We start from the raw sequence: 57,671 nt of genomic DNA, 5'->3' as shown, positions 1-57,671 counted from the left end.
GGCGAAGACTATCTCCGCGGCCGCCAGTCCGGCCTTGGCCTGCAGGATGTCCTGACACGTTTCGAAAAGGAGTGCGTCGACGCCCTCGTCCATCAGCCCGCGGATCTGCTCGGCGTAGCTGTCCTCGAGCTCGTCGAAGGTGACTTGTCGAAGCGAGGGCAGTTTCGTGCCCGGGCCGATCGAGCCGATGACGAATCGCGGATGATCGGGGGCGCTGAAGCGGCGGCAGGCCTCACGGGCGATCCGGACGGCCGCGCGGTTCAATTCGCGAGTCTGCCCGGCGAGTCCGAACTCGGCCAGAACGATCTTGTTGGCTCCGAAGGTGTTGGTCTCAACGGCGTCGCAGCCGACTCCGAGGAATCGCGCGTGGATCTCGCATACTACGTCCGGACGCGTCAGGCAGAGAATCTCGGTGCAGTTTTCCAAGCCGCGGTAGTCAGACAACGGCAGGTCGAACGCATGGACGCTGGTTCCCATCGCCCCGTCGAGGACCATGATGCGTTCATCGAGTGCCCGTAAGAAAGCCGAATCCATACTCGCTCCGTCAGGCCGATCGCCAACTGGGGATCGTAGTCCTCGTGGCCTCGGTCGGCAATCGGCCGGCAACCACGTGATTATCGACCAAAACGCGGATAGGATACCGGCCCATAGAAGGAATTCGACCAGTGGGTGTGCGTACCATATCCCTGACGGAGGATTGGGATCTTACCGGTCCCGATGGGCTCGAAGCCCTTGGCACACCGGGTCGGCAGAGAAGCAGAGGAGAAGTGCCGTGGCCAAGACATGGAAAGCCGGTGTTATCGGTTGTGGATCGGTTGCTCAACATCTTCATCTGCCCGGGTACATGCGGACGCCGGGCGTCGAGCTGGTCGCTGCCTGCGACCCGGAGCCGGCGCGACACAAGGAGGTGCGACAAATCAAGAAGAACCTGCACCTGTACCGCGATTACCGGGAGATGCTCGCCCGTGAGGAACTGGACGTGATCTCGGTGGCCAGCCCGAACAGATTTCATGCCGAGCATGCCGTTGCGGCCCTCGAACACGGCGCCCACGTCCTGCTGGAAAAGCCTGCGGCCCTGAGCATGAGGGAAATCGCGGCCATCAGAAAGGCCTTGGCCAAGAGCGGCCGACAGTTGATCGTGGGCTTTTCGCAGCGGTTCAGCCGCGGCAACCGGAAGCTCAATGCCCTGGTTCGCGGCGGGGTCATCGGCGAGCCTTACATGATCCGGATCCGCTTTGCCCACTCTGGCCCGTACCCCGGCTGGGCCAAGGACCCCTGGTTTTATAGTCCCGTCAAGGCCGGCGGCGGGGCTCTGCTGGACATGGGCATCCATGCGATCGACCAGGCTCAATGGCACATCGGACCGGTGAGAAGCGTCCAGGCCCACACCGCCACGCTGCGCAAGAAAATCAAGGTGGAGGACAACGCGGTGCTGCTGCTCGAATTCGCCGGCGGCAAAGCCCTGGGTTACATCGAGGTAGGGTGGACCAGCCCGTCGGGCTTCAACGGCATCGAGGTGATGGGCGACGAAGGCTGCATTATCACCGACTACACCGGCGTCATGCGCTTGACGACGGGAAAGGTGACGCCGGACACCAAGGCCCGGCTCAAGCTGAAGACCCGAGTGATCGACAAGGCGCCCACCACCGGCGGCTGGTCGGTTGAAATCCAGGAAGTGGTCAAGGCTTTTCGGCGAAACAGCAACCTCGGCAGCGGCATCGACGCCGGCGGCTCGGCCCTGGCAGTGGCCCTCGCCGCCTACGAGTCCTCGCGGACCGGAAAGCGCGCCAAGGTAGCAAGCATCAGGTAGCCTTCCCCCTCAACCAGGCCGCCCTTCCCCCCTTGGCAAGGGGGGACAAAGGGGGGTTCTGCTCGACCGAGAATCCCTTCTTGGTCGCACCTTGGCGCAATCCCTCACCGCGAGTGAGGGCGAAAGAGGCTCGGCCCAGGCACGTCCTGAGCCTGAACCGACCGAATCATCGAATCTCAACCCGATCGCCGACCAGCCTGAGGCGTCCTTCGGCATACAACCGGATCGCCTCCGGATATGCCAGGATTTCCTGCTCGAAAACGCGAGCAGCAAGCGTATCGGCATCATCGCCGGGCAGGACGGCGACCTTGCGCTGCAGGATAATCGGCCCGGCATCGTATTCGTTGTTGGCGAAGTGGACGGTGCAGCCACTCTCCTTGTCGCCGCTGGCCAGCACCGCCTCGTGGACGTGATGCCCGTAGAAGCCTTTGCCGCCGTGCTTGGGCAGCAGGGCCGGGTGGATGTTCATCACCCGCCCGAGCCAGCGGTCTGGGATCCGCCAGTAGCAGGTCCAGCCTGCCTGGCAAGCTAACTGCACGTCATGAGCTTCCAGGGCTTCGACGACCAGTCGGCTGAACTCGGCCTCGTCGGGGTGCTCTTTCTTTCGGATGACAACCACCGGCAGGCCGGCGGCCCGTGCCCGCTCGACGCCCTTGACGTCCGGCAGCGACGAAATCACCACCGCGACCTCGGCCGGCAGTTGTCCTGCCTTGATCAGCTCGATGAAGTTCTGCAGCGTCCGCCCGCTGCCGGAGATCAGAACGCCGAGTCTCAGTTTCTGGTTTGCGTTGCCCATATCATCGTACCCTTGGTATTCCCTGACCCGACAGAGGGCACTGAAACATCGTTAACCACGTGCTTGTCGCGAGTACGCATTCTCCCACCGGCAGTCATCGTACTCGCCTCTCGACACCATCACCACTGCATCGTCGGCGTAGTCGCCGTTCATCCAATTGTGCCCTGCCTTGCCGGAGGTTGCCAGATGCTCGATCTTCTCTACAACCTCGAGCCACCCATCTTCCGAATACTGCCAATCGAAGCAAAGTAGTCCACCCGCGTTTTCCCGCAAGCGCAAAACCAGGTCTTGCCCGACGGGGTGCGCTGTCAGTTGCAGGCCTCCTTGCGCGGTAACAAATGGCAGAGCGTGTATGGGGATCGGTTGACTCGCTGGGTCTTCCAGGACGCGCAACCTCTTCGCCAGGACCAGCAGGTCGGCCGCCTCTCCGGTGATGAGGATGGTGTCCTCGCCCAGGAACTCACGAAAGTAGGCCATCCGAAGCATGCTGCTGAGCCCCGCTCTTGTTCGCAATCCCAATCAACTGCCGGCCACGAAGCATGGAGTCAACAGGCACGATCAAATCGGTGTCGGCGCCGATCATGATCGGCCCTGGCGAATCGCCCTCTGCAAAAAGGCATCAGTTAGCGGCTTGCCCCGCGTACCTGCCACTTCCTGATTTCTTCCAGCGTGGGCCGTTTCGTTTCATCTCGCAGGGCCGATTTCAGAATGGCAGTGGCCTCCTGGTTCAGACTCCGGCGGGTGCGGGCCGCACGGCGCTTAAGCCTGGTGTGGACCTCGGGCGGGACGTTCTTGAGCAACAATCCAGCCATGACCTGAGTCTCCGATACCGTTTTGGTATCACCATTGTATCGCTCGGGAGAAAGCGGAACACCGGGTCCCGCAGACCTACCCTGCCGTCTCGATCTCGAGCTCCACCGCCATGCCCTCGATTTCGCCCGTGTGTTTGGCTGTTACGAGCGACGGATCGAGCCTCAGATCAACCGCCAGCGTCTCATGGCGGATGTATTCGTCATGAGCCTTGATCGCCTCGGCCAGCGGGCCGGTCGCATTGATCCGCAGCCGGATGCGAGCCTGGTAGTCCAGGTTCTCGGCCTTGCGGGCGGTCTGGATCAGGTGGACCACGTCGCGGGCTAGGCCCTCGGCCTTGAGTTCCTCTGTCAGCTCGGTGCTGAGTACTACCACCGCCGTGCGGCCCTGGGCGGCCACCCATCCCGACTTGGCCTTGAGAGCCACCTGCACATCATCCGGAGTCAGCTCCACCGTCTGTCCGGCGACATCCAGCGAGACCTTGCCCGTTTCATCGAGCTTGCGGCGCAAGGCGGCCGCATCCGCCGTGGCCAGCGCCTTCTGAATCTGCGGAGCCAGCTTGCCAAACTTGGGGCCGATGGACTTGAAATTCGGTTTGACTTCGTAGGTGACGTACTGGTCGGCGTTCGTGGCGAACTCGATCCGCTTCACGTTCAGTTCATCGGCGATCAACGGTAGATGCCCTTCGAGCCACTGCCGGTGCGAGGGATCGGCCAGCACCACCTCGACCACGGCCAGCGGCTGGCGAACCTTGATCTTCGCGTCCATGCGGGCCGATCGGCCGAGCGAGGCGATCTCGCGGACAACCGCCATCTCTTCCAGCAGCGACCTGTCGATCGCCTCCTCATCGGGCACCGGGTAATCGCACAGGTGTACGCTTTCCGGAGCATCCGCGAACTGCGATCGAACGAGATTCTGATAGAGAGACTCGGCAAAAAAGGGCACGAACGGGGCAATCACTTTGCTCAGTTCGCTCAGGCACGTCCACAGTGTTTGATACGCGGCGTTCTTGTCGGCGTCCATCCCGCTGCGCCAGAACCGGTCGCGCGAGCGGCGGACGTACCAGTTGCTCAGACCGTCAACGAAATCCACCAGCCGCCGGCATGCGGGGTAGTTTTCGTAGCGATCCATCGAGGCCCGGACGTCGGCGATCGTCTGATGGAGCTCGGCCATGATCCAGCGATCCAACTCGCTCAGTGTGGGACCGGCGTTCCGCCGGCCCGATTGACAGGCTGAAAACCGGCGGGCCGGAAGCCCGCTTTGCACCGGAGACCACTTGTCGATATTCGCGTAGATCACGAAGAAGCTGTAGACGTTGTACAGCTTGATGAGAAACTCGCGCTGATCGGTGGCGATGGACTCCTCCTTGAAGCGCGCGCCGGTCCAGGGGGCCTGACCGCTGAGCATCGACCACCGCATGGCGTCGGCCCCTTCGCGATCGAAGATATACGTCGGCTCCTTGTAATTCCGCTTGCTCTTGGAGAGCTTTTTGCCGTCCTCGCCGCAGACCAGGCCGAGCACGATGCAGTTGCGGAAGGGGTGAGGATACGGCTGAGCACTGAGTGCTGAGTGCTGGGTGCTACTCTTCTCCCCAAACAACATCGTGCTGATCGCCAGCAGGGTGTAGAACCACCCGCGGGTCTGATCGATGGCCTCGCTGATGAAGTCGGCCGGGAACCGCTGCTTGAACAACTCGACGCTGCCCGGCTTGTGGGGATAACCCCACTGGGCAAAGGGCATCGCCCCGCTGTCGAACCAGCAGTCGATCACCTCGGGCACGCGGCGCATCCGGGCTCCCGGAGCAAAAGGCGAAGCGTAGGTGATGGCGTCGATATACGGCTTATGCACCTTGAGGTCGTCGATGAGCCCCGGGTTGGCGGCCTTGGCCTTTTCCCAGACGTCCATGCCGCTGACGCCGGGCTTGGCGGTCAATTCGGCATATGAGGCGATCGCCTCCTGCTTGCCCGTCTTCTCGCACTCCCAGATCGGCAACGGCGTGCCCCAGAAACGTTCGCGGGACAGGGCCCAGTCAACGTTGTTTTCCAGGAAGTCTCCGAACCGCCCGTCGCGGATGTGCTCGGGCAGCCAGTTGATCTTCCGGTTGTTGGCCAGAAAGGCATCGCGGAAATCGGTTGTCCGAATGAACCAGCTCTTGCGGGCGTACTGGATCAGCGGATCGTCTTCCGCTCGCCAGCAAAACGGGTAGTCGTGGCGATATTGCTCGCGTTTAAGCAGCAGTCCCTTGTCCTTGAGCCAACGAATGATATCCGCGTCGGCTTCCTTGCAGAATCGTCCGGCGAAGTCCGTCGCCTCGGGCGTGAACTTGCCGTCCGGGGCAATCAATTGCAGGAAGCCCAAGCCCTTTTCGCGACCGATGCGGTAATCGTCTTCGCCGAACGCCGGGGCGATGTGCACGATGCCCGTACCCGTGTCGAGCGTCACAAAGTCGGCCGTGATCACCTCGTACGCTTTGCCCCCTTCCGGGCGGGCATAAGAGAACAACGGCTCATACTCGATGCCGACCAACTCGGAGCCCTTCACGACCTTGATAGTGCGCAAATCCTTCTCAACGTCGACTGGCAAACCCTTGAAAACAGATGGAATAAGGGCCTTGGCCAGGATGAACTCCTCATCTTCGACCGAGACATGGGCGTATTCCACGTCGGGATGCACAGCCAAGGCAACGTTGCTCGGCAACGTCCAGGGCGTGGTCGTCCAGGCCAGCAGGCTGGTCTTCGGCCGACCTTTGATTCGGAAGCGGACGGTGATCGAAGGGTCGTCCACCGCGCGATAGCCCTGCCCGACCTCGGCCGACGACAAAGCCGTCCCGCCCTGAGGCCACCACCAGACGATCTTGTGGCCCTGGTAGAGCAGCCCTCTGTCGAACAGCGTCTTGAGCGCCCACCAGACGCTTTCGACATAGGACTGATGGTAGGTAACGTAGGCTTCTTCAAGATTGATCCAGAAGCCCAAGCGCCGCGTCAGATCCTCCCACTCCTTGGTGTAGCGGAACACGCTCTGCTGGCAGAGGTGGATGAACTTTTCGATGCCGTACGCCTCGATATCTTGCTTGGTGTGGATGCCGAGTCCCTTGCAGACCTCGGCCTCAACCGGCAGGCCGTGCGTGTCCCATCCGGCCTTCCGGTGACAGTAGTGACCAGTCATGGTCTTGTACCGGGGGAAGACGTCCTTGATGATCCGCGTCAGGCAGTGCCCCGGGTGTGGCAACCCGTTGGCCGTCGGCGGCCCTTCGTAAAACACGAACGATGGGCGGCCTTCACGCTGCTTCAGCGATTTCTCGTAAATGCCCGCCTCATCCCAGAACCGCGATACCTCAGCCTCAGCTTTTGGAAAATCGAATTGTGTCGGTACTTCCTTAAACATAAGTGCTTATGCCTTCAGCAGTTGCAAATCGCTCCCCCGCGGCTGTCATGCCCAAGGCCGGCAACGCCAAGTCTGCACCCGGCCGGGGTGCTCGAGTTCGGAAAGGGTGTATGTTAGACAGAATGCTCCCGACTGCCAACGGAGCGACGGCCAACTGGCAGACACAGAATACCTGCTGCCCGAACGCCATCCCGCCAAGCCTAAGAGGCATCGAGGAGTTGCGGTTGTCTACCTCTCCTTCGGTGTCGACGCCTGCATCCAGAAGAAGAGATAGTAGATCTCGCTGGCAAACTCGTAGCTTCCGGGACCGCGATCCCGGTCTTTCCGAATCGCCCCGAGTTCCTCCATTCTACGCAGGAAGTTATCGAACACCTTGGCCTCCGTGGGTGTCAATCGGGCAACCGCGTCCTTGCGGGTGAATCGATGCTCAAACGGTTCCTTGGCAATCTTGCGCAGGATCCCCTGATACTTTTCGCTACGGATCGCGGCGGTTACCTTAGGTTCGACGTACTTTGCCCCGATGACCTCGGCGCCACGGATGATTCCTTCGAGGGCGTCATTCAGGTCAATGTGATTGTCCGCATCGGTCTTGAAGACAGCATCGCCCAACTCATGCATGAAAACAGGGTAACCGCCGGAGTACCTGGCGAGGAGGTCGAGAACGTCCTCGTCGACCTCAGCGTTAACCTTGGAGAATGCTCGCCTGAAGAAATCGATCGTTTCCGGCTGGTCGAAGCGACGGATCTCAACGATCTCGAAAACGCGGTCGAGCGAGGGTTGAACATTCACAAGCTGCCGTCGTCGTTCCGGGAGGCCCACGAGCACAAGCGTCAGCGGAAAGGCGCTCGCCGTGGTCGCGAACTCATCGACCAAGCTCTTGAGCCAGTTGGCAAATGGAGGGGCGGAGGCCAGGCCGTTAATGTCATCAAGAATAAGCAGGATACCTTCCCGCTCCTCGCCGAATTTGTTCAGGAGGTTCTTCATGGTCGGAATGAAGTCGCTGACCGCCCGGTTGAGTATTTGTCCGGAAGCGGAGAACTCAACAGACATTCCGAAGATATCCATCTGCTTAATGTGATCTCCGAGAAAGTCCTTGATCTTGCCGAACCAGGGCTGGTTCGCGCTCTCGCGCAGAAGACGCTCGAAAATGCGGCGAGCCATTTCTTCAAGAGTACTCACCCCTCCGAGGAAGACGTGAATGGGTAGGATTCGCAGATCACGCTCCGCCAGCGACTGCACGAAGGTGCAGATTGAGCTCTTGCCGATGCCCCGTTCGCCGGTCACAAACAGTCTCTCGATGGTCTTCTGGGCGATTGATTTCCGGATGCTCCCGATCATCGTCTGGATTTCCTGGGAGCGGCCGATGAAGAATTCCAGCGGAACCGGAACGCCGGGCGTAAATGGCGAATACTCCTTGAGCATGGGGCGTCCTCCTGCCAACATGGTAGACGGAACACTCGCGACTGCCAATGGAGAGACGATGGTCGCTTACTCCGGCGGGTTTGTCGGATCAGACAGGGGCAATTCGATCGGGGCTGTTATGACAGGGAAGCCCCCTCTCGGCTCGTTTCGCCCGATCACGTCGAAGCTCTCCCACGGACCCCATCGCCACCGAGCGAACAAGGTGATGCCGATGGCGATAACAAATGTCGCCGCGAAAGCCCACGGACCGACCGACCCCAGGTCCGGCCGAAGCCGGGCCACCAGCACACCGCCGCCGATCAGAATGATCCACACCTCGACCGCACCGACGATGGACGACCACATGGTATCACCCGCTCCGCGGAGAGCGCAACTGTGTGTGATGGCAATGGCATCGAAAAACTGGAATACGGCCGCATAGATGAATAGTGTCGTGCCCAACCGAACCACGGCTGGATCAGGACTGATGAAACGCATCAACCACTCGCCGTAAACGACGAACAACAAGGCCATCAGGCTCATGTAGGCCGCATTGAACGCCGTGCCGATCCACGTGATTCTTCGAGCCAGCGTCGGGTGTCCCTGCCCAATGGCCTTGCCCACCGCTGTGCTCACGGCCATGCCGATGCCGACGGCCGGCATGAACGAGACCTCAAGGTAACGAAAAACGCCGCCGGTGGCCGCCAGATCCGCCGTCCCGAACCGGCCGATGATCGCCAACTGGAAGACGGTCCAGGCCGCGATGTCGGTGAGAAACGCCGCACCGGCCGGCCAGCCCACCCAGCATAGCCGGCGCATCTTCTCGCGGTCCCACCGCCATGCCTTCCGCGGCTGGAATCTTGATGCCGCTGAGCTGAAGTACATCACCGAGAACTGGAAAACCGCGCGGACAACCGTGGCCACGACCGTGCCCCAGGCCGCCCCGGAAACGCCCATGGCAGGAAAACCCAGCTTGCCCAGAACCCAGGCATAGGTCAGAACGACGTTCACCGAGACACTGAGGAAGGCCGAAACGGTGTTGATCCCCGGACGGTGGATTCCGTTAAAGAAGTTGTCGAGAGAGATCGTTGCGGCGGCGATTCCGAGGCTCAGCAAGCGAATGTGGAGGTATTGCACCTCCATGGATGTAACGGTCGGCTCGTGACCGAACATCTGATAGAACGCAGGCACGAACGGCCAGAGCATCAGGGCGCCCATGCCGTACAGCAGTGCCATCCAGATACCCTGCCAGGCGTAGGCGGCGCAGTCGCGTTCACGCCCCGCCCCCAGCGACTGGCTGACCATCGTCGTGACGCAGGTCATCGTCCCCATCGGCATCGCCAGCAGGGTGATGAACGTCAGGCTCGCGGAGGAGATGGCCGCTTGAGCCTCGGAAGCGGCCGACATCTGCTTGACGATCACGAAGTCGGTGAAGCTCATCAGCGTCTGAGCTACCGTGCTGGCGACGTTCGGCACGGCCAGCTTGAGCAGCACGGCCGTGTCAAACCGCCAACTGCGGCCCAGCAGCGCCGGATCATCGCCGCCGGTGCGGCCACACACGACTAAGGGAACCGCTTCGTCAGAGGGCATCACTCAAGCTCGAAACAAAAACCCCGGAAGACACGTTGCTCCCGGGGCACGGATTTCCGCTTTGTCCATTGGCCAACAGCGTTGCTGTGACCGGCTGTGGCGCCGAATCATCGCCGCACCGGAGGCAGAGTTTTTACCGGGCTCGGAGCATGCCTGGTCCGGAGTACACCTCGTCCACCTGGTCACGCTGCCGCGGAGGGCTGGCCGTAACGTTATCCGCAGGCTGTGGGGCTGTCGCGTCCGGTTCAGGCTTGGGTTGGGCTGCCGTCGGTTCAGGATTATCCTGAGCGGTTGCGGCTCGGTCCGTCGGTGCCTCGGTCGGGTTTTCGTTGTCCGCAGCGGGGGTATCAGCAGCCCCCGGCGCCTCCTTGCCCCCAAGATCCGGCAACGGTTGGGCGGAGGCCTTAATGGAACTGTCAAGAGCTTGCACACTGACAGGTACGGGCGCCAATGCCGGGCCGTCACTCCCAATGTATCGAGGCGGCGGATCCGAATTGCGCCCGCAACCGCATGGCAGTAGCAGACCCAGACATAGGAGCATCAACGCATGCCGAATCATTCTGAGGCATCCTCCCCGGCAGGTATCCACAACCGAAGAGCATACGGACCCGAGGGGCGGGCGGTCAAGGCAACCCGATGATTCGCCGTGAGGCAGGGCTCGTGCTCTCTTTGTCCGCCACGTTCTGCGCCTATGCCCCGATGGCTTGCGGCCTTCGCGGCCAAAGGGCCCTGGGGGGGCGAAGGAGCGCTGCCCGCCACGGCAGGCCCGGTCGGCGAGCAACACAGCGGTCCTGCGGCTCGATCAAAGATGTCGTGCGGTCGCGAGCTTTTGTGTGGAAATACTTTCGTTGCCGCAACGTTACGCATTGTAGATAAGAGACTTGCGCGCCGGCACTTATCGGAACGACGACGGCGGTCAAAGGTCGCGTCCATACTTGAAGTGCGGTGGGCAACCAACCGGAATGCTGTGCTATGAACAAGCCCCTCCTCGCTGCCGCTGTCTGCGTGATGTCCGGCCTCGCGTCTGGCGAGGAGCCGCGGATCATCCCGCCGTTTGAAGTGGAGCGGCCGGTCGTATCGGCGAACGCCATCGACGACCTGGTGTGGCGCGCCCTGAAGAAGCGCGGCATCAAACCCGCGAATCCGTGTTCGGACGAGGTCTTTGTCCGGCGGGTTTACCTGGATGTCATTGGGACGTTGCCCGACCCCGTTGAGGTCAACGAGTTTCTGCAGGACCGCCGTCCGGACAAACGAGCCGCACTCATCGACACGCTGCTGAGCCGCGACGAGTTCGCGGACTACTGGTCATTGAAGTGGTGCGATCTGCTGCGGGTCAAGGCGGAGTTTCCGATCAACCTCTGGCCCAACGCCGTCCAGGCCTATCATCGGTGGATCCGCGACTCCATTCGCGAGAACAAACCCTATGACGAGTATGCTCGGGAGCTGCTGACATCGAGCGGGAGCAATTTCCGCGTCCCCCCGGTCAACTTCTATCGAGCGGTCCAGGGTCGTGAGCCCTCGGCCATTGCCGCGGCGGTGGCTCTCACCTTCATGGGGACGCGACTGGACGATTGGCCGGAGGCACGCCGCGCCGACATGGCCGTCTTCTTCTCGCGGATTGCATATAAGAAAACCGGAGAGTGGAAAGAAGAGATCGTCTGCCTGGATCCCGCACCAACCGGGCCTCTTGAGGCGGTTCTCCCGGACGACACGCGAATGCGGATCCCGGCGGATCAGGATCCGCGGATGACGTTTGCCGACTGGCTGATCAAACCCAACAACCCGTGGTTTGCCCGCAACATCGTCAATCGCGTCTGGTCGTGGCTGCTGGGCCGCGGGATCATTCACGAACCTGACGACATCCGTCCGGACAACCCGCCGGTGAATCCCGAATTGCTCGCCCGTTTGGAGAAGGAACTGGTGCAAGCCCGGTACGATCTGAAGCACGTCTACCGGCTGATCCTCAATTCCCGCACCTACCAGCAGTCATCGATCCCGCGCAGCGACCGTCCGGAGGCCGAGGCCCTGTTTGCGTGCTACCCGGTTCGCCGGCTGGATGCGGAAGTGCTGATCGACGCCTTGTGCCGGCTCTTCGAATCCACGGAGAGTTACATGAGTCCCATTCCGGAACCGTTCACGGTCATTCCGGGGTATGAGCGCACCATCACGCTGGCGGACGGCAGCATTACCAGTCAGTTCCTCGAAATGTTCGGGAGACCGCCGCGCGATACCGGCCTGGAGTCGGAGCGCAACAATCTGCCAACGGAAGCCCAGCGGCTTCATCTGCTCAATTCCAGCCATATTCAGAAGAAGATACAGAACAGTCCGCGCTTGCGGCGATTAATCAACAACAGCCGCGGAAACCGCCCTGCTCTGATCCGCGTCCTTTACTTGAACATTTTGTCGCGCTACCCGACGCCGGCCGAGCTGGCCGCCGCGGAGGAGTATTTCCAGACCCGAGGAGTGAAGCCCGACCAGGCGGTGAATGATCTGGCTTGGGCCCTGATCAACACCAAAGAGTTTCTATACCGGCACTAGCCGGGCCGGATGATGATCGTGAGGTTGCCCGAAATCGACTGAGGAATCCCACGTGAGCGGACAATACCCGGAAAAGATGATGACGCGGCGCGCCACCCTGAAGCAGGGGCTGTTGGGTGCGGCCGGGCTGGCTTTCCTGGATCATGAAAAAGCCTGGGCACAGCCCGCAGCCCAATCTGCCCACTCGACGACGAGGCCGGCCAAAGCCAGGGCGGTCATTCAGATATGGATGTGGGGTGGACCGTCTCACCTGGACACGTTCGATCCCAAGCCGGACGCGGGCCCGGACTATTGCGGCCCACTGAACAAACCGATTGCGACCAATGTTGACGGGATCCGAATCGGCGAATTGCTTCCCAAGCTGGCCCAGCAAGCCGACAAGTACTCGATCATTCGCAGCATGACCCACGGCGTGAACGCTCACGAAACGGCGTCCTACATCGTGCAAACGGGACGCAAACCCGACCGGCTCGTCTATCCCTGCGTGGGTGCGGTCGTGTCGGTGTTCAAGGGATATGACGGCGGCTACAAGGGGCTGGTTCCACCATATATCGTCCTGACCGAACCGCAGGGTCGCTTCTCGGAGGCAGGTTTTCTGGGACAGCGTTACAAACCGTTTGCCACGGGCGGTGATCCCAACCAATCGCGATTTGTGGTCGAGGGCATCGTGGCGGAAGGCATTTCGGACGAGAGGCAGCATAGCCGGCGCCAGTTGTTGCACAAGCTCGATTCACTCGGCCGGGCCATGCCGGCAAACGCTCAGTTCGCCCAGCTCGACCGTTGCGAGGAAAAGGCGTACGACCTGATGTTCGGAGAAGCCCGCAAGCTTTTCGATCTGTCCAGCGAGAAGGACGAGATCCGCGAACGTTACGGCCGTACGACCTTCGGCCAATCCTGCCTGATGGCCCGCCGACTGGTCGAAAGCGGAGTCCCCTACGTGACCATCAACTACAAGGGCTGGGACACCCACAAACAACACTTCGAGACGATGCGCCGCAAGCTGCCGGAAATGGACCAGGGTATGGCCTCGCTGCTTCAAGACTTGTCCGATCGAGGCCTGCTGGACGGCACGATCGTCTGGTGGAGCGGGGAGTTCGGCAGGACACCCAAGGTCCAGTGGGAAGCGCCGTGGAACGGCGGCCGCGGGCATTACGGCAACTGCTTCTCCGCCGTGGTCGCCGGCGGCGGATTCAAGGGCGGCCGTGTCGTCGGAGCCTCGGACGCCAAGGGCCAAGAGGTGGCCGCCCGACCGGTTTATCCGCAGGATCTGATCCGCAGCATGTACGAGTTGCTGGGCATCGATCCCGACGGCCCGCTGCCGAACGCGCGCGGCTTAGCCGTGCCGGTGTTGCCGGCCGCTGAGGGTGACGCACAGGGAGGCGGTCCTCTCAAGGAGATCATGTGATCACAGGGAGCACGGCCATGACCATATCCCGGCGATTGCCGCTGGCGGCGATAACCCTCTGGGCCGCCACCGCGTGGGGCCAGTCCAGCCAGAGAGAACCGCATATCGGCTATCTCTACCCCGCCGGCGGCCAACAAGGCAAAATCGTTTTGATCACGGTCGGCGGTCAGAACCTCAAGGGCGTCACCGACGTCTATGTCTCGGGCAGCGGGGTGCGCGGCACGGTCGTTCAGCACTTTCGACCGCTCAATGTCATCAGACAGGAGCAACGAGAAGCTCTCCAAAAGACAATGAGGGAACTGATTCAGAAGAGGATCGCCGAGCTACCCGGCGGCGGGTATGACTTCACGGCGCTCGGCCGGGAATTCGGCATCGCCAGGCCCGACGTGGTCGGGCCCACGGCCGCACGAAGGCAAGACGCCCCGGCCCCGAAGAACCCTCCCAAGAAAGACCGGCCTTCCCCGCAGGCAAAGCCGGACAACCAGGCAAAGGCGCCGGAAACACAACCCGCCGAGTTGCCGGAACATCCTCTGTTGTACGAGCTTGAGAAAAAGAGTCTCCGGGAACTGTTGCACATCAGACGTGAGTTGCTGAATCTCCGCAACAGGCAGCTCAATGCGCAGATCGCCGAGTCAGTTCTGATTCGAGTCGCCATCGAACCCAACGCCAAACCCGGCGACCGCGAGATCAGACTCGGAACACCTCTCGGCCTGACCAACCCCATGTGCTTCCAGGTCGACCAGCTCGCGGAGATCACCGAGCTTGAGCCCAACGACCCGCATGCCCCCAGTCTGCTGCCCGATGAGCCGCCCGCCGCCCTGCCTGTCATCGTCAACGGCCAGATCAAGCCGGGTGACGTTGATCGTTTTCGCTTTCGGGCCCAGAGGGGCCAGAAACTGGTGATCGAGACCTGGGCCCGGCACTTGGTCCCATACCTGGCTGACGCCGTCCCCGGCTGGTTCCAGGCAACTTTGGCCTTGTACGACGCGAGGGGCAAAGAAGTGGCCTTCGCTGACGATTATCGTTTCAATCCTGACCCTGTCTTGATGTACGAAGTTCCCGATGACGGCGTGTACACGGTGGAAATCCGCGATTCGATCTATCGCGGACGGGAGGATTTCGTCTACCGCATCGCTGTAGCGGAACGTCCTTTCATCACCCGGGTCTTTCCTCTGGGTGGCCAGATGGGCGTGCGAACGGCCGCCTCCATCGACGGCTGGAACCTTCCGGCCAAGCAGTTGTTCCTGGCCACCGCGGGGAGCACCGACGGTATCCGGCAAACCGCGCTGCGCCGCAACGACAATCGCTCAAACGAAGTCAGTTACGCGGTTGACACGTTGTCGGAATCCTTCGAGACCGAACCCAACGACACACCTGAGAAGGCTCGGCAAATCGAACTGCCGCGCATTATCAACGGCACCATCAGCCGGCCGGGCGACGTCGATGTGTTTAAGTTCACGGGCAAGGCCGGAACCGAGATCGTTGCGGAAGTCTGTGCTCGCAGGCTAGGCTCCCCGCTGGATTCGATGCTGCGGATGACCGATGCCTTGGGACGGGTGCTGGAATGGAACGACGATCATGAGGATAAGGAATCGGGGCTCCTGACGCATCACGCGGATTCGTACCTGCGCACCCGACTGCCGGAGGATGATGTGTACTACGTGTACCTGTCTGATTCCCAGCACCACGGCGGAAAACCGTACGCATATCGCCTGCGCTTGGGGGCTCCGCGTCCTGACTTCGCTCTGCGCCTGACGCCCTCCAGCATTAACGTGCGTGCAGGCGGCAACGCCATGGTGACGGTCCACGCGGTCCGCAAGGACGGGTTCGACGGCCGGATCGAAGTGGTTCTGAAGGACCCACCTGCAGGTTTTGCCCTCAGCGGCGCTCAAATTCCGTCCGGCCGCGACCAAGTGCGCATGACTCTCACGGCGCCTCAAATACCGCCGGATAAGCCCATTTCACTGCAATTAGAGGGACGCGCCGAGGTCGCAGGCCGAGTCCTGACCCGTCCGGTCGTGCCCGCCGAGGATATGATGCAGGCGTTCAGTTACCGGCATCTGACCCCATCGCAGGAGCTGATGGTTGCCACGATCGGCGGCAGACGCGGCGGACCTCCCATCGAAGTGGTCAACAAAGGGCCGGTCCGGATTCCTTCGGGTGGAACGGCCGAGGTGCAAATCAAGACGCCCGCCTACCGGATGCAACGAGAGCTGAAGTTCGAGCTTCGCGAGCCGCCGCGTGGCGTCACGCTTCAGGACGTTACCGGGGCACCTCAGGGCCTCAGGCTGGTGTTCAAAGCCGATGCGAGTGCTGCACAGGTCGGGTTTGCGGATAATCTGATTGTTGAGGTCTTCACGGAAGCTCCTGCGCGGGTACCAAGCTCCGGTGGGCAGAAAAAATCGCGAGCGTTTCTCGGTGTGTTGCCGGCCGTCCCGATCGAGATCTCGCCGCGATGAGAGGATGTCTTTGAAAGAGGTCGCGGATGGATTTCTATGCACATCACTGCGGGATACCCTCGGTGTCGGTCAACATCTCGCGGTTTCGGGGACCAAGCGGGGTTGATGAGTATCACTTGGTCGTGACGCCCACCAAATATGGGAGCGTCAATGCCCAGTTGGAGTGGGTGGCTCACGCCTACCACAAGACCCTGGAATCGATCGGACTGGATGCCCGGACGGCGGTCCTGCGACGATTCTTCTGCAGCGATCTGCACAACCAGGCTGAGGCACTCGATGCCTGTCCGATTTCACGTTGCGGCAACGCGGACGATCCCTGCGCCATTTCGCGGGTTGGCCAGCCCCCCGGTCCGCCGGCAAAAGTGATACTATGGGCTTATCACGTACGTGACCGCGGCAACGAACTGGAGAAAAGCCTTCGAGGCGCCCATTTGACGCTTCGGCGGGGAGATTTATCGCACCATTGGACGACCGGTCTGACCTGCACGACCGGCCACGGTTCATACGGTCAGACGCGCGGCATCTTCGATCGGTACAACGCTTTGCTATGCGAACAGGGCATGACTCTGGCCGATCATGTGATGCGCACGTGGCTTTTCGTCCGGGACATCGACGCCAACTACCAAGGTCTGGTCGCCGCCCGGCGGGAGTTCTTCGCGGAACATGGATTGACTGCCGATACGCATTTCATCGCCAGTTCCGGTATCGGAGGCTCCAGCGCAGACCCCGCCGCGATTGTGACCCTGGACGCCTACGCCATTTCCGGGGTGCGGCCGGAGCAGATCCGGTTTCTAGCGGCGCCCGATCACCTCAGCCCGACCTACGTCTACGGAGTAACCTTCGAACGAGGGACTTCCGTCGCCTACCGGGATCGCAAGCATGTCATCATCTCGGGCACCGCCAGCATCGATCACCAGGGCAAGATCCTATACCCCGGCGACGTGTCCCGGCAGCTCGACCGCACGCTCGAGAACATCGAGGCTCTGCTCGACCATGCCGGCGCAACGGTGAACGATATGAGCGCATTCATCGTGTACATCCGCGACCCGAGCGACCACATGATTGCGCAGCAACAAATGCGCGACCGTTTTGGCCACGCGCCGATTGCGGTCCTTGTAGCGCCGGTGTGCCGGCCGGGATGGCTGATCGAGGTCGAGGGAACGGCCGTCGTTCCCGAAACCAACCCCGAACTGCTGCCGTTCTGATTACATGACCCGTTGGTGCCACTCCGCGGTACGTTGAAGAGCACTTGTCGCAGGCCGCCTGCCCGGGCTGATTTCGGCCGGGCGGGGCGTTCCAGCTTGGCGGCCGGAGCGTTTCGCGAGGCGAGCGCGGCAGCCTGCACTGCTGCGCCGGTGACCGTCAGAACTTCCAGTCAAGCCCGCCCTTGAGCGGTTTCTTGCGTTTTTTGGGCTCGGCGGCCGGCTCGGTCGAGGCGGTACGCTCGCCGGTGTACTCGGGTACGCTGGCAAGCTGCTTGATGGAAAGGCTGATGCGGCGGCTTTCTTCATCGACCTCCAGTACCTTGGCCTGGACTGACTGTCCTTCTTTGACGACGTCACCAACCGAGCGCACACGCTGATCGCTGAGTTCGCTGATATGGACCAGGCCCTCGACGCCCGGAATCAACTCGACAAACGCTCCGAACGCAGCGATTCGCTTGACCGTGCCGGAAACGACGCTGTTGACCGGCCAGCGAACCGATGCCCCCACCCAGGGATCGTCGCCCACCTGTTTGATCGACAGGGCAAGCCTCTTGGCCGCGGTGTCGAGCCTGATGACCCGAACCCGGACGACTTCGCCTTCCTGCAACACGTCTTTCGGATGCGCGATTCGCCGCTCATAGGTCATTTCGCTGATCGGCACCAGCCCCTCGACGCCGGGCTCCAACTCCACGAACGCGCCGAAATCCATCAATCGCGTAACACGACCCGTGATCACTGAGTCCACCGGATACTTGACTTCGATGTTCAACCACGGATCCGGCATCACCTGCTTGAGGCCCAGGCTGATCTTGCGGGTGTCACGATCGATCTTCAGGACCATCAGCTCGAGCTTCTGGCCCTCCCTGACGACCTCTTTGGGATCCTGGACGCGGCTGTAACTCATATCCTTGACGTGGAGCAGACCGTCGACCCCGTCGCCCAGCGAAACAAACGCGCCGTAGGGCATGATCTGCCGGACGAGGCCGGTGACCGTCTGACCTTCGACCAGCGTCGCATATTTCCGCTCCCTCGACTGTTCCTCCTCCAGCCGGAGCACCTCGCGGCGGGATACGATGATGCTCTTTTCTTCATGGCGCACCTCGATGACCTGGCACTTGAGCCGCCGATTGACGTAGCCCGGCAGGTCGGTGTCCTCGACCCGAAACAGCTCGATCTGGCTGATGGGCATAAAGGCCTTGACGCCGTTGATGTCCATTTCAAGGCCGCCCTTGTTGTGGCCCGTGACCCGGCCTTCGACGATGTGCCCTTCCTCCAGCCTCGCCCAGGTCGTCGCCATGACGGCACCCTTGCGAGAAAGCTGGAGAATGCCCTCGCTGCGATCGTATCCCTCAATGGTCACTTCAACCACGTCGCCGACGCGGGGAAGGGGTTCATCCTCATACTGCGTGGCCGGCAGCACTCCCTGGCTCTTGCCGCCCATGTCCACAAAGATGTCGTCGCCGTGGATGGCGATGACCCGGCCTCGCTTGACCCCTTCGGCGCTGGGCACCGCGAAGGGGATGCCCCGGGGGATGTCCAGATCGATCAGGCTCTCCAGACTCATCTCGCCCAGAGCCTCGTCCAGTTCCTCCTCGAAACCCGCCTCAAGGGGGCTGTCCAGATCCGAATCCTCGTCATGGCGGTCATCCGCCGCACTGTCGCTCATCTTGGGTTCCTGTTCTTGGTGCGGTTCACGGCCCGGCCCCGTTCTCGCCAAGCCGGTACGTCGCGATAGGATAGTCAATCCACGCCGTCAAACCAAGAGTGCCCGTTCCAGGTACCCGCGTCTGAGGTGATGACGTCAGTCTCCACAGTCGGAGGCTGGAACCGTACCGGGACCGCTGAAACACCGCTGGAACGTGGCGAAATCAGACTGATCGACGTCCCGATCGCCGTCCAAATCGGCTGGATCGCAGTCCGCTGCAGATATCGGAACGCCAGGACCCGTCGCGCATGCCTGGAACAGGTCATAGTCCACGTCGTCGACGTCGAGATCTCCGTCGAAATCCGCTCCTGGTCGCCGGGTAATGTCCTCGATAGCCCAGTCGTCCAAGTGAAGCGAGTGGATCGCCCTGACCGTACCCGCAAAACGCCAGAAGACAATGACGGTAAGGAGATCCTGGCGCGGCGTGATTTCCGCTTGAAGTTGGACCCACACCGGTGCCGCCTGACCGTCAAGATGAGCCCCCAGCACGCTGTGGTTGGTGATGTTTACCCCACCATTCAGGCAATTCAAGGGCGCCCCGTCGCCGTCTCGCACCCGAAGCTCCACGAAATCGTCGAAGTACTGGCCGCCTGAGGCGGTGATCGCGGCCCAGAAACGAACCCGATAGGTGTGGCTGGGCCGCGCCGCTATCGTCTGCCAGATCGCCCCGGGGCCGAGGCTGTCGCCGGCCCGATCGGATGACATCCCAACGCTGTTTGAGCCGTCGTGAAACCGCGGCGAGGGAATGTGCGTTGAGGGATTGTGTTTGATCGAGGACTCACCCCCCAGGCAACTCGACCAGCCGGCCAGAAAATTGCCCGCATCCTCAAATGAGGGATTGACGATCTCAGCCACCGTTCCGACGCGGATGTAATCGGTTTTTTGCAGGGCAATTGGCCCGGCGGCGCCGGTGACGGCAAGCCGGACCGTAAAACGGCCGTCGTAGAGATACATGTGCTCAGGGTGCTGGGCGGTGCTTGTCTGACCGTCGCCGAACTCCCAGAACCAAGCCGTTGCACCATGGACACATGAACGATCATTGAAATGAACCAACATCGGCGGCTGGCCAACCGTCTTGTCGGCACCGAAATCAACCACATCGTCAAAGTTCTTGTTGAAGTCTTTGAACGTGTAAAACGATGGTTTGGGATTGAAGTATTCGTCGGTCAGCCCGAAGCAACAGAAATCATTGTTTGGGTTCTCGTCGTGGTTGTTCCAGTCGTTCAAGACGAGATACTTGGCGAAAAAAACGTAGCTGTAATCCGTTTTCTTCAGCTCGGTCAACACCTCGTTAAGGTCGTCCGCTTTCTGAGTCTCGTTGCCAGTGCTCCAGCCGTACTCGGTGATCCAGATGGACTTGTCCGCATCACCGTGGTCAACCATGACCTGACGGACACTAGTCAGGTCGCTGTAGTCGATGCCCTCCCCGGAGGTTCCGGGGCCGCCCGGACCGCCAGGGGCATAGGGGTGAATTGAAACAGCGTCAAACGCTTTCTGGCCCGCAAGCTGGGCATACATGCAGTTGACGTACCCAGCCGGATCGCCGTCGAAGCCTCCAGGCGACACCACGCAATCCGGATTTCCAGCTTTGAGAGCGTCGTAAGCTCTTTTTTGCCAAAGGGTAAAGAGCGAACAATCGTCTCCGTTCAGGCAGTTCTCGTTGATCCAACCACAACCGCTGGGTTCGTTCCAGAACTGGTAGTAGGTCACCCGACCGGCATACCGGGCGGCCAAGGCCGAGTGAAAAGCTTGAAAAGCGGTCAAGCATTCCTCGCTTGGCGGCGTTTGGTAATTCGGCAAATGAGGATAGAGCTTGGCCCACTCAGGCGTGGTGCCCACGAAGGCGAACATCTGAAGACCGTGGGCTTCGGCGGTGGCCACTTGGTGATCAGCGTACGACCAATCAATGGTCCCCTGGACCGGCTCCATGCTGCTCCAAGGGAAGTCCACCCACACTGCCGTTGCCCCTATTTCGACCATTTTATCCATGGCCTGGGAGTCGTATGACCAGGGCTCTTCTGCCCACTTGGCCAGGTAATGGCCCATGCCAAAGACATAAGGGCGACACTGGGCGAGGACCGCGCGGGGACCGACCGAGGAAAAAACAAAAGCCGCCAGGACTGATAATGAGACTGTTCTCATCACTCCCTAGCACCGTCGGAAGGGGCACGGCGATGCTCCGAATACCCCGGGCCCCTGCGGTCCATTCTACAAAACACCGCCTGTAAAGTGGAGGCGCAATCCTGCGGCGACTGGTAGTGGGTCTGCCACGGGACACGGCGGGGTGCGGCCGCCGGCTTGCTCGCCGGTAACCCCTGCTCCTGCGGCATACACCCGGGGACAAGCCACCCGCGGCACAGGAACCATGCTCCTCCCGACCTTGTCCCGGTCACTTCAACCAAGTCTCGGACGGGCACGTGCCAGTCCCCGCTTGGCACAAATGCCGGTCCTACACGGGTCTATCCATGTCGTCTTGCGTTGACGGAGGTGGGGGCGAGCCTGTAATCTTGTTTTGCTGCCAAGGAGGGTCGGCCCTGCCTGGGCTGCCGGCCGTGACCGCGGCGTCACAGGACCGGGCTGAGTCCGGCAAGAGGACCGAACCTGGTCCTTCCGCACCGGATGCATGCCAGATGATTGCCTGCGTGGGATGCCCCAGAAGCTTCCTCAGCCGGAGGTTCATGATGAGGAATTGGTGGATGCACGGCCTGTGCCCGGTCCAGATGCGTCTGTTCGTGATCGTTGTTATCTGCATTTCCGGAGTCATCGCTCCGGCGCCGGCCCAGGAAACGACCGCGGAGCCCGCGCCGGCGGCAGCCGCGGAGCCTGACCCAAGAGACGCCACGCTCGAATCGCTGTTCGCGAACTACCTTCACTTCGCTCTGATTGGCCGATTCGAGGTCGCCGATCAACGATTTGCCCAGCCTCTGCTGAGCCGGCCCGAGCTGAACCCCATGACGCCGGAGGCTGCCGAGACGCTCATCCAGCTCTCCGAGAAATATGAGAACAGCATGGATACCCTGCTGCTCCTCATTAACAAAAGCACAATCGGCGAGAACGCGCAGAAAATCATGAATCTGATCCGCGAGGCGCACACCCGCAAGAGGATGGACCCCGCGCGGATCAAGGCCAACATCGACTTGCTCAAGGGCGACCCCGTGCAAAGGGCCGTCGCCGTCGAAAGGCTGGTCGAATCGGGCGAGTATGCGGTACCGTGGATGCTCGGGCTGCTCAGCGACCCCGATCGGGAGGATTTGTTGCCGTTTATCGCTCGGGCCCTGCCGCAACTGGGCCGCAACGCGATCAACCCTCTGCTCGCGGCTCTCGACTGCAAGCATGAACGAACCTTGCAAGTCGTCATCGAGTCATTGGGCAAGATCGGCTATCCTCAGGCGCTGCCCTACTTGCAGAATCTGGCGACCGCAAAGGATACACCCGCGTCGATTCAGAAAACCGCGGCCGAGGCTGTTGCCCAGATTCTTTCGAAGAACCAGGGCATTCAGCTCAAACCGGCGGAAGAGTTGTTCCGCGACCTGGCCGAGCAGCATTTTGCGGAGATCGACTCGCTGCGACCGGACCCCCGCGAGGACCGAGCCAACCTCTGGCGTCTACGCGCAGACGCCCGACCCGGCGAGGACGTAGTTGCTCCTGTCGCCGTCGATTCCAGGATCTACAACCTGGTGCGATGCATGGAGTGCTGCCAAACGTCGCTCTCGCTGAAGACCGACCAGCCGGCGGTACTGGCTTTGTGGGTGGCCGCCAACTTCCGCAGGGAAGCCCGGCTGGGTCTGGACGTGGAATCCCAAGAGACGGTTGATGCTCGCAAGCTCGATCCGTCACGACCCGAGAATTTCCCGCGAAGCATCTATTTCGCGCGGATGGCCGGGCCGTCGTGCAACCAGATTGTGCTGGCCCGAGGTATTAAGCAGCGCGACCGGAACATCGCTCTGGGGGCGGTGACGGCCTTGAACGCGACCGCCGGCCGACAGGCGATGACCGACGTTCAAGCCGAGGGCGGCACCAGCATGGGCGAGGCCTTGTACTTCCCCGATCTGCTGGTGCGCGTGCAAGCGGCCTTGGCCCTGGGCAAGACGCTGCCGCCGGCACCTTTCCACGGGTCCACCGAGGTTGTGCCCGTGCTGGCCTCGGTGCTGGCGCCCTCTGAGAAGAAAAACTACATGCTGGTGGACCCGGAAGCGGAATCGGCGGGCGTGATCCAGACGGGTCTGGTCAACAGCGGGGCGGTCTTGGTTCTGGCGGATCGGCTGAGCCCGGCGCTGAACCAGGCACGTCGCGAAATGACGCATCTGGACGGCATCTTCCTGGCGAGCGACATGAAGCAGCCCACGGTCACCGAGGCCATCGAGCAACTGGCCAAAGATGATCGCTTCTGCCTGACTCCGATCATCGTGCTGGTCAAGGAGAACCAGACTGCGGTGCTCGACCGGATCGATGGGTCGGACAGGCGGGTCGGCAGCATCTTCGTCCTGACGACGCCGGACAAGACCACCGACCCGAAGATCGTCGAGCAGTTGCTGGCCAAGCTCGAGCAGGTGACCATCCGCTGCGGCTTGCGACCTCTATCGCCCGAGTCGAGGCTTTCGCTGGCCCTGCAAGCCGCCGGGGTGATCAAGGGCATGGCTCAGAGCGAATCAACCGTTTTCAATGCTCAGGCGGCCCTCCCGGCAATGGTCGAAACGCTCCGCCAGGCCGGCGCGGAAGAGCTTCGAGCAGCGGTCGCTGCGGCTTTGGCTTGGATGCCTGCTCCCCAGGCTCAACAAGCCATCGCCGGGATTGCTCTGGCCGCCGAGGAGACGGAATCCTTGCGGATGACGACCTTCGGCTTGCTGGCCGATTCGGCTCGCCGCTTTGGCAATCAACTGGACGATAGTCTGATGTCGCGGCTGATGGAGCAGGCGACCAGCGAGCCCAATCTGACCCTCCGCACGGCCGCCAGCCAAGCTATGGGGGCTATGAATCCGCCCGTGGAGAAGATTCTGCCTATCATCACGGGTAAGTGACCAAAAACTTGTTCTTGCGGGGTGAAAAGCTGAGATCGGTCCCAAGCTCAAGATGCGGAGGCGTTGGTCCCCGTGGGCGAACCCCAAAGGCAGACCGCCTTCTTGCGGGCCGCAACCCAAACGCACCGCGATCCGGAAACATGCCCGCAAGCCGCACAGACGTCCGGCCGTAAGGTTCCTAGTCCTCCTCCGGGCCTGCCGATGCTCCGCTCTTCGCCAGATCCGACACGTTGATCTTGTCCGTCTTGAACTTCGTCGCCGCCTGCTCCATCTTGTCGAGCGCCTCCTCAATCGGCATCGTCTTACCCTTGAGAAAGCGAATCGGGTTGATTCTCGCGACTACGAAGCTGCGCAGATATGGGCTCTCCAAACCCCTGGCTTTCAGTTCCCCCACGATCTCGGTCACGCGGGAATCGATCTTCAAGAGCTGTTCGGCATAGCCGGCCCGCCTGGCCAGACTCTTGGGCAAAGCTTGGTTGAGGAATACATCCACGCGCTTGAGCATCGGGTGGTAGGCTCCGCCGGCGAAACGCCCATTCTGTTCGTAGCAGAGGCCGAGCGTCAGGAATGCAGCTTCCTCGAACTCCAGAGCGTAGTCCTCCTCACGGCCCTCGGGCATCTCGGCTAGGTGCCGGGCCAAGCGGATGACCTCGGAAGCCTTTTCACGAAGGTTGTGGGCCTTCTCGACGTTCAGCGCCAGAATCAGCCGGGCCACCTGCGGCTCAGTGACTACCAAGGCGGTGATGGACTGTGCCCCCTGATTCTTCATCGCCGTGGTGCGGTGGTGGCCGTTGGGCGTCTGGTACCGCTTGGGCCCGACACGGACGGCGATGACCGGGTCGAGATACAGGCCGCTCCGCGAGATGACGTCTGCGAGGCGTTTGACGTGCGTCTCCGACAATCCGCGCTGGTAGGGAGTTGGCTCGACCTGCTCCAACGGCAGGGCTGCCAGGATCACCCACCGGCCGCCGAGCGGTTCGCGGTATGCGGTCAACACCGCGCCGCCGTCCTTTTCGATATCCTTGCAGAGCGACTCGACGGCACTCGGCGGCTCGGCCCGCACCTGCGACGGCTTGAGCCCGACCGGCCCGGCCGGTTCACTCTTCTTCCTTCGTTTTCGTGTTTTGGCTGCGGCCATGGCGACGTGCCTCCCGTCGTGGAATCCGAAGATGCCAGGAGCTCACGTCGACACTATCCACCCCCAAGAGCGGTCTTGTCAAGCGGCACTTGCAAACCGCCTCGCCGCAACCTGTTGGTGGAGCGCGTGCAGGCATGATGCTGTATTTGTATTCGCACAAGCGGAATCTATCCGTGGAGGACTTGACAACTCTGGGAGTCACTGTATGCTGGTGGTCGGCAGGTTGGGTTCCGGCCATTAGGAGGCGGCAAGGCTTCACTCCGTGCGGGGCCGGGCGGTCCCTGGAGGGCTAAAGCGTTGCCGATCGACCATCTGAACGGGAAGTCCTTTCACGGAACACCCGAGGTGCGCACCGGCGTGTGCGGCCTGCGCTTCGCGTGTTTGTGAGGCTCATCCCGCAACTGTCCCGGGCACCGCTCATTTCGTCCTGGTGTGATGAGCGGACGTCCGAGGACCCGGGATGAGGAGGTGAAAAGCATGCAGGCAACTCCCTCGTTGCGTCTCCGTCGGGCCTCCGCGCCTCCACTCGGTTTCTGTGCCGGCAAAACAGCGACGGTCAGAATAGTCTCTTGCGTCGGGACGGGTGCGCACTCTGCGCGCATGTTTCTGGATCGCAGAGCGCTTGGGTTGCGGCCCGCAAAAAGGCGGTCCGCCTTACGGTTCGGTCCGAACCACAAAGGCCCGACCAACGCCCTCGCCGCTCCCACCAACCAGTCCGCCCCATCAAGCATCAGACGCAACAACTCTGAAGGCGAAAGTATTTACTCGGAGGCCACCGACGATACTTGGCGGCCGGCGCGATACTGCATCGGCAAAGTGCCGGTGCGGAACAACACCCAACACGAGGAGGAACTACCGTGAGGAAAGCAAGTGGGCTTCGGGAGGCTTGGTTGCGGATTGCTGCCGCCACACTGTGCATTGGGACCAGCTATGCAGGAGCTGTAACGATCGATTTCGGCCCGAGTTTCGGGGCTCCATCCTCGGATTGGGATAATCCTGACCGATCAGCTTTCTGCCTGGGGAGTAACGTTTTCGACGCCGAGCCCTGACGGCGTTTACTGGTGGGGACCCGGCGTCTACGGGGCCTATAGCATCAGCGAAGGTCCCACGTGGGGTCCAAACCCGCACGGAACCGATCCCATTCGCATGAATTTCAGCTCTTATGTCAATCTGGTCGCCATACGCGGCTTCAACGGCGGCGGCGACACCGACACGATGATCCTCAGGGCTTACAACCATGCAAATCAGCTCGTTGCCGCCAAGCAGATCACGAGCGTATTCAGTACCCAGGGTCACACTCTCACGGTTACGGCCCCGGAAATTGCCTACGCGACCGTCCAGGCGGTTGCTCCGCTGTCGGGGTTGTTCTTTGACGACCTGAGTTTCATCTTCGTCCCGGAACCGGCGACGGCACTGATGACGCTCCTCATGGGTTGCTTCCTTTGCGGACACTGGCACCGCCGGCGGCGGTGAGCGATCTGCGGCCCCGAATGCTTGGGAAGCCCGGCAAGGCAGCGCCCCGCAAGACAATCGCCGGCAGGAGTGTCGACTAGGGCGTCGGCACCACCGCGGGCGGTCAGGCGCTTACGCCGGATCCGTGCTGCTGCCCAGGTCTTTCCAATGCACGACCCGCGGCTCGTACGCGTTCCTGGCAGCGTTAATCGCGGCCATGCGCCCCATGAGGCACATCAGGGTGGCAATGCGGCCGGTCTCGACGTTGGCATGGATGGGCAGTTTACCGTCCGCCTTGATGTTGGCGACGAAAGCCTGCAATTGCTCCTTTGTGCCCATGCCCCAATCGCCGCGCGGATCGTCGGCATACTGATCTTTGAGTTCTTCCTGCGGCGCGGCTGCGGTCTTGGGATCGTGGTCGGCCCAGTGCATCACCCCGTGGGCCAGATCCACGCCGCCCTTTTGGCAGTGAACATGCAGTTGCTCGGTCTGGAAGTGACGAGCCAGCCACAGCAGGTGCGTATAGGAGAAGATTTCGCCGCCCGGCCATTGCCAGATCGTCGCGGACTGCTGCTCGTTGTGAACGTTGGGACCCTCGGGCGTGGGAATCTCGGTTCGGGCAATGGCCACGCAAGTGATCGGCGGCTTGTCGCGCATGACCCAGGACATGACGTCCGTATGGTGGCAGGCCTGCTCGACCAGCATGCCGCCGTCGCGGGCCACCTTTCGAGGCTCCTTCGGCCGGTGGGCCCAGTGCCAGTGGCCCTGCATGAACATCACCTTGCCGAGCGTGCCCCCGTGAATCAGCTCGATGCCGGCCAGGTGCGGCGGGCTGTAGCGGCGCTGGGTGCCGATCTGATATATGACGCCCTTGGCCTTGCGCGCAGCCTTGGTGATGGCGTCGACTTTCTCGACGGTGGTATCCATCGGTTTCTCGGCGAAACAGTGGATGCCGGCCTCCAACACCCGCACGACCACCACCGAGTGATTGCACGGCTCGGTTGCGACCAGGATGCCGTCAAGCTTTTCCTTTTCGATCATCATGCGCAGATCGGTGTAGCCGTTGGGCTTGTCGCGTTCGAAGACTTTTTTGCCCCGCTCGACCCGGTCCGGCATCAGGTCGCAGACGGCGACATTCGCCGCATCGGGCACGTGACGGAGCATCAGTTCCGCCAGGTTTCCCCACCGTCCGCCGATGCCGACCCAACCGAGCCTGACCTTCTCGTTGGCCGGGAACCCACGGGCGACTCCCGGCGCGCCCAGAGCAACGACCGAGGCGCCCAAGGCGGAGGTTTTCAGAAAAGCACGACGTGACAGATTGGAGCTCATCATGGTTCTCCTGAGAATGAGGTTTGACGAATGATAACGACGCGGGTCAGCGTCCCTCCGAATCGGTATGTTGCTACACCGGCATTGGCCATTCCTTGCGATACTCGCGGCCCTGCAAAGCGGCGGCTTCGGCGTCGCCCTCGATGGTCTGCGACTTCGGGTCGAACCAGACGGTTCGGTTCAGCAGTGTCGCGATATTGGCTAGGTGGCACAAGACGGCGGTTTTGTGGCCTTCGATGATGTCTGCCGCCGGCCTGGCTCCGGCCGTGATACAGTCGGCGAAGTTCTGCACGTGGGGTCCTTCCAGGTCGCTGGACGGGTGCTTGACCGGTTCGCCCTTCTCGGGCAGGAAGGTCCACCCGCCACGGTCGATGAAAACCGTCCCCTTATCCCCGCGAATCTCGGCGCCCGTGCCCATGCCGAAGGGACCGACGGCGTTCCAGTGACTCATCTCCCAGATGACGGTCAGGTGGGGATAATGAAACAGGGCCGTCTGGGTGTCGAACCACTCCTTCTCGTCGTGGACGACGTATTTGCCGCCGAAACCAGAGACACCCCTGGGCAGATCGAGATCGGCGAACCAACGAACGATGTCGAGATAATGCCCCCCCCAGTTGCCGGCGTCGTTGGTGCCGTAGTCACGCATGAAGTGCCAGTTGTAGTGTACCTTCTCCTTGTTGTAGGGCTTCATCGGCCCGGGGCCGACCTACATGTCGTAGTCCAGCTCTTTGGGCGGGTCGCCGTCGGGAACCTTCTGCACCACGACTCGATTGCCGGCCATCCAGGCGCGGGCCAAGGCAATCGTGCCTAATCCTCCATCGTCGATGAAGGCCTTGGCGTCCTTGAAGTGCTGACCGCTTCGCTGTTGCGTGCCCATGGCCACGACCAGCTTGGGGTGACGTTTCTGGGCGGCGACCATGGCTTTGCCGTCGTCGATGTTGAACGAAGCGGGTTTTTCGACATACACATGTTTGCCCGCTTCAAGGGCCATCACCGTCATCAGCGCATGCCAGTGATCCGGCGTTGCGACAATCACGGCGTCGATCCGCTTGTCATCCAGTATCCTGCGGAAGTCCTTTTCCAAAGCGGGCCTGACCGGCAGGATCTTCTCGATCTTGGCCATGGCCAGATCCAGGCAAGTGCTGTCGCAGTCGCACAAGGTTGCGATCTCGAATCGCCCGCTTTTCTGGAAAGTCTCGGCGTTCTGCCAGCCCCGGTTTCGGGCGCCGATGACGCCCACACGAATCCGCTCGTTGGCGCCGGCGGCGAGGGTCTGCGAAGCCGCCGATGCGGCGGCCAAAGCGGCCGAGGTCTTCAGCAATGTGCGTCTTGATATGGTATTCATTTCGGTCGGTCCTGTGCCTGGGTCTTGGGATGCCCATGCCCGGTCGCACGCCAGGGCCAATCCAGGGCCATGTCGTATCCGGGTATTGTGAACGGTGCCTGGGCCATTGGCAATCGGGCCGCGACCGCACAGCAGAGGCGCGCGCCGTCGCTTGGCTTATACTAATCGTCAAGCCGTGGGTTGCGGCCGACTGTGCCGCCTTGCGAGAACAGCCGTGGCTCGATCATCCAGAGATGCAGGACCGGCGCTGTGGACCGAGACGCCCGAAGTGCGCGAAGGGCCGGTGGCCCGCGTCGCGATGGTGGCGGCGGTCGAAGGACAATACAGCTATGCGATACCGCCTGAGCTGGAGGAGAAAGTGGCCGTCGGCAAACGCGTTCTGGTGCCCTTCGGTCGCAACCGACGCCCCCAGCCTGCCTTCTGCGTATCCGTCGCCCGCGAGGCGTGGACCAGCACGCTCCGGCCGCTGGCGGATGTGATTGACGATACCCCGCTGCTGTCCGGTCCGCTGATGGAACTGGGCAAATGGATGGCACGCTACTACTGCTGCCCGCTTGGCCGAGCCTTGTCAGCCATGGTCCCGGAGGCGATCCGCAGGCAAAGGGGATTCATCACCGTTCGTCGCCTCATGCTCGCGAATAGCAGCACGGGTGCTGTGGAATCTGCGGAGGCGGCAAAGGAGGGTAGGGTGCGGTCGGAGGCGGCGGAGGAAGGTAGGGCACGGTCCGAGCCGCCAGAGACGGCGGAGACCTGCCAACCCATCGACAATGCGGCAGGTCTCGGTCACGGCGGCGACCTCGACGCTGCCCTACCGCAAGCTTCCGGTCATTCTCACACCCAGTCCGAGCAGACACAGGAAGTGCCGCCGCCCGGCCGACCGAAGCGGTTCTCGGCCCGACAGCAGGCAGTGTTGAATGCTCTGGCCGCCGCCCCACAGGGACTGGACCTCGATGATTTGCTTGCCCGCACGGGTGTCGGCAAGGCCGTGATTGCGGGCCTCCTGAAAACGGGGCATATCAGCCAGGAGACTCGCCGTGTGGCCGCGCCGGCGCCGGATTTCGATCATCCCGGCCCCGAGCCGACGTTCGAGTTGAACGTCGATCAGCAGGCGGCCATCGCCCGCATTGCCTCGCTGACCGCTGAGGGGACGTTCCGTGCGGTGTTGCTCTTCGGCGTCAGCGGCAGCGGCAAGACGGAGGTCTACATCCGGGCGATCCGCTCGGTGGTCGCCGCGGGCAGGCAGGCCGTTCTGCTGGTGCCGGAAATAGCGTTGACCACACAACTGGTGGAGCGTCTGGCCGCCCGTTTTGAACGCGTGGCGGTGATTCACAGCGGTCTGACCGGCGCGAAGCGATCACTGACCTGGGCGGCCATCGCCGCCGGAGAGAAACGCGTGATCATCGGAACGCGCAGCGCGGTCTTCGCCCCCTGCCCCAACCTGGGCCTGATTGTCGTGGACGAGGAGCAGGAGGCCAGCTTCAAGAATCAGCAGTCACCCCGGTTCAACACCCGCGATGTGGCCATCAAGCGGGCACAGATATGCTCCTGCCCGATCATCCTCGGATCAGCCACGCCCTCGCTGGAGATGTGGCACAACTGCCAACGACTTTCGCATTTTGAAAAGATCGTTCTGCCCACGCGCGTAGCCGGCCTGCCGATGCCGAGGGTGCAGTATGTCGACATGCAGATCGAGCAACGGCAGCGCAAGGGCCTGCACCTGCTGTCGCAGGAGATGGAAAACGAGCTGGCTGAGACCCTCGGGGCCGGACAGCAGGCAGTCCTGCTGCTGAACCGTCGCGGCTATGCGAGCTATCTTGTCTGCAGCCGGTGCAGGACGACAATCGTGTGCCCCCATTGCCACGTTAACCTGGTGTTTCATCAGTCGACCGGCAAAGCCCTGTGCCATCACTGTTCGGCGAGAATGGTGATGCCGACGCGCTGCAGCGACCCTTCCTGCAACGGCACGCTGGTTCGTTTCGGCATGGGTACCCAGCGAGTCGAGGAAGAGGTCAGGACCAAGTTTCCGCAAGCCCGCGTCGCCCGCGCCGACAGCGACACGATGACGAAGATCAGCGCCTACGAGCGCGTGCTGCGAGACTTTGCCGACGGCAGGCTCGACGTGCTGATCGGCACTCAGATGGTCGCCAAAGGACTCGATTTTCCGCGCGTTCGCCTGGTCGGGGTGATCAATGCGGATACCTCGCTGTTGCAGCCTGATTTCCGGGCGGCCGAGCGGACCTTTCAACTGGTCACGCAGGTCGCCGGCCGTGCCGGGCGGAGCGAGTCGGACGGACGCGTGGTCGTCCAAAGCCTGGTCGGGCTGAGCCCGGCGATTCAGTTCGCCGCCAACCATGACTACGAATCATTTGCCCGCCACGAGCTTGCCATCCGCAAAAACAGAGGCTTCCCCCCCTTCGCGCGTCTGACCCGCGTCGTGGTGTCCTATCCGGCGCGGTCTGAGGCCTCCAGGCATGCGGACGAACTGGCAGAGAGAATCCGCGAAAGCCTGAAACGACACGGCTTGCCGGCGGATGTGCTGGGCCCCCAGAGCGCTCCGCTCGCCCGGCTGCGAGGTCAGTATCGTTTTGACTTCCTCATCCGCGCGGCCAATGCAGCCAGACTCCTTCAGATTCTTGAGCGACTTCGCGGCGAAGAGATTCTGCCCCTCTCCGACAAACATGTTCTGATCGATGTTGACCCGGTCTCGCTGCTGTGACGGCCGACCGGAAAGCCGCCCGGCATCCGTGGCCGGCGATCCGGCGCAAACGCTCACGACACGGGTGCCAAGGTCGAGACCGGCTGGGTTATGGGGAGGGTCGCCGGGGCCGAGGCCGGGACCGTGTCGGGAAAGATGTATGTTTCGGTTGGCTGCGGAAAGACTTGGATGATCATCTCCTTGCCTGCATCGTAAACGAATCGCGATCCGATGACGATCAGAGCCGTCGCGCAGATGCCCAGGATGATGGGCATGCTCTTGCGGCCGAGGATCTGCGTGCCGCGGAAGCTCGCCTGCGAGAGGATCTCGAGCCAGACCAGGTCGCATAGCCAATGCACGACTGCGAAAATGGCGAACGCAGTCGGACCGAGTTTCCGGGCTTCGAGACTCAGACCCAGGCCCACCGTGGCCCACCAGAAAAGGAAATAGGGATTCGTGGCCGTCAGGACGATGCCGATCCGGACGGGATGGCTGTCGACATAGGGTGCGGCGATTTCTTCCTGCTTGCGGAGGCCGGCGAGCATCTGCCCGCCCATGTGCAACAGAAACGCCCCCCCGACCAGGCCGATGATGATCTGAGCGACCGGTTGTTTGAAGATCATCCCCGCACCGGCGACGATGACGATCATCAGCGGGAACTCGACGATACCGTGACCGACGGCGATCAGCAGGCCGGAATGTCGATTGCGCGTACCGGCGGTCAACGTTGCGGCCGTGACCGGGCCCGGGGCCATCACGCCGCTTAACGAAACCAGGATGACCTGCCCTAGAAACGCAAGCATCGGAAAACAACTCCAGCGGTCGTTTCTTGCTCTCGGTCTTCCCCAGCCCGGAACGAGCGGATTCACGGCTAATAGCCAATAGCCGACGGCTAATAGCTGCCCTATTCCTCCAACCTCGGTGCAATCTCGCGCCGGGCCTTCTCGAGATCGACCGGAAAGTCGATCTCGTGGCACGGCAGATCGGTGACGTCGATCGCCTTGATCGCGAATTCGCTGCACAGTCGGTCAAGCCCGCGCTCGAAGTAGTCGGCGATCACGCTCTGCTGCTCGACCAGTTCGGTAAGCGTCCTGCTCAGTGCGGCGGCGACGTTGCCGCTCAGCCGGGCGACGCCCAGGAACTCACCGGCGGCCTCGGCCGGGGGGATCGTCTTGCCGATCCGAACGACCAGACCCTCGCGGACGATGACCTTCACTTCCTCCTCGCCGCACGAGTGTGTCTGAACGGCCAGGGCCGCGGCGGACGAATCCTCGGCGAGCCGGCGAATCAACCTCCGGTCGAACACCACGTCCGCATTGGCGTACCAGCATGTCTCCGTCAGGTACGACGCCGCCAGGTAAAGCGAATAGACGGTATTGGTCGACGCGTATTGCTCGTTGACGACGAAGACGAATCGGCCGGGCTGACCGGCCAGATGTTCACGCACGCGATCCTGCTGGTAACCAACCACGACCACGTATTCCTTGATGCCTTCAGTCGAGAACGCGGCAAGCTGCCGATGAATGATGCTCATTCCGCCGACGTCCAGCAGGCACTTGGGCACGATTGCACCCAGGCGACGACCTGCACCGGCGGCAAGAATAATCGCTTTCATCCGTTACTGGGGTATTCCAGCAGGACCTGTTCGAGCCGCTGAAACGCGGCTTCGCACGGGTCTTCCACGATTGCCGAAATCGCGCTGAATAACGGCACGCGCAGCCTCAGCGCAGCCATTTCCGAAACGGCGGAGGCGGTCATGGCTCCTTCGACCACCATGCCGACTTGCGAGAGAGCCTCCTTGAGCGGCGTCCCGCCGGCCAGCAGTTGTCCGAGCCGATAGTTGCGGCTGTCGGGGCTCAGGCAGGTGGCCACCAGGTCACCCAGGCCGGCGATACCGAACACGTGAGAGCTGGAGATGCCCAGGAACCTGCCCACCTCGGCTATCTCGCGCAGGCCGAAGGTCAGCATCAGGCCCATGAAGTTGCAGCCCCACTTGCGGGCATCGATGACCCCGGCCCCAATGGCGAAAACACCCTTCATGGCCGCGCACAGCTCAACATCCACGGTGTCGCGGGTCATGTCCAGATGAAACCGGTCGCTGCGAAGGGCCTTGGCGACCTTGAGCAGCACGTGGACGTTGTCGCAACCCAGGACCGCCTTGGCCGGGCGGCCGGCGGCGATCTCCTTGGCGATGTTCGGACCGGACATCACGGCGATGGTCGCCTCCGGAAGGATGGACGCGATCACCTGGCTGCACGTGCGAAACGTGGCTCGCTCGAGGCCCTTAGAGGCGCTGACAATGATCGGGTAAGGAGGCTTGATCTTCTCGCGGATCTTCTGAGCCACTGGACCAACTTGGGCCGACGGCACCACCACGAGCACAATGTCATCGGCGGTCAGCGGCGAGGCGAACATCTCTTCCACGACGACCCCGGGCCGATCGGCCCCGGCAGCGCGCTTGAGCGACTCGACGGTCGGCTTGATGAACTGCTTCCGCTCGCACCACATCCGCAGCGGCTGCTCGGGGTTGAGCAAGCCCGCCAGCGTGGATCCCCAGTTGCCGGTACCAATGATGACGAGACTCATGAGTTGGTTGGTTTATTAGCCCTTTAGTCTTTTGGTCCGTCAGTCCGTTACTCACTGAATCTGAAATCCATGCAGAGTGCCGCACCAACGGCTCTGCGGGGGCAGGCCGTTTCGGTCGACACCTGACATCGTTCAATCCGTTAGTCTACCCTTCAGTTGCACAAAATCCGAACAGGAGCAACCGGATGGAGCCCTGGAGACGGCCTGCTTCTCGACTCTCTCGGCTTGCACCGAAACGCCGCCTCCGGTGCGTTTCGCCGTTCTCGACGGAACAAGCCCCATTTCCAATTCTGCATTCACCATTCTTCATTCCCCCAGCGTTGCCGTTGCCGTGTGCACCGCCCAGGTTTATATAGGCAGTCGCAGGCGGACGCAAACGGCGTGCCGGCCGATGTGCTGGTCATCGGGTTTGTCTGAGTGCCCGAGTTCGGCGATGGTTCTTGGGGATATCAATGGCAGTAACCAGCGACAAATCGATAATCTTGACGGCATCAGCGGCGGTTGCGACGGCTATGGTTCTGCCTCCCGGCGTGATCAACACCAGTTCCGGATGCCGCACGACAATCCGGTCGCCATCAGCCGGCTGGAGGACGTAGGGGCGAAAAGGGGTCGCCTGCTGGACTGCTCGAAGCTGCTCGATGGTCATACAGACCTCCTTGAAGCATATAACTATTTCTACCTCGCACTTGATGAATCGTCCACTTCAACGGAGTTCCGGCCGCGCCGGTGGGCCACGGGCTCGCCGGGCTTGCCGCCCCGTCCAGGCTCGGTTACAACCCACACGTGTCGCCTGAGCAACAGGCTCGGCCGTATTCCGGATTGATCGCCGTGGAAGAACCCCCAGCATTTCATGGCTTAACCAGCACATCGTGCCACGACGAGACGGCCGCCGCCCGACCGGTACCCGCCGACGCCTGCTCCCCTCCGCCCGACTGGTCAACGATTGACTGGGACGTCCATTGCCCGCTGTGCGAGTACAACCTTCGCGGGTTGAACGTGCCGCGATGCCCGGAGTGCGGCTATCGCTTCGCATGGAAAGAGGTACTGGATCCAAACCGCCGCGAACACCCGTACCTCTTCGAACACCATCCTCGTCGCAACTTCTGGTCCTTCCTCAAGACGGTGCGAGGGGCGATGCGGCCGAAGCGATTCTGGACCTCGCTGCATCCGGTGATGCCCTCGCAACCTGGACGACTTCTGGGGTATTGGCTGGCAACGCTTTTGTGCTTCGCAGGGGTGGCAATACTCATACTGTTCCCGACAAACGTCTGCGAGCTTGCCTGGAACCTCATCGAAGGACGACAAGCCTCGCCGTTCTCTTTGTTCAGTGGCTTGTGGGGCTGGGGCAGGCCGCCTGCCGTCTTCGTCCCCGGCGCGACCCGGCTGCCTTCGGTGATCTGGGAGTTCCTCTCATCACTCACATGGGAGTGCAATCGTGCGGAGAAGCTGCTCTGGATGGCTGCGATGCTACCGTTTGTCTGGCCCTTGCTGACCCTGGTTTCTCTGAAGGTTTTCCGCTGGTCGATGCGCCGGGCGAAAGTCAACAAGGTGCACGTGCGGCGATGTGTGCTCTACAGCTTCGACATGATCCCGCCCGCCTTGACGATGCTTCTGGCTCTGTTGCTTCTGATCGGGCAGGTCATCTCCGGCAGCAACACAGGCTGGCATGAACCTTTCCTGCTGTGCCTGCCTTTCCTGTCGGTCGTGTTCTGCGCCCGCCGCCTCTATTACGCGTATGTCCGTTATCTGCGGTTTGACCGCCCGTTTCTGACGGTGCTGGCGTCGCAGATGATGGTGCTGCTGGCGGTCATGATTTTCTGGTTGCCTTGGCTGGTCGGCGTGAGGTGGGAGATCCGGTCGGACTGGCTGGAATCGTTTGTCAATGTCATCCTCCAATTGAACTGACCGGGACGGCGAACGGTACCGCCGAGGACCGTCTCCGTCGGGGGTCTGCGACGCGAGGAGCAGCAGATCAATTGGCCGACAGGGGCTTGTCAGCCTCAGCCGAAAAAAACCGCTGCAAACCTTTCTTGTTTTCGGGTGTCTAACGGGTGACAAGGGTGTTAAAGCACTCGTCCGATAAGTTGTTTTGTGGGCGAGCCTTATGTGTGATTCCGAGGGGCAGACCTCGCCCCTGGAGCCCAAAAACGACCTGATGGCAAACCGTCTGAGGGTGAACCTGTTAGATTTTGTTTGATGCTTGGCCGATGAACCAATATCATTAAGCAAGGGCGTGATGTCCCGCCACCGGGTAGCCAAAGGGGTGCGGGCGGAGGGGTTGAAGCGAAGATTGCCATAAGCCGCCTGTGGACATCGCCAGACCGACGGGAGCAAACCGAGTGAAAGCCGGGTCCTCACTTACACTAACGATCCAACTGGCCCTGTCGATTGGGTCGGTATTCCTGGCAGGCTGCCCCAGTGCCTCTGACTTCGGCACGGGAACCCAGGTTGCCGGGATGGGGACCAATACCGAGTCCTTGCCGGAAGGGGGCTACACACCGTCCAATGCGGACGTCCTGGTTGCCCGCATGCTTGAACTGGTAAACAACGAGCGGACCAGCCGCGGCCTGCAGCCCCTGACCTTGAATCCGGTCCTGAGCCAGATGGCAGACGACTACGCCAAGGAAATGATCGCGTGCGGATTCTTCTCGCACCTGAGCCCCACCGGCGAAGGCCCCGGACAGCGTGCAGTGAGTGCCGGTTATGTGTTTCTGGCCGTCGGAGAGAATCTGGCAGTAGGGCAGACCACACCCGAGCAGGCAATGGCCGACTGGATGAAATCGACCGAAGGTCATCGAGAGAACATTCTATCCCCGCAGTGGAAGGAAATCGGGATCGCCGTGCGGGTGGGCGGCGAGTACGGCGTGTATTGGGTCCAGGAGTTCGGCAACCCGCCTGCCATCGCTCGAATTTCGGCGAACTGACCTTGCAGGAATCAGACGCCTGACAACCGGCCCGAAGCCGGTTTTTGTTTGCGCCGGTGCCGTTTTCGGCACTTGAGTTACACGCATCGGTTTGCCCCGTCTTCGCCAAAAGGCTGCGCTGTGGCAGGCAAGCCGCCGGTGGTCTCCGCCTGACGATGAAGAAACGTCAGGTGGCGCGACTGAAAGCCGGGGCGGTTTCGTCGCCCATCGGGGGACAAGTTGTCAGGCAGTCGGCCTGATCTCATCGACATCGGCGACCCAGAGCGCGCGTGACAAGGGTAGGGCATGGTCGGAGCCGCCGACGGCGGCGGAGACCTGCCGCTCCTGGCTGAGTGATACTGCCCGGCCGGCCCCGTTGCTTCTCACACACGCTCTGAGAACCGCGACGCCGCTTCCACGGTGATGTCGCAATTCCCGCCGCGGGCTATAATGCCCATCGCAAACGGTTGCTGCCAAGGGGCGATCAACATGAGCCTCCACACGAGAACGGGCGATATGGGCGAGACTTCGCTGGTTGACGGCAGTCGGGTGGCCAAAGATGATCCTCGCGTATGCGCCTACGGCAATGTGGACGAGCTGAATTCGGTTCTCGGGTGGTGTCGGGCCGCATGCGAGGGCGCGATTGCCCAATCCATCGTCGACATACAGAGCCAGCTCTTTCATGTCTGCTCAGAGCTGGCCACTCCTCCGACGGCCGGTGACAAGTGGAAGCATCTGGCGATCACCCAGGACCACTGCCGGAGGCTGGAATCATGGATCAACGAGGCTGAGGCGGCCGCCGGCTCCGTCGGTTGTTTCGTCTTACCGGGTGGAACCGAGGCGGCCTGCCGGCTGCACATGGCCCGGGTCTGTTGCCGGCGGGCCGAGCGCAGCATCGTGACCCTCCACCGAGTTTCGCCGGTTCGAGCTGAACTGCTGGCTTATCTCAACCGTCTCAGCGACCTGTTGTACGCCTGGACGCGGCTGGCCAACCGGCAAGCCGGACGTTCCGAGATCCCCTGGAGGCCCAACGTATGATGCCAGAACCGACGGCCGCTTCGGGCGGCAACGGTCGTCCCGGAACCACTACGTTCGATCGGATCATGATCGCAATCGTTGCCGTCAGCCTGGCGTCGGTTTGTCTGTTGATCAGCGCCACCCACGGAAGCAAGACGGGATATCAGGAGTGGGCCCCCGGCTCGGTCCTGCGGAACATCGTCGATCTGCTCAACTTCAACTATGCCTTCCCGACCTCCAGCGGTTCAGAGGTCAAGTGGTTGGCCCACGGGCTTGGGGTGGCGGCCGCCGTTCTGGCCGTGACGCTGATGTGGTTTACGCGCAGCGACGTCACCCGGCCGATAACGGTCGAGGAACCGACGCCGGCCCCGGCCGGCAGGCGCTGTTGCTCCACAGTCGCATTGGCCCAGATTGCCTTGGTGCTGCTGACCCTGTGGATGGTGATCAGCTCGCAATGGTCTCCGTGGCCGGAGGCCAGCCTCGGGGAGGGCAGTCGGCAGGCCATCTGGACCATTTGGGCGCTGATTCTGGGGCGCACGTTGACCCGGGCGGGAGCGCGCGGAGTGGCGGTCGCCATGACGGCCATCCTGACGGCGACAGCGGCGCTGGGAATCTGGTACCGACACGAACGAAGCCCCTTTATGCGGCTGGAGTTTCCCATCGGTAACCCGCTGTTCATGGCCGCCTGCCTGATTGTCGGACTGTGCCTCGCAGGCGCGATTGTTTTCGGGGTGCTGGCCGAGACCATGGATCGTTCGCGCGAGCGGAAAACGGCGCCCGCTCGGATGTTCGCGGAAGTCATCCGCGACATGGGCGGCTGGTGGGTGGCGATCGGTGCCGTCGTCGGCGTTGCGGTCATGATGTGGGCGCTTCGGTTGACCGAGTCGCGGACGGCACAATGGGCTTTGGTCGCCGGTGCGGCGGTGGCGGTGTGGCTCGGCCTGGGAAGGCTCGGGCGATGGTTGCTGCCGGTCGGCGCCGTGGGCGCTGCGGCGCTGTTTTTCGCCCTGAACTGGTCGGCGGTCACCTCCGGGACGACGGGCCGCGACGCGACCATTCGTTTTCGTCTCTATGCTGGCAAATACGCGATTCAGCTTTTTTCGACGGCTCCCATCGTCGGCCACGGACAGGGCAGCTACATGTTGCTCGCCCAGGCAATGCAGGCGCCGGATATGGAGAAGGATTCCGCGGCATTTATGGCCCCAGTCATCGAGAACGCTCACAACGAGTACCTTCAGATCGCGGCCGAGACGGGACTGGTGGGGTCGGTCTTGTGCGCGGCTTTTCTGGTTCTCACGATGTGGGGCGCCATTCGAGCCTGGTCCCGCGTCAAGACGCCGCTGGACCAGTGGCTGCTGGCCGGAGCGCTGGCGGCGTTCACGGCCGTCGTAATCGAAGAACTCGGCGATGTCGCTCTGCGCAAGCCGGGCCTGCCGGCCGTCTTCTACACGACGGCGGGTCTGACGTGGGCGCTCTCGCTGAGACTGCCCGCCGCGAGAGAGCCGATCATCAGCTCCCAGCCCACGCCTCTTCGGGTTGCGGGCCTCATCGCCGGGATCGCCGCCTCCCTCGGGATCGCATGGACCGTATGGCGTAATTGGGAAGGAGCGCTCGCTGCATATCAGATCCTGACCCGCGCCGAAGAGCAGGAGTGGGATGCCTCGATGAACGCGGCCCGGATCGCATCATCCGGCCGGCTGGCCGTCGAAGACTACGTCGAGGCGTACGACGGCACCACTCATGTCTCGCTGATCGCCGCCGCCGGCAGCGTCGATCGATGCATGCGCGGAGCGGCGCGCCTCCCGCAAGATGCCGAGCCTCCGGCGGGTCTGGTCGACATGATCCGCGAAGACGTGGAAGCGTTCAATCGTTTCGCGTCGATTTGCGAGGCGACGGGCAACACGCTTCTGGTTGTGATTCCCGGGTACCCTCGAATCGCTTGGATCCTGGCGCATCTTCAAGTGTACCGCCAGCAGGTCGAGATGATCGAACGACAGGCCGGTCTGAGGGCGGACGTCCGGGACTACACCGCAGCCGTTCGCACGTTGTTGTCGGTTGAACTCAGTCGCGACCCGCAGGACATGGCGGTCGCCATGAGGCTTTTTGAGCTGTGCGGCGACGAGTCCGTGGCCTATCGGCTGAACCTGTTGCGACGGCCGCTGAGACGCGGACCCGTGCCGGTGCGTCAGACTGACCGTTTCGGTATTGACTGGCTGGCGGATATGGAACCGCTCATCGGGGCCATGATCAACGAGAAGGGCTTCTCCGAGGCGATGGAGAAGATGCTCGCGGACGCCCGGCAGGCGATGGCCGCGAATAGTGCCGATGACTGGCCGGATCCTTACGCCCCTGAATCGTTGCGACTGTCGGCCCGGGTCAGCAAGCTGTCCGGGCGTTTTCTCGAGGCGGCGGAGCTGTCAGGCCAGGCGGCGGAGCTGTCGAGGCAACTGGGGGGACGCTTCCCAGGGGCGGTTTCGAACGCGAGGCTCGATCAGTCGCGATATCTGATGCTTGCCCAAAGGCCGGCCGAAGCCGTGGCGGCGTGCGATCAGGCAATCAAGGAATGGCCGATCGTCCGGGAGCGCGAGCTTCAGCTTCGGCCGGTGATGCAGACCCGGGCCATGTACATGCTTGCGGCCGATAGCGAGAAGGAAGCACGCGAACTCCTCGGCAAGCTGTATCCCGAAGCCGCGTCGGATGAGATCGATCAACGGCTCAGCGACGGCTACGTCGACCTGTGCCAGTCGTTCGCGTCGTTCCCGATCGAGGCTCGCGCCGCCTCGTACGACAAGTGGCTGCAGCGGGCTTTGGCGTTAGATCCGGGCAACCGAACAACCCATGATCTGGCGGCCCGGCGTGCGGCCGAGCGACAAGATGATGTCGCTGTTGTGGAACACGTCAAGGCGGTGATTCGCCTTTCGTTCGAGCAGAAAGACGACTCCTCCGGCTTGCAGTACCTGCGATTGCTTGCCGGCGTCACTCGCGATGAAAACCTCGTCATGGCCCTCGTGGAAGAACTGTCGAAAAGCCATCCGGGTAACGCAATGCTCCAGCGATTGCTGGCCAGTGGCCCCACCGCCATCTTCCCGCCGACCACCGCGACGGCCCCGACCGATACTTCCAGCGCGCCGGCAAGTCGGCCGACAACGATGACCGAGCCGGGCACATGATCCGCAACCGATTCTCCGTCCGGGTTCAGTTCTGGCCGATGGATGACTTAGGAGGTATTTGCGGTACCAAGGTGATAGGCCTGGGTGAGCCGTGTTCCGTGGCGGACGGAACACCGGAATTCACCGCCGACCGTTGAATTCGTGGACGGCCTCGATCATGGCCACGATGTTCGCGACCGGCGTGCGGGCCTGGACGTTGTGGATGGCGTTGAACACGAACCCGCCGTTTTTCGAAAAGATCTCGCATCGCGACAGCACCTGCTCGCGCACCTGCGCCGGCGTGCCGAAAGGCAGGGTCTTCTGTGTGTCCACGCCGCCGCCCCAGAATGTCAGCTCGTCGCCGTAGGTTCGCTTGAGATGTGCCGGGTCCATGCCGGACGCCGAGCATTGCACCGGATTGACAATGTCGAAGCCGGACTCGATGAACGGCCCGAGGAACTGCTCCACCGCCCCGCAGGAGTGCTTGAACGTCTTCCATTTCGTGTGGGCGTGGATCCAATCGTTCACCCGCCTGTAGTAGGGCATGTAAAGATCGCGGAATGTCTCTCGCGAGCAGAAGGCCGAGGTCTGCGTGCCGAAGTCCGTGCCGCAGATAAACACCGCGTCGACCGCATCGCCCACGCGGGCGTGGATCTTCGCCAGGTTGGCCAGGGCGATTTCGCATTGCCTGTCGAAGACTTGATGAACGTAGTCGCGGCGGGCGACGGTCGATACGTACCACTCCTCGATGTCGCGGATGCCCTTGGGGTACTTGAGAAACGGGGCCGGCACCAGGGCGATGTCGCCGAAGGCCGTCCCGCCGAAAGTGGCGATGACCGCCCGCCCCGTGGCCGATGCCCGCTTCACCTCACCCTGGAAGTGGGCCAGGTCGGCCTCGCTGATCGGTCCGAACTCCTCCAGGTTGTCCTGCGGATCGAGCTTGTCTTCGTCGATCGGTTCCTGCCGGACGATGGTGTCGAAGAAGTAGCCCCCATCGGGCATACGGCCGCTTGGCGGCGCCGTGGTGTCACCCTGGGGATAGATAAACACGTCGCCCTTGGCGTCCATCGTGGTCTTGAAGTGTTCGGAGACCAGCACCTCCAGCCCGAACGGAGCCCGCCAGGGTGTCCAATTGGTGTTGGCGAAGCCGAACAGGGTGGTCGGCCCGATCACGCCGGCCACGTCGATCCCGATTGCGTCCGCGAGGTCGTCATCGATCCAACCAAGCATCTGATATGGTTCGTGGACCTTCACAAGCCGCTTTTCCAGGCCGTAATGATCGCGCAAGGCAGCCACGCACGTGACGTGCATCCCGGTCACCGCCGTTCCGCCGAAATCTATCGGGACAGAATCCGGCTGCCGGTGATTCAGTGCCGCGACGACCCGTTCCCTGCTGGTCACGGTCGACCTCCTCTGCTGGCCTCAAGCTGGCATCGTATACTGCTGGCGCAAGGGTCTCAAGATTGGCGCACACATCCGCAGTTGCGTGAACGAGCTGAGATCTTGTTCAGCCGGAGGCGATCACTGATAATTCACTTGGCTGGCCCGGGGCGTGACCGGGTGAGACTGTAAGGCCGGTACCCACATCAGGATGGTCCATCCGAGGGAGGAACCATGAGTCAAGACAAACAGTCCCGAGCGTCGCGTCGTGAGTTTCTGAGCACCTCCGGCCGCATCGCCGCGGCGTCAGCCCTGGGCTTGACGGCCATCCCGGCCGTCCATGCCGGGGAGGGCAATACCCTCAAGGTCGCTCTTGTCGGCTGTGGCGGCCGGGGCACGGGGGCCGCCATCAATGCGCTTTCCACCAGTAGTGGGCCGACCCGGCTGGTGGCCATGGCCGATGTGTTCGACGATCGCTTGCAATCGAGTCTCCAGAAGCTCCAATCACAATTTGGCAAGCAGATCGACGTACCGAAAGAACGTCAATTCATCGGCTTCGACGCATACAAGAAAGCCATCGACAGCCTGGACGGATCGGGCGTGGTGATTCTGGCGACGCCTCCGGGCTTTCGGCCGCCGCATCTTGAGTACGCCGTCGAGAAGGGCTGCAACGTGTTTATGGAGAAGGCTTTCGCCGTCGACGGCCCCGGAGTTCGACGAGTCCTCAAGGCCGGCGAGGAGGCGGACAAGAAGAACATCAAGATCGCTGGCGGGCTGATGAGCCGTCATTCCGCGCCCTTGGAGGAGGCCGTTCGCCGGATCCACGACGGTATCATCGGCGAGGTCATCACCTGCTGGTCCTACCGCGAGCACGGACCAGTGGGCATCACGCCCAAGCCGGCGGACATGACCGAAATAGCCTACCAGATTCGCCACTTCCACAACTTCAACTGGCTGGGCGGCAGTTTCATTCTGGACTGGCTAATTCACAATCTGGACGTGTGCTGCTGGGTCAAGGATGCCTGGCCGGTCTCCGCTCAGGGGCAAGGCGGACGGTATCCTCGCACCGAAGCCGACCAGATGTTCGACCACTACGCCGTCGAGTATTCGTTTGCCGACGGGACGCGGTTGTTCGCCCAGGCTCGTCACATGGCCGACTGCTGGGGCTTCTGGGGCAACGTGATTCACGGGACGAAAGGCTCGGCCGTTCTGGGCGAGGGAATTCCCGACCCCCTGATCTACAAGGGGCACAGGCGAACTGAGGATCAGATCATCTGGCGGTACCAGGGCGAGAAGAGCGATCAGTATCAGGTCGAGCACGAGCGACTCTTCGAGGCCATCCGGCAGAACAAGCCGTACAACGAAACGAAGCGTTGCGCTTATGCCACGCTGACCGGTATTCTCGGCCGCATGGCCGCCGAGTCGGGCCAGGAGATCACCTGGGAGCAGGCCCTCGCGTCAGATCTCGTCCTCGCTCCGGGCCTGGAGAGCTACACCATGGACTCGACCCCGCCGATCGTTCCGGACGCCCAGGGCCGCTACCCGGTGGCCGTGCCGGGCAAGACCAAGGTGCTGTGAACGCGGTCGATTCACTGCTGCATACTGAGCGAGGGACCAAGCAGGCCAGTCGGTGGGTAGCGCCAGCCACAAAGCGGCCAACACCGCACGGCGGCCGGTACCTTACAGTCGCGGTTCTGAAAAGCCATAGCGTCGCCCCGCCTGAACTGTGACGGACCCGATCCGGCAGAACCGGTTTGCATCGCAGCCTCATCACGACGTAGAATGAGTTGGAGAGCGATGCTCCGCGCCTCCCCGGGCTTCCTTGGTTTGGCCGAATCGCCCCACAAGCGACAGGCTGGTTTGGAGGCAGACCACCCATGGAGCAAGGCTTGAGGGATTGGCTTGCCCGACGGGCGAGCGGGCGAGTCCGGCGTGCTGCGAGCGACTGATGGCTCCGTCAGCGTCGTCAAGTGACATGAGGTGCAACATGGCTGTCTCGACGATTGAAGGAATTGTCGAAAACGGCTGCATCCGGCTCCGTGACAACGTGATGCTGCCCGACAACACGAAGGTCTACGTCGTGGTTCCCGATATCGAGACCCCACCGCAGGCACGTGTCTATAGTCCGCACTTGGCGCATCCAGAACAGGCTGCCGATTTTGTCAAGCATGTCGTCGAGGTGAGCGACGATGCCGGGCTATGACGCAGCGCGCTTCCATCCGCCGGCTCCCGTCGCGGAGGTCGTGCTACGGAACCCGGAAAGCGGCGCAAGGATTTCCGGCGTAACCCTACTGATGGACACAGGAGCAGACGTTACCTTGTTGCCCCGAAAAGCGGTTGAGCAACTCGGCGTGATGCCGATCGCCGGCGAGCACTGCGAATTGGCAGGATTCGACGGTAGGAGGTGTGTCGCTTCTGTCGTCATGCTGGACTTGGTTTTCCTGAGACGTGCCTTCCGAGGTCGCTATCTCTTGGTTGAGGAAGAACGAGGTATTCTGGGTCGAGACATCCTGAATCACATCACACTGCTACTGGACGGGCCACGCCGGGAGTGGTCAGAGCATTCTCCATGACCTGTGTGGGCTCGTCTTGGCGTCGAACTTCGTCCTCGCTCCGGGCCTGGAGAGCTACACCATGGACTCGCCCCCCCATCGTGCCGGACGCCCAGGGCCGCTACCCGGTGGCCGTGCCGGGCAAGACCAAGGTGCTGTGAAGGAAGCTAACAGCTCTTGGCTGTCAGCCAGAGGTGGAACACGCCGCGAAGCGTTCTTTGTGACTTCTTGCGTTTTTTGTGGCCATCACCCGTCTGCATCTTCACCTGAGGAGCAAAAGGCGTAGATAGCAACGAGAAACACAAGACAGCACGAAAAGGAAACCGGCGATGCGGCGCCCCCCTGAACGTCTCTGGTCTCTCTGAGCAGTCGATTTGCCGCCGGCACGGCACTACCCTTCAGCCCGCATTTGTCGTAGAATGATCTCGCACATGACCGCCGATTCCCGGAGGCGTGCCGGAGCGGCTGATCGGGACGGTTTTGAAAACCGTTGTGCCCGCAAGGGTACCGGGGGTTCGAATCCCTCCGCCTCCGTTCTGCGTCGTTCCCGCATTGGTCGACCCGATGCGGGCGCTGCGCAGAACGTCCTGTGTAGCACTGGCAAGCGACGCGAAGCAGGGCCGGCGCGGGGTGGAGTACGACCTGTCAAGCATGTCTGCCTGCTTGAAAGCCTTTCGCGTCCGGGTGAGCGCTATATCGGTCCGACCACCGACTTCATACAACGATTGTCAGACCACAATCCGAGCAAGTCTCGGTATACCCGAGCCCACGTCCCATGGTAGGCCGTTGCGGTCGTCCGGGTCGAGAATGACTGGAAAGCCGAGGCCTTCGAGCGATACCTCGAATCGGGTTCGGGTCATGCCTTCGCCAAGGGGCACCTGTGGTCAGTGACGCCGCTTGCGGCGAAGCGCGGCCAAGAGAACATCATCGTCCGAGGCCTCGGGCCCAACGGGTTCGTCGGCCCAATGTGGCGGGTGCACGCCGGCTGTTCACAGATAGTCTGGCGAAAGCAGGTTCGCCAGGCAGGACAGCACTTCGGTTTCACCCGTGAAGAGAAAGAACTGGTCGCCCTGGATCATTTGCTGCGAGAACGTGCTCGTGTGCTCGGCCCAGGCGGCCAAGGCATCGGTCGGCATCGTGGGGTCAGCGCTGCCGCCCAGGGCGGTAATTGGGCAGTCGAGGCGATGCTCCGGGCGATACGTATACGTTTCCAGCATGGTGAAATCCGCTCGCAGGCCGGGAAGGATGCGGGCCACAAGGTCGGGCCTGCGCCGCACGGCGTCGGGAACCGCCGCCAGACCGCCCGCCAAACCATCCAGAAACTCGTCGTCGGACAACCTGTGAATCGGGGGCCTTGATCTTGGCAAGTGGGGTGCGGCGCAGCCTGCCACGATCAATCGAACCGGAGCCGGCAGGCCGGTTCGCCGAAGTCGTCGTACAAGCTCAAAGGCAACCAGTGCCCCGAGTTCATGGCCGAACAAAGCGAACGGCACATCGAGCCAGGGTTTGATCTGGTCAGCCGTTGTCTGTTCCAAGGCGTCGAAACGTGCATAAGGACAGTCGTCGAGTCGCTCCTCACGGCCGGGAGATTGGACCGCACAGACCTCCACCTTGTCGGACAAACCACAAGGCCAGTTGCGAAACAGCGAGGCACCGCCGCCGGCGTGAGCGAAGCAAAACAACCGCAGTCTTGGCGAAACCACCGGCCGAGGGCGGAGAATCCAGGGGCTGGGCTTGTGAGCAGCGATCTGGATCCTCTTTTGAGACATGCCGTCTCCATCGCGGTGCACTGAGCGTTCAAGAGTGCGGCGGGGCAATCGCTCCCTCTGCTCACTTGGACGGGGCGAACAGTTGGAACTCCCATATCGTCGGGCCCTCCGTTGCCTCGGTGATGTTCAGGCGAACCCGATCGGCGGTCACCGGAGCGAAAGTGATCAGCTTGTCGGCTCCGATGGTGCTCCCGCGGGCGAAGGTACGCCACTCCTGCCCGTCGCGATACTGCAATTCGAACGCCCTCACCCGGTCAAATGCTTCGCTGATCACGGCCCGGCCGATGGTGGTAGGCTCGCCGAGATCAACTTCCAGCCATGCCTGCTTTGTTCCGGCATCGGTGGCCCAACGGGTACTGTCATCATCGTCGAAGGCCTTCTCAGGACCGTGGAGCCAGCTCTTCTGGAACACGTTCGAAGCAGTCGATTTCTTGTGCGCCGCAAGGGAGCCGAGCCTTGTGGCCAGAGGGGCTATTTCCGCGGCCGGGCCGTCAAGATCGATCGCGATGATCGTATCAACCTCCTGACGTTCCGAGGCGGGCATGGTAATGACCAGGCCCTCGCTGCTTTGCTTGACCTCGGCCGCACCGCCGGTAAGGACGGCTGCGCCGAGCACCTTTTTCCCGATCGGCGGCAACGCAAGAGACTGACCGTCGGCCGGCCATTCGAACACGTGGACATAGATCCTGTTGTCCTTATGCGTGCTGGCGCCCCAGATCCCGGGCTTGAACGGGCCGCCGCGCGTACCATAAATGCTCTCCCCGTATTTGCTCAGCCATTGGCCCATTTCCCTCAGCCGCTCGACCTGCCTGGGTTCGATTTCCCCGGTGGGCATCGGCCCGACGTTGAATAACAGGTTGCCGTCGCCGCCGGCACATCGCACCAGCGTCCGGATACAATCCTTCAACGACTTCATCTCGTCCTCGGGCTTCCATGCCCACTGCCGGCAAATGGTGATGCAGCTTTCCCACAGGCGGTTGTTCTGGAACTTGCCGATCTGCTGTTCGGGGGTGTCATGATCGGCGGCCAGGCCGGCGCGGTTGTTGATGATGATGTCCGGTTGCAGCCGGAAGATGTCCTCGAACATCTCCGTGGATTTCCAGTCCTTTGAGGTTCCCCCGAGCCCGTCGAACCACATGATCGCGATTCTGCCGTAATTGCTCAGCAACTCGCGGATCTGACCGTGCATGTACTCGACGTACCGGCCGTGGTTCTCGGTGCGGTAGTCGGGATGGTGCCAGTCGGGCGGCGAATAGTAGAAGCCGATGGGCATGCCGGCCTCGTGGCAGGCGGCGGTCAGCTCCGCCACCACATCGCGTTTGAAGGGCGAGTGGGTGATCTTGTAATCAGTCAGTTTGCTGTCGAACTCGCAAAAGCCGTCGTGATGCTTCGTGGTGAAGACCATGTACTTCATTCCGGCGTCCCGCGCAATCTGCACCCACTGCCGGGCGTCGAACCTCGTCGGGTTGAATTCCTTGTACAGGTTGTCGTAAACCTCGACCGGTATTTCGCCCCTGCCCTCGCCGTGCCCGCGACGCTGCCCCCCCCGCGACCAGCCGATCTCCGTGCCTTTGAGGCTGACCGGCCCCCAGTGGATGAACATCCCGAAGCGGGCTTCCCGCCACCACTTGGTGCGCCGGGCCCGGTCCTCGGCCAGGTCGGCGATGCGGATATTGCGGAAGGAAACCTCGCTGCGGTGATTCTGGAGGCCGATGGCTCCTTCGCGGGATCGTTGTAAGATCTCAGGGTCCGACTTGCCCGTGGCGTCGACGACTTTCTCGCCGTTGAGCCACACCACGATGTGGTCGGCCTCCGCCATGATCCGCATCCGGTTCCATTCGCCGACCGGCTTGGTGGCATCCTTGTCGGCCGCGACGATCTTGTAGATCGAACCGCAGTACTGGGCGGGCTTGAGGTTCTTGTGCTTCTCGGCCGTGTTGTCCAGGATCTGAATTTCAAATGAGACCGCCGAGGGATGACCCTCCCGCGGCGTGCGCAGAAAGACGCCGCTGTTGCCGCCCGGACTCAGCTTGTACTCGAGTTCGATGATGAAGTCCGTATAGTTGCGGACGGTGCCGAGCCAGCCGCCCCATTTCTCAGCCCCGTGGCAATGCAACACGCCGTCTTTGACCGACCACGAATCCGGCGGGCCGTTCCGGATCTCCCAGCCGGAGATCGCGTCGCCGGCGATTTGATCCTTGAATTCCACCCCCCACACCGCCCCGGACCCGACAAACAGGACGCCGGCAGTCAAAACAGACCATTTACGAGACATGGAATCCTCCGATCTGTACTGTAAGTAGGTCCCACTGAACTCCGGCCAATCTAGCCGTGTGCGGGTCGCCCCGCAACGAGGCAAGGCGGTTGTACCTTTGCCCATCCCGCTCGGGATCGTTAGACTCAGATCGCTTCTTTCCCGGCGCAGCGACGTTGCCGGGAATCATAAGGGCAGTGAGAGCTGGGTTATATGAAAAAGACCATCCATCTGCTTTGCAACGCGCATCTCGATCCGGTCTGGTTGTGGGAATGGGAAGAGGGAGCGGCCGCTACAATCTCAACTTTTCGGACGGCCGCCGACCTCTGCGAAGAATTCGAGGGGTTTGTCTTCAATCACAATGAAGCGGTCCTTTATCAGTGGGTCGAGGAATACGAGCCTTCTCTGTTCGAGCGGATTCGCAGACTTGTTCGAGAAGGCAGGTGGCACATCATGGGCGGCTGGTATCTTCAGCCCGACTGTAACATGCCCAGCGGGGAATCCTTCGTACGGCAGATCCTGACAGGGAAGCGATATTTCAAGGAGAAGTTCGGCGTCGACGTGACCACGGCCATCAACCTGGATCCGTTCGGCCACACCTGGGGTCTGCCGCAGATCCTGGCCAAGAGCGGCTACGATTCCTACCTGTTCTGCCGACCGTTCCAGAACGATTGCCCGTTGCCCGACAGCCATTTCGTCTGGGTCGGTTGCGACGGCTCCGAGGTGATGGCCTGTCGTGTCGACGGCTGGTACAGCTCGCAGCTCGGCAAGGCCCACCTCAAGATCATGGAGCGGATGAACAACCACCCCGACAGGCCTTTCAGCCTGTTGCTGTGGGGCGTGGGAAATCATGGCGGAGGGCCTTCTCGTGAAGACCTCAAGGAAATCACGAACCTGATCCGTAACACGAAAGAATTCAACATCCTCCACTCCAATACCGCGGCCTTCTTCGCCGAGATGAAGGCCCAATACGACCTGCTTCCACGCCACAAGCGAGACCTCAACCCCTGGGGCGTGGGCTGCTATACCACGCAGGTGCGCATCAAACAGAAGCACCGCGAGCTCGAGAACCAGCTCTACCTGGTTGAGAAAATGGCCACCACCGCCGCCTGCCAGGGTTTGATGGAGTATCCGCGGGAGGAGCTGCACCGGGCGATGCGAGACCTGTTGATCGGCGAGTTTCACGACATCCTGCCGGGGTCGTCCATCGAACCGGTGGAGAACGCGTCGCTTCGGCTTTTCGACCACGCCCTCGAGGAGCTGTCCCGCGTCAAGGCACGGACGTTCTTTGCCCTGGCCTCCGGGCAGCCCAGGGCCAGGGGCGGGCAAATCCCGATCCTGGTCTACAACCCTCACCCGTTCAAGGTCAGGACCGTTGTCGAATGCGAGTTCCAGTTGGCCGACGCGAACTGGGCCGGCACATGGACTCTGCTGGGCGTCCGCCGCGGCGGCCAGGCGATCCCTTCGCAGATCGAAAAAGAAGCGAGCAACCTGAATCTCGACTGGCGCAAGAGAGTGGCTTTCCTGGCGGAACTCGATCCGAGTCAGATGAACCGCTTCGATTGCAGGATCGAAAAGGTTGTACAGGCCAAGCCGGTTCCGAAGCTCAAGGTGCGCGGCGGTCGGGTGGCCTTCTGGTCCGAGGATATCGAGGTCGTCATCAATGCGAAGACGGGCTTTGTGGATTGCCTCAAGGTCCATGGCATCGACTACCTGGAGAAGAATGCTTTCGAGCCGCTGGTGATGGCGGATAATGAAGATCCCTGGGGCATGCTCAACCGCGCCTACCGCAAGGTGGCGGGGCGGTTTAAGCTCATGTCGGCAAAGAAAAGCGCTCAATTCTCCGGCGTGCGATGCGACGAACTGCCTCCGGTCCGCGTGATCGAGGACGGCCCCGTGCGAAGCGTCGTCGAGGTCATGCTGTCGTATAACGACTCCTTCATCTGCCAGCGTTACAAGCTGCCCAAGCAGGGCACGGAAATCGAGATTGAACTCCGCGTTCACTGGAACGAGAAAGATCGCATGCTCAAGCTCTCGATTCCGGTGCGCGGAACGGGCTTTGAGTTCCTCGGGCAGACCGCCTTCGGTATCAACCCTTTGCCGATGCATGGTAATGAGGCGGTGGCGCAGAAGTGGGTCGCCGTCGCGTCTCGCCGGGCGCGGACGGCGATAACCTGCATTAACGAGGGTTCCTATGGCGCCGACTTCTCCAAAAACGGCCTCCGCCTGACGCTGCTGCGTTCGCCGGCGTACGCCGGGCACCCGTTTTTCGACCGGCCGATCGTCGAGCAGGACCGCTACACGCCTCGCATCGATCAGGGCGAGCGGATTTTCAGGTTCTGGTTGAACGCCGGGTCGCTGGACGAGCGGCTCTCGGCCGTCGATCGCGAGGCCCTCGTCCACAACGAGAAGCCGTACGCATTGTCCTTCTTCCCCTCTGGGGAAGGGCCCAGGCCCAAGGCCGGTGCGGTGCTCAGTGACCACGTTGTTCAGATGAGTTGCCTCAAGCTGGCTGAGGATAACGATGACCTGATCGTCCGGCTTTTCGAGCCGACCGGTCACGCTCGTTCGACCACGCTTTCTTTGCCGTGCATCGGCTTCAAGACCAGGGTCAACCTCGGCCCGTTTGAGGTCAAGACCCTGCGGGTCAACCCCAAAACCCGGGCGGTGCGACAGACCGACCTGATCGAACGGCCGATGGGAAAGTGAGCAACCCGCCGGCGCCGACGATCCGTTCTCTTTATCGGAACACCGGATCATTGCCGTTCGCGCAGGCGGCACACTGATCGGCGGATTCGTCCCATCAGGCTGCCCGTGCATCGACGCTGATATACCGCGCGGGGTTGCACGTCAAAAACAACCGCCCGCGGAACCCACTGTGCGCCCCCGCCCAAGGTGTCACGCATTTGCCGCCAAGGCCGTCGGCCAGGCTGTTCTTGCCGGATCACCGGGAACAGGAGATCATCATCTTCATCTGCCGCGATGCGGCCGGTTGGTGTTGAGAGGACAAGGGCAATGGGCCAGGATCAAGCGAAAACAGAGTCTTGCGCCGCCGGCGACGTGGCAGCCCAGACTTCGAGCAACATGCAGTCCGACAGCAAGGCCGCACCCCCAGGCGACCTGACCGACGTGGACCTTTACTGCCTGCATTGCGGATACAACCTCCGCGGCTTGTCCGGCGACCCACGCCGATGCCCGGAGTGCGGACTGTTCAGCCCCCTCAGCCCCTCGGCGAATATGATTGCCCGCGAACTGGGGCGGATGGAAACATGGCCGACCGCATGTGTCGCGGCCGCAACTCTTCTGGTCGGAAGCCAGGCATGCATAGTTGTTGCTCTGGTGAATTCACGCATGCCTCTCGGACTCTGCATCGGTTGTTGGCTGCCATTGCTTGTCCTGTTACCGCTCTGGTTCACCGGCATGGAGCAGTTTCGTTCTGACTGCCTGTACAAGCGCGGTTGGAAGAGTGTCTTTGTTCAATACCACATCTACGGCATGGCCCTCTCGATCTTGTTGGCTTCGGCTGCTGCGGCAAGCATCTGGGTTTTCCACAGGCTTGTCCGCCAGGAGCGTTCGTTCATTGGAGCAATCGGCTTGGTAGCGCTCGCAGGAATAGGACTGTCAGTGTTTCTATTGGCCCGACGAGCCCGACAGCAGTGTAACGCGAAGAGACATGTGCTACAGCGGGAGGTTGCCACAACGCGGGCCAAAGTGCAGCTCTATGAGCGGCTGTCACGACGGCGTTCATAGAAAGCTGCGGCCGGTTGGTGTTGAGAGGACAAGGGCAATGGGCCAGGATCAAGCGAAAACAGAGTCTTGCGCCGCCGGCGACGTGGCAGCCCAGACTTCGAGCAACATGCAGTCCGACAGCAAGGCCGCACCCCCAGGCGACCTGACCGACGTGGACCTTTACTGCCTGCATTGCGGATACAACCTCCGCGGCTTGTCCGGCGACCCACGCCGATGCCCGGAGTGCGGACTGTTCAGCCCCCTCAGCGCGATGACACTGCCGGCTGAGGCGATCACCGATCAGTTGCGCCGTATGGAGACCTGGCCGACGCTGTGCATCGCCTTCGTTCTTCTGTTGATGTTCAGCCTGACACTGGCCGCGTTTGCCCTGGCTGTCGGCGGCCCGACCAAAGAAGTGTGCGTGGCCCTGGCCCTGCCCGTCTTGATTCTGGTGCCGTTGTGGCTGCACGGCGTCAGCCGGTTCAGTTCGGCCTGCATGGACAAGCCGGGCTGGTGGAGCGTACTGATCGAGTATCATCTCTATGGGCTGGGCCTGTGCCTGATGCTGGTCGTGTCGTCCGGGCTGCCTTTGTTCCATTGGCTCGACAGGCGAAGCTGGAATACTTCCTTGCCGGCGGATGCGGCTTTCCTGACGATACTCATAGGAGGTCTGACGGGTGTGGTGATTCTGGCACCTCGTGCCCGGCGTCGCTGCAAGAAAAGAATGGATGCCCTGCAGCGGGAGGTTGCCGTCAAACTGGCCGGCGAGTATCTGCAGCGCGTATTATCCAGGAGGCCATTCTGAGGGGCGACGGTGTCCCTGCCGCCGGCCAAGCCATGATCGAATTGTCGGCCGGCCGCCGTTTGATGATGCCGAACGCCGAGCGTCACAGCGCCGCCCGCATTGAGCAATGGACACGGGGCTGCAATGATACGACCCGCCACTCAGGGGCCAAATCGGCGGGAAACGCGGAGCGAATCTCTTTCCTGCGACCTGGTCCGCGAGTTGGAGCGTCATGAAAGCGCTGATCCTGGTCGATATTCAGAATGACTTCCTGCCGGGTGGTCCGCTCGCGGTCCCGATGGGCGACCAGGTGGTTCCGGTTGCCAATCGGCTCATGTCGCAATACGACGTGGTCGTTGCCACGCAGGACTGGCATCCGGCGAATCACTGTTCGTTCGCCAGTCAGCACGACGGTCACAAGCCCGGCGATGTCATCGAGCTGGGCAGCGTGACTCAGATCCTCTGGCCGGACCACTGCATTCAGGGCACGAGAGGAGCCGACTTCGCCCCGGGCCTCGATATGGCCGGCGTCCATTGGATCTGCCACAAGGGCACCGATCCTGGCATCGACAGCTACAGCGGTTTCTTCGACAACGGCCGTCTCAAGCAGACCGGGTTGAGCGATTACCTTCGCAAGCGAGGCGTGCGGGAAGTGCACATCATCGGCCTGGCGACGGATTACTGCGTGAAATTCACCGCCCTCGACGCCCGCGAACTCGGCTTCGAAACCCACCTGATCCTGGAAGGCGTCCGCGGTGTGGAACTCCATCCGGGCGACTGCACGAAGGCCATCGAGGAAATGCGAGCAGCCGGGGTACGAGTGGTGACGGCCGCTGCGGCGTAGACGCCGCCTCCGACAGTTGACACCCGCCTCATTGTCCAATATCTAGATGGCCCGTGGAGAGCAGACTGCTGTTGACCTGCCAATTGAGGAGTCCCGAAGATGAAGTGCTGTCGCTTGGCGTGCATCGTTGTCTTGTCGCTGTCGACCCTTGCGCCGGCGCAAGTTCAGTTCCTCGGCAGGGTCCTGCACCCGCGCTTCCCCGAAGCGGCCGACAAGCTGCCGACCAATAATGGCGTTCCCGAGGACTACTTCGCGCCGGACCGGCCGGGCGACCCCGCGGAAATCATGCCCCTGTGTAACGTCCGCTGTTTTGCCAGCGTTGACGGGCCGGGCATTGAGACGATGGCCGCCCGCACGTGGGAGCTGGCCCCCAGCGGCTGGTATCGCATGACCGGCAGCGCCGGACGGACTACGATGCTGTTCACCGGGCCGTCGGTTTTCATGCAGCCGACCGTGTTCACTAATATCTTTACCAAACCCGGCGAAACCATTGATCGTAAGGTCGTGCCGAACTTTGATTACGCGGTGCTCTTCATGGGAGCCTGGGACGACAAGCCCGCCACCGATTACTACCAGACGTTCACCGCCACGGGTACGAGTGTTACGCAGGTCGGGTTTCGCCTGGCGAGCGACGGTGTCGACGGCGAGGGCCCCGGATCGCAGACGCTGCTGGTTTCCGTCCATCGGCAGGGGCCCGGCACCCCCGACACCTGGCAACAAATCGGACCGGCCGTCCCCGTGCCCAACGTCGACTGCGGAGGCCCGAAAAACTACGATTGGCTCGCAGGGTGGAACTCCGGGGAGGTGCCGACCGAGCCGGGCCGGGTCTACGCGGTTCACCTGAAGGCCGAAAAGGATGGCAATACCTTTCAGGCTTTCTGGCGACCCAACGAAAAAAAGATCAACGATTGTTATCGGCTTGGCCCCAGGGGACAGACCGGCTGGGTCGGGCACAACCTGTGCATGGTGATCGCAACCGACAACAGCGGACTGGTGATCCCCTACAACAAGCGGGTTCAGAAGGAGTATGTCGATTTTGCGGGTTTTGCCAGAAAATGGAGCCAGAGCTATGTCGCCCAGGGCCGTAGCCTGGCCGGGGCGCTGCTGTACATGGCCAACAGCGGCGTTCAGCCGAGCGTTGCCCGTCAGCGAGCGGTGGTCCGCCTGCGCCAAGACGGGCCGGATGGCCCCGTCGTCGGCGTCGAGAAGGTTGCCATCGGAAACGGTATCCACACCGGCGACGCGTCGTGGGGCGTCTATGGCCTGGCGTATTCGCCTGGCGAAGTCCCTCTTGAGCCGGGCAAGACGTATGCCATCGAGTTCGAGTCAATCGAGAATTACGAGTCGCTTCACGGTTATGTGAATATCAAGGGCATGGTCAGCGACGACAAGCCGGGTTTCAACCCGTACAAGAAGGTTGCTCCCGACAACTACGAGAACGGCACCGCCTACAAGAACGGTAAGGACGACGCCGGCTTCGATCTGGACATGCAGATCATCGAATACCGGCGCGAAGTCACGGATTGGCATAAAGCCGTCGATCCGCAGAACCTGTTGGTCAACGGCGACATGGAAGCCGGCCAACTGGACGAAAAAGATCCCGGCAACGGCAGGATTGAAGGATGGCGGACGTTCTCCGCCGACCCCGGGACAATTCATCATTTCCTCGCTGACCCGCCCGAAAACAAGAGCCGAATTCTGCGGGTGACCGCCGGCAAGGAGGCCAAGGCCGTCGACGGAGGATACGTGCAGAAGGTGACCGGGCTGAAGCGACTGGATACCTACCGACTGTCGGGCAAGGTTCGCAGTTCCTGGTCGGTGGACGTCGAGCACTACTCTCAGGTCGGTTACGACCCGACCGGCCAGGACAGCGACCCCAAGGCCCCGACCATCGTCTGGACGCCGCTGCCGGGGATGCACAGTATTTGGGTCGAATACCACAGCGAGCCGATCCGCCCGGCCGGCGATTCGATCAGCGTCTGGCTGCGCGGATGGGCCAGGTCGACCGGCGGAACGCCGTTCAAAGCCGATTTTGATGAGTTCTCGCTGCGTCGGGTAAAGACGCAACTTACCCCCTGATGGACGCATGTCTTCGTCGGCCATCGCCCTGAGCGCGTTTTGCCGCAACTTACGCCCTGTTGCTTGATGCAAGTCCTTGGTGGCCCTGGCGTTGAGTGCGGTCTTGGATTTCACTTGCCTGGCTACAGGGTTCGGGGATCGGGGTCTCAGAGACGCACGCCGAGCAGATCGAGTATCTTCTGCTGCTCGTCGTCCGCGTCGGTCCTGGGAGTGACTTCGGCATGGTTGGGGGGTATCGGGGTCAAGGGGGGTATCGGGGGGGTATCGGGGTCAACTCTTGACTCTTGACATATTGTGCTATGGGGGTATCGGGGTCAACGCTTGACTCTTGACATATTGTGCTATATGGAACTATAATAGGTGTATGCACCGCTCGGCCCGGAATCCTTTCCGGGCCGCATCCCCTGCGGAATCCTTTCCGCATTCAGCAGGTAGGGCAGGTCCGCCGGGTGCCATGCCCACGGCCTTGCGTGGGCATGCGCCTCCAAACGAATCCTGAAGCAGGTAGGGCAGGTCACAGCCCCGCCAAGTCGCCCCGACGAAGC

42 protein-coding genes and 1 tRNA gene (1 of these 43 running past the window's edge) are annotated in these 57,671 nt (G+C 62.0%); 22 read left to right on the top strand and 21 right to left on the bottom strand.

The window, feature by feature from the left end; all coding sequences use genetic code 11:
* Positions 1 to 534, bottom strand: partial view of a methionine synthase gene (metH, locus tag PLL20_02535; GenBank protein HPD28844.1) — the 5' end (the start) only. Its footprint begins 2,937 nt before the window's first position; 534 of the gene's 3,471 nt are visible here — the first part of the coding sequence; its start codon is at positions 532 to 534; the stop codon falls past the left edge of the window.
* 238 nt (positions 535 to 772) lie between these two features.
* Between metH and PLL20_02530 the strand changes: the two genes are divergently transcribed.
* The gene (locus tag PLL20_02530; protein HPD28843.1) at positions 773 to 1,810 is read left to right on the top strand and encodes a Gfo/Idh/MocA family oxidoreductase; all 1,038 of its coding nucleotides are present in this window, start codon (positions 773 to 775) and stop codon (positions 1,808 to 1,810) included.
* A gap of 166 nt (positions 1,811 to 1,976) precedes the next feature.
* On the opposite strand, the gene purN is transcribed toward PLL20_02530, so the two are convergent.
* The 6 genes from purN to PLL20_02500 form a co-directional block, all read right to left on the bottom strand.
* Positions 1,977 to 2,606, bottom strand: coding sequence for a phosphoribosylglycinamide formyltransferase (gene purN, locus PLL20_02525; protein HPD28842.1), 630 nt, complete (start codon positions 2,604 to 2,606; stop codon positions 1,977 to 1,979).
* Positions 2,607 to 2,657: 51 nt separating this feature from the next.
* Entirely contained in the window at positions 2,658 to 3,083 is a 426-nt protein-coding gene (locus PLL20_02520) for a hypothetical protein (GenBank protein ID HPD28841.1), read from the bottom strand.
* Between the two features lie 146 nt (positions 3,084 to 3,229).
* Positions 3,230 to 3,418, bottom strand: a complete 189-nt coding sequence (locus PLL20_02515; GenBank protein ID HPD28840.1) for a plasmid stability protein — start codon at positions 3,416 to 3,418, stop codon at positions 3,230 to 3,232.
* Between the two features lie 76 nt (positions 3,419 to 3,494).
* The gene (gene ileS, locus PLL20_02510; protein ID HPD28839.1) at positions 3,495 to 6,800 is read right to left on the bottom strand and encodes an isoleucine--tRNA ligase; all 3,306 of its coding nucleotides are present in this window, start codon (positions 6,798 to 6,800) and stop codon (positions 3,495 to 3,497) included.
* Between the two features lie 228 nt (positions 6,801 to 7,028).
* Positions 7,029 to 8,222, bottom strand: a complete 1,194-nt coding sequence (locus PLL20_02505) for an ATP-binding protein (GenBank protein ID HPD28838.1) — start codon at positions 8,220 to 8,222, stop codon at positions 7,029 to 7,031.
* Positions 8,223 to 8,288: 66 nt separating this feature from the next.
* Positions 8,289 to 9,791, bottom strand: coding sequence for an MATE family efflux transporter (locus tag PLL20_02500; protein HPD28837.1), 1,503 nt, complete (start codon positions 9,789 to 9,791; stop codon positions 8,289 to 8,291).
* Positions 9,792 to 10,763: 972 nt separating this feature from the next.
* Here PLL20_02500 and PLL20_02495 point away from each other — a divergent pair.
* The 4 genes from PLL20_02495 to PLL20_02480 are packed head-to-tail and all read left to right on the top strand — an operon-like array spanning position 10,764 to position 17,398.
* Positions 10,764 to 12,329, top strand: coding sequence for a DUF1553 domain-containing protein (locus PLL20_02495; protein HPD28836.1), 1,566 nt, complete (start codon positions 10,764 to 10,766; stop codon positions 12,327 to 12,329).
* A gap of 52 nt (positions 12,330 to 12,381) precedes the next feature.
* Complete coding sequence (locus PLL20_02490) at positions 12,382 to 13,734, top strand: DUF1501 domain-containing protein (GenBank protein HPD28835.1); 1,353 nt, start codon at positions 12,382 to 12,384, stop codon at positions 13,732 to 13,734.
* Between the two features lie 17 nt (positions 13,735 to 13,751).
* Complete coding sequence (locus PLL20_02485; GenBank protein ID HPD28834.1) at positions 13,752 to 16,193, top strand: hypothetical protein; 2,442 nt, start codon at positions 13,752 to 13,754, stop codon at positions 16,191 to 16,193.
* Positions 16,194 to 16,219: 26 nt separating this feature from the next.
* Positions 16,220 to 17,398 carry a Rid family hydrolase gene (locus tag PLL20_02480; protein HPD28833.1) on the top strand — a complete coding sequence of 393 codons (1,179 nt, stop codon included), beginning with the start codon at positions 16,220 to 16,222 and terminating at the stop codon, positions 17,396 to 17,398.
* A 157-nt stretch (positions 17,399 to 17,555) separates the two neighbouring features.
* Here the strand turns inward: PLL20_02480 and PLL20_02475 are convergent, their stop codons facing one another.
* Positions 17,556 to 19,064 carry a S1 RNA-binding domain-containing protein gene (locus tag PLL20_02475; GenBank protein ID HPD28832.1) on the bottom strand — a complete coding sequence of 503 codons (1,509 nt, stop codon included), beginning with the start codon at positions 19,062 to 19,064 and terminating at the stop codon, positions 17,556 to 17,558.
* 135 nt (positions 19,065 to 19,199) lie between these two features.
* Complete coding sequence (locus PLL20_02470) at positions 19,200 to 21,245, bottom strand: PKD domain-containing protein (protein ID HPD28831.1); 2,046 nt, start codon at positions 21,243 to 21,245, stop codon at positions 19,200 to 19,202.
* Positions 21,246 to 21,784: 539 nt separating this feature from the next.
* Between PLL20_02470 and PLL20_02465 the strand changes: the two genes are divergently transcribed.
* Positions 21,785 to 24,121 (top strand): HEAT repeat domain-containing protein, encoded by a 2,337-nt coding sequence (locus PLL20_02465; GenBank protein HPD28830.1) that lies wholly within the window; start codon positions 21,785 to 21,787, stop codon positions 24,119 to 24,121.
* 178 nt (positions 24,122 to 24,299) lie between these two features.
* Here the strand turns inward: PLL20_02465 and PLL20_02460 are convergent, their stop codons facing one another.
* Positions 24,300 to 25,259, bottom strand: a complete 960-nt coding sequence (locus PLL20_02460) for a ParB/RepB/Spo0J family partition protein (protein ID HPD28829.1) — start codon at positions 25,257 to 25,259, stop codon at positions 24,300 to 24,302.
* Positions 25,260 to 26,116: 857 nt separating this feature from the next.
* On the opposite strand from PLL20_02460, the gene PLL20_02455 reads away from it, so the two are divergent.
* Both PLL20_02455 and PLL20_02450 read left to right on the top strand, forming a co-directional pair.
* Entirely contained in the window at positions 26,117 to 26,308 is a 192-nt protein-coding gene (locus tag PLL20_02455; GenBank protein HPD28828.1) for a hypothetical protein, read from the top strand.
* Positions 26,309 to 26,405: 97 nt separating this feature from the next.
* Entirely contained in the window at positions 26,406 to 26,732 is a 327-nt protein-coding gene (locus PLL20_02450; protein HPD28827.1) for a hypothetical protein, read from the top strand.
* A 111-nt stretch (positions 26,733 to 26,843) separates the two neighbouring features.
* Here PLL20_02450 and PLL20_02445 read toward each other — a convergent pair whose 3' ends face one another.
* The 3 genes from PLL20_02445 to PLL20_02435 all read right to left on the bottom strand — a co-directional run bounded on the left by PLL20_02445 (position 26,844) and on the right by PLL20_02435 (position 29,385).
* A complete protein-coding gene (locus PLL20_02445) occupies positions 26,844 to 28,043 on the bottom strand; it encodes a Gfo/Idh/MocA family oxidoreductase (protein ID HPD28826.1) in 1,200 nt (399 codons plus the stop codon).
* 70 nt (positions 28,044 to 28,113) lie between these two features.
* On the bottom strand, positions 28,114 to 28,731 hold the full coding sequence (locus PLL20_02440; protein HPD28825.1) for a hypothetical protein: 618 nt from the start codon (positions 28,729 to 28,731) through the stop codon (positions 28,114 to 28,116).
* A gap of 15 nt (positions 28,732 to 28,746) precedes the next feature.
* Positions 28,747 to 29,385, bottom strand: a complete 639-nt coding sequence (locus PLL20_02435; GenBank protein ID HPD28824.1) for a Gfo/Idh/MocA family oxidoreductase — start codon at positions 29,383 to 29,385, stop codon at positions 28,747 to 28,749.
* A 214-nt stretch (positions 29,386 to 29,599) separates the two neighbouring features.
* Between PLL20_02435 and priA the strand changes: the two genes are divergently transcribed.
* Positions 29,600 to 32,101: a primosomal protein N' gene (priA, locus tag PLL20_02430; protein HPD28823.1), complete on the top strand. Its 2,502-nt coding sequence runs from the start codon at positions 29,600 to 29,602 to the stop codon at positions 32,099 to 32,101.
* 53 nt (positions 32,102 to 32,154) lie between these two features.
* Here the strand turns inward: priA and PLL20_02425 are convergent, their stop codons facing one another.
* From PLL20_02425 to PLL20_02410, 4 genes are all read right to left on the bottom strand, one after another.
* Positions 32,155 to 32,883 carry a LysE family transporter gene (locus tag PLL20_02425; protein HPD28822.1) on the bottom strand — a complete coding sequence of 243 codons (729 nt, stop codon included), beginning with the start codon at positions 32,881 to 32,883 and terminating at the stop codon, positions 32,155 to 32,157.
* Between the two features lie 101 nt (positions 32,884 to 32,984).
* Positions 32,985 to 33,695, bottom strand: coding sequence for a phosphocholine cytidylyltransferase family protein (locus PLL20_02420; GenBank protein ID HPD28821.1), 711 nt, complete (start codon positions 33,693 to 33,695; stop codon positions 32,985 to 32,987).
* Positions 33,692 to 34,666, bottom strand: a complete 975-nt coding sequence (locus PLL20_02415) for a hypothetical protein (GenBank protein ID HPD28820.1) — start codon at positions 34,664 to 34,666, stop codon at positions 33,692 to 33,694. Before PLL20_02415 ends, PLL20_02420 begins: the two co-directional genes overlap by 4 nt.
* A gap of 400 nt (positions 34,667 to 35,066) precedes the next feature.
* Positions 35,067 to 35,312 carry a hypothetical protein gene (locus tag PLL20_02410; protein ID HPD28819.1) on the bottom strand — a complete coding sequence of 82 codons (246 nt, stop codon included), beginning with the start codon at positions 35,310 to 35,312 and terminating at the stop codon, positions 35,067 to 35,069.
* A gap of 182 nt (positions 35,313 to 35,494) precedes the next feature.
* Between PLL20_02410 and PLL20_02405 the strand changes: the two genes are divergently transcribed.
* From PLL20_02405 to PLL20_02390, 4 genes are all read left to right on the top strand, one after another.
* Positions 35,495 to 36,571, top strand: a complete 1,077-nt coding sequence (locus tag PLL20_02405; protein HPD28818.1) for a hypothetical protein — start codon at positions 35,495 to 35,497, stop codon at positions 36,569 to 36,571.
* 434 nt (positions 36,572 to 37,005) lie between these two features.
* Entirely contained in the window at positions 37,006 to 37,590 is a 585-nt protein-coding gene (locus PLL20_02400; protein ID HPD28817.1) for a CAP domain-containing protein, read from the top strand.
* Positions 37,591 to 38,058: 468 nt separating this feature from the next.
* The gene (locus tag PLL20_02395) at positions 38,059 to 38,607 is read left to right on the top strand and encodes a cob(I)yrinic acid a,c-diamide adenosyltransferase (GenBank protein HPD28816.1); all 549 of its coding nucleotides are present in this window, start codon (positions 38,059 to 38,061) and stop codon (positions 38,605 to 38,607) included.
* On the top strand, positions 38,604 to 41,756 hold the full coding sequence (locus tag PLL20_02390; GenBank protein ID HPD28815.1) for an O-antigen ligase family protein: 3,153 nt from the start codon (positions 38,604 to 38,606) through the stop codon (positions 41,754 to 41,756). The genes PLL20_02395 and PLL20_02390 overlap by 4 nt, the downstream gene beginning before the upstream one ends.
* Before the next feature lie 120 nt (positions 41,757 to 41,876).
* Here PLL20_02390 and PLL20_02385 read toward each other — a convergent pair whose 3' ends face one another.
* Positions 41,877 to 43,136 (bottom strand): uroporphyrinogen decarboxylase family protein, encoded by a 1,260-nt coding sequence (locus tag PLL20_02385; GenBank protein HPD28814.1) that lies wholly within the window; start codon positions 43,134 to 43,136, stop codon positions 41,877 to 41,879.
* 213 nt (positions 43,137 to 43,349) lie between these two features.
* On the opposite strand from PLL20_02385, the gene PLL20_02380 reads away from it, so the two are divergent.
* From PLL20_02380 to PLL20_02365, 4 genes are all read left to right on the top strand, one after another.
* Positions 43,350 to 44,693: a Gfo/Idh/MocA family oxidoreductase gene (locus tag PLL20_02380; GenBank protein HPD28813.1), complete on the top strand. Its 1,344-nt coding sequence runs from the start codon at positions 43,350 to 43,352 to the stop codon at positions 44,691 to 44,693.
* 409 nt (positions 44,694 to 45,102) lie between these two features.
* A complete protein-coding gene (locus PLL20_02375) occupies positions 45,103 to 45,318 on the top strand; it encodes a hypothetical protein (protein HPD28812.1) in 216 nt (71 codons plus the stop codon).
* Positions 45,305 to 45,688, top strand: coding sequence for a hypothetical protein (locus tag PLL20_02370; GenBank protein ID HPD28811.1), 384 nt, complete (start codon positions 45,305 to 45,307; stop codon positions 45,686 to 45,688). The genes PLL20_02375 and PLL20_02370 overlap by 14 nt, the downstream gene beginning before the upstream one ends.
* A 426-nt stretch (positions 45,689 to 46,114) precedes the next feature.
* Positions 46,115 to 46,201: transfer RNA gene (locus PLL20_02365), tRNA-Ser, on the top strand.
* Positions 46,202 to 46,656: 455 nt separating this feature from the next.
* Here the strand turns inward: PLL20_02365 and PLL20_02360 are convergent.
* Entirely contained in the window at positions 46,657 to 47,436 is a 780-nt protein-coding gene (locus PLL20_02360; protein ID HPD28810.1) for a thioesterase domain-containing protein, read from the bottom strand.
* 61 nt (positions 47,437 to 47,497) lie between these two features.
* The gene (locus PLL20_02355; protein HPD28809.1) at positions 47,498 to 49,711 is read right to left on the bottom strand and encodes an alpha-L-fucosidase; all 2,214 of its coding nucleotides are present in this window, start codon (positions 49,709 to 49,711) and stop codon (positions 47,498 to 47,500) included.
* Positions 49,712 to 49,903: 192 nt separating this feature from the next.
* On the opposite strand from PLL20_02355, the gene PLL20_02350 reads away from it, so the two are divergent.
* From PLL20_02350 to PLL20_02330, 5 genes are all read left to right on the top strand, one after another.
* The gene (locus tag PLL20_02350) at positions 49,904 to 52,399 is read left to right on the top strand and encodes a glycoside hydrolase family 38 C-terminal domain-containing protein (GenBank protein ID HPD28808.1); all 2,496 of its coding nucleotides are present in this window, start codon (positions 49,904 to 49,906) and stop codon (positions 52,397 to 52,399) included.
* 306 nt (positions 52,400 to 52,705) lie between these two features.
* Entirely contained in the window at positions 52,706 to 53,440 is a 735-nt protein-coding gene (locus PLL20_02345; protein HPD28807.1) for a hypothetical protein, read from the top strand.
* A 37-nt stretch (positions 53,441 to 53,477) separates the two neighbouring features.
* Complete coding sequence (locus tag PLL20_02340) at positions 53,478 to 54,224, top strand: hypothetical protein (GenBank protein ID HPD28806.1); 747 nt, start codon at positions 53,478 to 53,480, stop codon at positions 54,222 to 54,224.
* 211 nt (positions 54,225 to 54,435) lie between these two features.
* Positions 54,436 to 55,047, top strand: a complete 612-nt coding sequence (pncA, locus tag PLL20_02335) for a bifunctional nicotinamidase/pyrazinamidase (GenBank protein HPD28805.1) — start codon at positions 54,436 to 54,438, stop codon at positions 55,045 to 55,047.
* Positions 55,048 to 55,146: 99 nt separating this feature from the next.
* Positions 55,147 to 57,126, top strand: coding sequence for a hypothetical protein (locus PLL20_02330; protein HPD28804.1), 1,980 nt, complete (start codon positions 55,147 to 55,149; stop codon positions 57,124 to 57,126).
* 341 nt (positions 57,127 to 57,467) lie between these two features.
* Here the strand turns inward: PLL20_02330 and PLL20_02325 are convergent.
* A partial coding sequence (locus tag PLL20_02325; GenBank protein HPD28803.1) for a hypothetical protein occupies positions 57,468 to 57,671 on the bottom strand: 204 nt, incomplete at its 5' end.

It is taken from the genome of Phycisphaerae bacterium (assembly GCA_035384605.1).
GTDB lineage: Bacteria > Planctomycetota > Phycisphaerae > UBA1845 > PWPN01 > JAUCQB01.
Note: the sequence above shows the minus strand (reverse complement) of the source record. Positions and strands in the feature narration are given on the sequence as shown.

What these genes read in the sequence shown, in the direction of transcription:
- purN (HPD28842.1), bottom strand. Translation starts at nt 2,606, where the DNA reads ATGGGCAACGCAAACCAGAAACTGAGACTCGGCGTTCTGATCTCCGGC.
- PLL20_02520 (HPD28841.1), bottom strand. Translation starts at nt 3,083, where the DNA reads ATGGCCTACTTTCGTGAGTTCCTGGGCGAGGACACCATCCTCATCACC.
- PLL20_02515 (HPD28840.1), bottom strand. Translation starts at nt 3,418, where the DNA reads ATGGCTGGATTGTTGCTCAAGAACGTCCCGCCCGAGGTCCACACCAGG.
- ileS (HPD28839.1), bottom strand. Translation starts at nt 6,800, where the DNA reads ATGTTTAAGGAAGTACCGACACAATTCGATTTTCCAAAAGCTGAGGCT.
- PLL20_02505 (HPD28838.1), bottom strand. Translation starts at nt 8,222, where the DNA reads ATGCTCAAGGAGTATTCGCCATTTACGCCCGGCGTTCCGGTTCCGCTG.
- PLL20_02500 (HPD28837.1), bottom strand. Translation starts at nt 9,791, where the DNA reads ATGCCCTCTGACGAAGCGGTTCCCTTAGTCGTGTGTGGCCGCACCGGC.
- PLL20_02495 (HPD28836.1), top strand. Translation starts at nt 10,764, where the DNA reads ATGAACAAGCCCCTCCTCGCTGCCGCTGTCTGCGTGATGTCCGGCCTC.
- PLL20_02485 (HPD28834.1), top strand. Translation starts at nt 13,752, where the DNA reads ATGACCATATCCCGGCGATTGCCGCTGGCGGCGATAACCCTCTGGGCC.
- PLL20_02480 (HPD28833.1), top strand. Translation starts at nt 16,220, where the DNA reads ATGGATTTCTATGCACATCACTGCGGGATACCCTCGGTGTCGGTCAAC.
- PLL20_02475 (HPD28832.1), bottom strand. Translation starts at nt 19,064, where the DNA reads ATGAGCGACAGTGCGGCGGATGACCGCCATGACGAGGATTCGGATCTG.
- PLL20_02470 (HPD28831.1), bottom strand. Translation starts at nt 21,245, where the DNA reads ATGAGAACAGTCTCATTATCAGTCCTGGCGGCTTTTGTTTTTTCCTCG.
- PLL20_02465 (HPD28830.1), top strand. Translation starts at nt 21,785, where the DNA reads ATGAGGAATTGGTGGATGCACGGCCTGTGCCCGGTCCAGATGCGTCTG.
- PLL20_02460 (HPD28829.1), bottom strand. Translation starts at nt 25,259, where the DNA reads ATGGCCGCAGCCAAAACACGAAAACGAAGGAAGAAGAGTGAACCGGCC.
- PLL20_02450 (HPD28827.1), top strand. Translation starts at nt 26,406, where the DNA reads ATGAATTTCAGCTCTTATGTCAATCTGGTCGCCATACGCGGCTTCAAC.
- PLL20_02445 (HPD28826.1), bottom strand. Translation starts at nt 28,043, where the DNA reads ATGATGAGCTCCAATCTGTCACGTCGTGCTTTTCTGAAAACCTCCGCC.
- PLL20_02440 (HPD28825.1), bottom strand. Translation starts at nt 28,731, where the DNA reads ATGAAGCCCTACAACAAGGAGAAGGTACACTACAACTGGCACTTCATG.
- PLL20_02435 (HPD28824.1), bottom strand. Translation starts at nt 29,385, where the DNA reads ATGAATACCATATCAAGACGCACATTGCTGAAGACCTCGGCCGCTTTG.
- PLL20_02425 (HPD28822.1), bottom strand. Translation starts at nt 32,883, where the DNA reads ATGCTTGCGTTTCTAGGGCAGGTCATCCTGGTTTCGTTAAGCGGCGTG.
- PLL20_02420 (HPD28821.1), bottom strand. Translation starts at nt 33,695, where the DNA reads ATGAAAGCGATTATTCTTGCCGCCGGTGCAGGTCGTCGCCTGGGTGCA.
- PLL20_02415 (HPD28820.1), bottom strand. Translation starts at nt 34,666, where the DNA reads ATGAGTCTCGTCATCATTGGTACCGGCAACTGGGGATCCACGCTGGCG.
- PLL20_02410 (HPD28819.1), bottom strand. Translation starts at nt 35,312, where the DNA reads ATGACCATCGAGCAGCTTCGAGCAGTCCAGCAGGCGACCCCTTTTCGC.
- PLL20_02395 (HPD28816.1), top strand. Translation starts at nt 38,059, where the DNA reads ATGAGCCTCCACACGAGAACGGGCGATATGGGCGAGACTTCGCTGGTT.
- PLL20_02390 (HPD28815.1), top strand. Translation starts at nt 38,604, where the DNA reads ATGATGCCAGAACCGACGGCCGCTTCGGGCGGCAACGGTCGTCCCGGA.
- PLL20_02380 (HPD28813.1), top strand. Translation starts at nt 43,350, where the DNA reads ATGAGTCAAGACAAACAGTCCCGAGCGTCGCGTCGTGAGTTTCTGAGC.
- PLL20_02375 (HPD28812.1), top strand. Translation starts at nt 45,103, where the DNA reads ATGGCTGTCTCGACGATTGAAGGAATTGTCGAAAACGGCTGCATCCGG.
- PLL20_02370 (HPD28811.1), top strand. Translation starts at nt 45,305, where the DNA reads ATGCCGGGCTATGACGCAGCGCGCTTCCATCCGCCGGCTCCCGTCGCG.
- PLL20_02360 (HPD28810.1), bottom strand. Translation starts at nt 47,436, where the DNA reads ATGTCTCAAAAGAGGATCCAGATCGCTGCTCACAAGCCCAGCCCCTGG.
- PLL20_02355 (HPD28809.1), bottom strand. Translation starts at nt 49,711, where the DNA reads ATGTCTCGTAAATGGTCTGTTTTGACTGCCGGCGTCCTGTTTGTCGGG.
- PLL20_02350 (HPD28808.1), top strand. Translation starts at nt 49,904, where the DNA reads ATGAAAAAGACCATCCATCTGCTTTGCAACGCGCATCTCGATCCGGTC.
- PLL20_02345 (HPD28807.1), top strand. Translation starts at nt 52,706, where the DNA reads ATGGGCCAGGATCAAGCGAAAACAGAGTCTTGCGCCGCCGGCGACGTG.
- PLL20_02340 (HPD28806.1), top strand. Translation starts at nt 53,478, where the DNA reads ATGGGCCAGGATCAAGCGAAAACAGAGTCTTGCGCCGCCGGCGACGTG.
- pncA (HPD28805.1), top strand. Translation starts at nt 54,436, where the DNA reads ATGAAAGCGCTGATCCTGGTCGATATTCAGAATGACTTCCTGCCGGGT.
- PLL20_02330 (HPD28804.1), top strand. Translation starts at nt 55,147, where the DNA reads ATGAAGTGCTGTCGCTTGGCGTGCATCGTTGTCTTGTCGCTGTCGACC.